Origin of the sequence: Coprococcus sp. AM100_B19A (assembly GCF_027662015.1) — a bacterium.
Classification (GTDB): domain Bacteria; phylum Bacillota; class Clostridia; order Lachnospirales; family Lachnospiraceae; genus Allocoprococcus; species Allocoprococcus comes.
This window is the reverse complement of the sequence record NZ_JAQDKN010000001.1, coordinates 115,344-171,799: the sequence shown is the minus strand read 5'-3', so window position 1 is coordinate 171,799 and position 56,456 is coordinate 115,344. Positions and strand designations below refer to the sequence as shown.

General features: G+C 44.4%; 64 protein-coding genes (2 of these 64 cut by a window edge). 56 read left to right on the top strand and 8 right to left on the bottom strand.

Annotated features, from left to right (window positions below; genetic code table 11):
* The 20 genes from PGQ33_RS00855 to PGQ33_RS00760 form a co-directional block, all read left to right on the top strand.
* A protein-coding gene (locus PGQ33_RS00855; RefSeq protein WP_055260518.1) for an FtsK/SpoIIIE family DNA translocase crosses the window boundary here: on the top strand, positions 1-2,231 show its 3' portion. The gene continues 424 nt to the left of window position 1, outside the view; 2,231 of the gene's 2,655 nt are visible here — the last part of the coding sequence; its start codon lies beyond the left edge, outside the window; the stop codon is at positions 2,229-2,231.
* 32 nt (positions 2,232-2,263) lie between these two features.
* Positions 2,264-3,931, top strand: coding sequence for a formate--tetrahydrofolate ligase (locus tag PGQ33_RS00850; RefSeq protein ID WP_270205070.1), 1,668 nt, complete (start codon positions 2,264-2,266; stop codon positions 3,929-3,931).
* 33 nt (positions 3,932-3,964) lie between these two features.
* Complete coding sequence (locus tag PGQ33_RS00845) at positions 3,965-5,338, top strand: chitobiase/beta-hexosaminidase C-terminal domain-containing protein (RefSeq protein ID WP_270205069.1); 1,374 nt, start codon at positions 3,965-3,967, stop codon at positions 5,336-5,338.
* Positions 5,339-5,631: 293 nt separating this feature from the next.
* Positions 5,632-6,813, top strand: a complete 1,182-nt coding sequence (locus PGQ33_RS00840; RefSeq protein ID WP_195250003.1) for an iron-containing alcohol dehydrogenase — start codon at positions 5,632-5,634, stop codon at positions 6,811-6,813.
* A 294-nt stretch (positions 6,814-7,107) separates the two neighbouring features.
* Entirely contained in the window at positions 7,108-7,995 is an 888-nt protein-coding gene (locus PGQ33_RS00835) for a sulfide/dihydroorotate dehydrogenase-like FAD/NAD-binding protein (RefSeq protein ID WP_055156711.1), read from the top strand.
* Positions 7,995-9,380: an NADPH-dependent glutamate synthase gene (gltA, locus tag PGQ33_RS00830; protein WP_117556726.1), complete on the top strand. Its 1,386-nt coding sequence runs from the start codon at positions 7,995-7,997 to the stop codon at positions 9,378-9,380. The genes PGQ33_RS00835 and gltA overlap by 1 nt, the downstream gene beginning before the upstream one ends.
* 255 nt (positions 9,381-9,635) lie before the next feature.
* Positions 9,636-10,310 (top strand): HAD family hydrolase, encoded by a 675-nt coding sequence (locus PGQ33_RS00825; protein WP_117556730.1) that lies wholly within the window; start codon positions 9,636-9,638, stop codon positions 10,308-10,310.
* Positions 10,311-10,330: 20 nt separating this feature from the next.
* The gene (locus PGQ33_RS00820) at positions 10,331-12,355 is read left to right on the top strand and encodes a HelD family protein (protein ID WP_442872444.1); all 2,025 of its coding nucleotides are present in this window, start codon (positions 10,331-10,333) and stop codon (positions 12,353-12,355) included.
* A gap of 39 nt (positions 12,356-12,394) precedes the next feature.
* Complete coding sequence (rlmH, locus tag PGQ33_RS00815) at positions 12,395-12,874, top strand: 23S rRNA (pseudouridine(1915)-N(3))-methyltransferase RlmH (RefSeq protein WP_022219903.1); 480 nt, start codon at positions 12,395-12,397, stop codon at positions 12,872-12,874.
* A gap of 16 nt (positions 12,875-12,890) precedes the next feature.
* Positions 12,891-13,727, top strand: coding sequence for an MBL fold metallo-hydrolase (locus PGQ33_RS00810; protein ID WP_055157137.1), 837 nt, complete (start codon positions 12,891-12,893; stop codon positions 13,725-13,727).
* Between the two features lie 336 nt (positions 13,728-14,063).
* The gene (locus tag PGQ33_RS00805; RefSeq protein WP_008370804.1) at positions 14,064-14,279 is read left to right on the top strand and encodes a FeoA family protein; all 216 of its coding nucleotides are present in this window, start codon (positions 14,064-14,066) and stop codon (positions 14,277-14,279) included.
* Between the two features lie 189 nt (positions 14,280-14,468).
* Positions 14,469-15,272: a hypothetical protein gene (locus tag PGQ33_RS00800; RefSeq protein WP_270205067.1), complete on the top strand. Its 804-nt coding sequence runs from the start codon at positions 14,469-14,471 to the stop codon at positions 15,270-15,272.
* Between the two features lie 100 nt (positions 15,273-15,372).
* Positions 15,373-15,615 (top strand): sporulation protein YqfC, encoded by a 243-nt coding sequence (yqfC, locus tag PGQ33_RS00795; RefSeq protein ID WP_022219963.1) that lies wholly within the window; start codon positions 15,373-15,375, stop codon positions 15,613-15,615.
* A gap of 15 nt (positions 15,616-15,630) precedes the next feature.
* Positions 15,631-16,881: a sporulation protein YqfD gene (locus tag PGQ33_RS00790; RefSeq protein WP_270205066.1), complete on the top strand. Its 1,251-nt coding sequence runs from the start codon at positions 15,631-15,633 to the stop codon at positions 16,879-16,881.
* A 3-nt stretch (positions 16,882-16,884) separates the two neighbouring features.
* Positions 16,885-17,892: a PhoH family protein gene (locus tag PGQ33_RS00785; protein ID WP_022219964.1), complete on the top strand. Its 1,008-nt coding sequence runs from the start codon at positions 16,885-16,887 to the stop codon at positions 17,890-17,892.
* Positions 17,889-18,383 (top strand): rRNA maturation RNase YbeY, encoded by a 495-nt coding sequence (gene ybeY / locus PGQ33_RS00780; protein ID WP_118219035.1) that lies wholly within the window; start codon positions 17,889-17,891, stop codon positions 18,381-18,383. The genes PGQ33_RS00785 and ybeY overlap by 4 nt, the downstream gene beginning before the upstream one ends.
* A 23-nt stretch (positions 18,384-18,406) precedes the next feature.
* Positions 18,407-20,077 (top strand): putative polysaccharide biosynthesis protein, encoded by a 1,671-nt coding sequence (locus tag PGQ33_RS00775; RefSeq protein WP_270205065.1) that lies wholly within the window; start codon positions 18,407-18,409, stop codon positions 20,075-20,077.
* 95 nt (positions 20,078-20,172) lie between these two features.
* Positions 20,173-20,535, top strand: coding sequence for a hypothetical protein (locus tag PGQ33_RS00770; RefSeq protein WP_055296647.1), 363 nt, complete (start codon positions 20,173-20,175; stop codon positions 20,533-20,535).
* Positions 20,536-20,586: 51 nt separating this feature from the next.
* Positions 20,587-20,808 (top strand): DUF896 domain-containing protein, encoded by a 222-nt coding sequence (locus PGQ33_RS00765; RefSeq protein ID WP_055157151.1) that lies wholly within the window; start codon positions 20,587-20,589, stop codon positions 20,806-20,808.
* Positions 20,786-21,343, top strand: coding sequence for a 5-formyltetrahydrofolate cyclo-ligase (locus tag PGQ33_RS00760; protein WP_270205064.1), 558 nt, complete (start codon positions 20,786-20,788; stop codon positions 21,341-21,343). The genes PGQ33_RS00765 and PGQ33_RS00760 overlap by 23 nt, the downstream gene beginning before the upstream one ends.
* A 127-nt stretch (positions 21,344-21,470) precedes the next feature.
* On the opposite strand, the gene PGQ33_RS00755 is transcribed toward PGQ33_RS00760, so the two are convergent.
* Positions 21,471-21,950, bottom strand: coding sequence for an S-ribosylhomocysteine lyase (locus PGQ33_RS00755; protein WP_118219042.1), 480 nt, complete (start codon positions 21,948-21,950; stop codon positions 21,471-21,473).
* 396 nt (positions 21,951-22,346) lie between these two features.
* Between PGQ33_RS00755 and PGQ33_RS00750 the strand changes: the two genes are divergently transcribed.
* Entirely contained in the window at positions 22,347-22,979 is a 633-nt protein-coding gene (locus PGQ33_RS00750) for a histidine phosphatase family protein (protein WP_055248837.1), read from the top strand.
* 154 nt (positions 22,980-23,133) lie between these two features.
* Here PGQ33_RS00750 and PGQ33_RS00745 read toward each other — a convergent pair whose 3' ends face one another.
* Complete coding sequence (locus PGQ33_RS00745) at positions 23,134-24,135, bottom strand: LacI family DNA-binding transcriptional regulator (RefSeq protein WP_270205063.1); 1,002 nt, start codon at positions 24,133-24,135, stop codon at positions 23,134-23,136.
* A gap of 208 nt (positions 24,136-24,343) precedes the next feature.
* Between PGQ33_RS00745 and PGQ33_RS00740 the strand changes: the two genes are divergently transcribed.
* Entirely contained in the window at positions 24,344-25,627 is a 1,284-nt protein-coding gene (locus PGQ33_RS00740) for a galactokinase (protein WP_270205062.1), read from the top strand.
* A gap of 143 nt (positions 25,628-25,770) precedes the next feature.
* Positions 25,771-27,261, top strand: a complete 1,491-nt coding sequence (gene galT / locus PGQ33_RS00735) for a UDP-glucose--hexose-1-phosphate uridylyltransferase (protein WP_270205061.1) — start codon at positions 25,771-25,773, stop codon at positions 27,259-27,261.
* Between the two features lie 143 nt (positions 27,262-27,404).
* Here the strand turns inward: galT and PGQ33_RS00730 are convergent, their stop codons facing one another.
* Positions 27,405-29,045 (bottom strand): ABC-F family ATP-binding cassette domain-containing protein, encoded by a 1,641-nt coding sequence (locus PGQ33_RS00730; protein ID WP_117558663.1) that lies wholly within the window; start codon positions 29,043-29,045, stop codon positions 27,405-27,407.
* A gap of 177 nt (positions 29,046-29,222) precedes the next feature.
* Here PGQ33_RS00730 and PGQ33_RS00725 point away from each other — a divergent pair, with 177 nt between their 5' ends.
* Together PGQ33_RS00725 and PGQ33_RS00720 are read left to right on the top strand one after the other, a co-directional pair.
* Entirely contained in the window at positions 29,223-30,080 is an 858-nt protein-coding gene (locus tag PGQ33_RS00725; protein ID WP_270205060.1) for a patatin-like phospholipase family protein, read from the top strand.
* Between the two features lie 12 nt (positions 30,081-30,092).
* Positions 30,093-30,497 carry a secondary thiamine-phosphate synthase enzyme YjbQ gene (locus tag PGQ33_RS00720; protein WP_008370619.1) on the top strand — a complete coding sequence of 135 codons (405 nt, stop codon included), beginning with the start codon at positions 30,093-30,095 and terminating at the stop codon, positions 30,495-30,497.
* Position 30,498: 1 nt separating this feature from the next.
* On the opposite strand, the gene PGQ33_RS00715 is transcribed toward PGQ33_RS00720, so the two are convergent.
* From PGQ33_RS00715 to PGQ33_RS00705, 3 genes are all read right to left on the bottom strand, one after another.
* Positions 30,499-31,233, bottom strand: coding sequence for a tRNA pseudouridine synthase A (locus PGQ33_RS00715; RefSeq protein ID WP_270205059.1), 735 nt, complete (start codon positions 31,231-31,233; stop codon positions 30,499-30,501).
* A 63-nt stretch (positions 31,234-31,296) separates the two neighbouring features.
* Positions 31,297-31,599, bottom strand: coding sequence for a hypothetical protein (locus PGQ33_RS00710; protein WP_195368524.1), 303 nt, complete (start codon positions 31,597-31,599; stop codon positions 31,297-31,299).
* 2 nt (positions 31,600-31,601) lie between these two features.
* Positions 31,602-31,736: a hypothetical protein gene (locus PGQ33_RS00705; RefSeq protein ID WP_270205058.1), complete on the bottom strand. Its 135-nt coding sequence runs from the start codon at positions 31,734-31,736 to the stop codon at positions 31,602-31,604.
* Positions 31,737-31,864: 128 nt separating this feature from the next.
* Between PGQ33_RS00705 and PGQ33_RS00700 the strand changes: the two genes are divergently transcribed.
* The gene (locus PGQ33_RS00700) at positions 31,865-32,101 is read left to right on the top strand and encodes a hypothetical protein (protein WP_044998655.1); all 237 of its coding nucleotides are present in this window, start codon (positions 31,865-31,867) and stop codon (positions 32,099-32,101) included.
* 37 nt (positions 32,102-32,138) lie between these two features.
* Entirely contained in the window at positions 32,139-32,270 is a 132-nt protein-coding gene (locus PGQ33_RS00695; protein ID WP_270203524.1) for a hypothetical protein, read from the top strand.
* A gap of 66 nt (positions 32,271-32,336) precedes the next feature.
* Here PGQ33_RS00695 and PGQ33_RS00690 read toward each other — a convergent pair whose 3' ends face one another.
* Complete coding sequence (locus PGQ33_RS00690; RefSeq protein WP_173699872.1) at positions 32,337-32,609, bottom strand: chorion class high-cysteine HCB protein 13; 273 nt, start codon at positions 32,607-32,609, stop codon at positions 32,337-32,339.
* 135 nt (positions 32,610-32,744) lie between these two features.
* Here PGQ33_RS00690 and PGQ33_RS00685 point away from each other — a divergent pair, with 135 nt between their 5' ends.
* The 18 genes from PGQ33_RS00685 to PGQ33_RS00600 all read left to right on the top strand — a co-directional run bounded on the left by PGQ33_RS00685 (position 32,745) and on the right by PGQ33_RS00600 (position 44,864).
* Positions 32,745-33,689 carry a S8 family peptidase gene (locus PGQ33_RS00685; RefSeq protein ID WP_177999310.1) on the top strand — a complete coding sequence of 315 codons (945 nt, stop codon included), beginning with the start codon at positions 32,745-32,747 and terminating at the stop codon, positions 33,687-33,689.
* Complete coding sequence (gene ylxM, locus PGQ33_RS00680; RefSeq protein ID WP_008370603.1) at positions 33,689-34,033, top strand: YlxM family DNA-binding protein; 345 nt, start codon at positions 33,689-33,691, stop codon at positions 34,031-34,033. The genes PGQ33_RS00685 and ylxM overlap by 1 nt, the downstream gene beginning before the upstream one ends.
* Position 34,034: 1 nt before the next feature.
* Entirely contained in the window at positions 34,035-35,399 is a 1,365-nt protein-coding gene (ffh, locus tag PGQ33_RS00675) for a signal recognition particle protein (RefSeq protein WP_008370602.1), read from the top strand.
* Positions 35,400-35,478: 79 nt separating this feature from the next.
* Positions 35,479-35,724 carry a 30S ribosomal protein S16 gene (gene rpsP / locus PGQ33_RS00670; RefSeq protein ID WP_022220623.1) on the top strand — a complete coding sequence of 82 codons (246 nt, stop codon included), beginning with the start codon at positions 35,479-35,481 and terminating at the stop codon, positions 35,722-35,724.
* 23 nt (positions 35,725-35,747) lie between these two features.
* Positions 35,748-35,978, top strand: a complete 231-nt coding sequence (locus tag PGQ33_RS00665; RefSeq protein WP_008370600.1) for a KH domain-containing protein — start codon at positions 35,748-35,750, stop codon at positions 35,976-35,978.
* A gap of 179 nt (positions 35,979-36,157) precedes the next feature.
* Entirely contained in the window at positions 36,158-36,670 is a 513-nt protein-coding gene (gene rimM / locus PGQ33_RS00660; protein ID WP_195254947.1) for a ribosome maturation factor RimM, read from the top strand.
* A gap of 24 nt (positions 36,671-36,694) precedes the next feature.
* The gene (gene trmD, locus PGQ33_RS00655; protein ID WP_055157163.1) at positions 36,695-37,465 is read left to right on the top strand and encodes a tRNA (guanosine(37)-N1)-methyltransferase TrmD; all 771 of its coding nucleotides are present in this window, start codon (positions 36,695-36,697) and stop codon (positions 37,463-37,465) included.
* 98 nt (positions 37,466-37,563) lie between these two features.
* The gene (gene rplS, locus PGQ33_RS00650; protein ID WP_008370594.1) at positions 37,564-37,911 is read left to right on the top strand and encodes a 50S ribosomal protein L19; all 348 of its coding nucleotides are present in this window, start codon (positions 37,564-37,566) and stop codon (positions 37,909-37,911) included.
* Positions 37,912-37,979: 68 nt separating this feature from the next.
* Positions 37,980-38,573, top strand: coding sequence for a signal peptidase I (gene lepB / locus PGQ33_RS00645; protein ID WP_008370592.1), 594 nt, complete (start codon positions 37,980-37,982; stop codon positions 38,571-38,573).
* 14 nt (positions 38,574-38,587) lie between these two features.
* Positions 38,588-39,445, top strand: a complete 858-nt coding sequence (ylqF, locus tag PGQ33_RS00640) for a ribosome biogenesis GTPase YlqF (protein ID WP_270205057.1) — start codon at positions 38,588-38,590, stop codon at positions 39,443-39,445.
* Positions 39,438-40,013 carry a signal peptidase I gene (gene lepB, locus PGQ33_RS00635; RefSeq protein ID WP_008370589.1) on the top strand — a complete coding sequence of 192 codons (576 nt, stop codon included), beginning with the start codon at positions 39,438-39,440 and terminating at the stop codon, positions 40,011-40,013. The genes ylqF and lepB (PGQ33_RS00635) overlap by 8 nt, the downstream gene beginning before the upstream one ends.
* Positions 40,006-40,767, top strand: coding sequence for a ribonuclease HII (locus PGQ33_RS00630; RefSeq protein WP_118199172.1), 762 nt, complete (start codon positions 40,006-40,008; stop codon positions 40,765-40,767). Before lepB (PGQ33_RS00635) ends, PGQ33_RS00630 begins: the two co-directional genes overlap by 8 nt.
* A gap of 41 nt (positions 40,768-40,808) precedes the next feature.
* Positions 40,809-41,186, top strand: coding sequence for a YraN family protein (locus PGQ33_RS00625; RefSeq protein WP_022220621.1), 378 nt, complete (start codon positions 40,809-40,811; stop codon positions 41,184-41,186).
* Between the two features lie 61 nt (positions 41,187-41,247).
* Positions 41,248-42,105 carry a peptidoglycan editing factor PgeF gene (gene pgeF / locus PGQ33_RS00620; protein WP_270205056.1) on the top strand — a complete coding sequence of 286 codons (858 nt, stop codon included), beginning with the start codon at positions 41,248-41,250 and terminating at the stop codon, positions 42,103-42,105.
* Positions 42,106-42,108: 3 nt separating this feature from the next.
* Positions 42,109-43,008, top strand: a complete 900-nt coding sequence (locus tag PGQ33_RS00615) for a mechanosensitive ion channel family protein (RefSeq protein WP_215634461.1) — start codon at positions 42,109-42,111, stop codon at positions 43,006-43,008.
* A 122-nt stretch (positions 43,009-43,130) separates the two neighbouring features.
* Positions 43,131-43,739 (top strand): 16S rRNA (guanine(966)-N(2))-methyltransferase RsmD, encoded by a 609-nt coding sequence (gene rsmD, locus PGQ33_RS00610; RefSeq protein ID WP_270205055.1) that lies wholly within the window; start codon positions 43,131-43,133, stop codon positions 43,737-43,739.
* Positions 43,740-43,743: 4 nt separating this feature from the next.
* The gene (gene coaD, locus PGQ33_RS00605) at positions 43,744-44,223 is read left to right on the top strand and encodes a pantetheine-phosphate adenylyltransferase (RefSeq protein ID WP_008370580.1); all 480 of its coding nucleotides are present in this window, start codon (positions 43,744-43,746) and stop codon (positions 44,221-44,223) included.
* Positions 44,224-44,252: 29 nt separating this feature from the next.
* Positions 44,253-44,864: a hypothetical protein gene (locus PGQ33_RS00600; protein ID WP_008370579.1), complete on the top strand. Its 612-nt coding sequence runs from the start codon at positions 44,253-44,255 to the stop codon at positions 44,862-44,864.
* Between the two features lie 5 nt (positions 44,865-44,869).
* Here the strand turns inward: PGQ33_RS00600 and PGQ33_RS00595 are convergent, their stop codons facing one another.
* Positions 44,870-45,808, bottom strand: a complete 939-nt coding sequence (locus PGQ33_RS00595) for a nucleoside recognition domain-containing protein (protein WP_270205054.1) — start codon at positions 45,806-45,808, stop codon at positions 44,870-44,872.
* A gap of 119 nt (positions 45,809-45,927) precedes the next feature.
* Here PGQ33_RS00595 and PGQ33_RS00590 point away from each other — a divergent pair, with 119 nt between their 5' ends.
* From PGQ33_RS00590 to hisG, 11 genes are all read left to right on the top strand, one after another.
* Positions 45,928-46,746, top strand: a complete 819-nt coding sequence (locus PGQ33_RS00590; RefSeq protein ID WP_270205053.1) for a M23 family metallopeptidase — start codon at positions 45,928-45,930, stop codon at positions 46,744-46,746.
* A gap of 38 nt (positions 46,747-46,784) precedes the next feature.
* Entirely contained in the window at positions 46,785-48,170 is a 1,386-nt protein-coding gene (locus tag PGQ33_RS00585; RefSeq protein ID WP_270205171.1) for an RsmF rRNA methyltransferase first C-terminal domain-containing protein, read from the top strand.
* Complete coding sequence (locus tag PGQ33_RS00580) at positions 48,167-48,871, top strand: pseudouridine synthase (protein ID WP_270205052.1); 705 nt, start codon at positions 48,167-48,169, stop codon at positions 48,869-48,871. Before PGQ33_RS00585 ends, PGQ33_RS00580 begins: the two co-directional genes overlap by 4 nt.
* Positions 48,865-49,533, top strand: coding sequence for an HAD family hydrolase (locus PGQ33_RS00575; RefSeq protein ID WP_055157179.1), 669 nt, complete (start codon positions 48,865-48,867; stop codon positions 49,531-49,533). The genes PGQ33_RS00580 and PGQ33_RS00575 overlap by 7 nt, the downstream gene beginning before the upstream one ends.
* The gene (locus PGQ33_RS00570; RefSeq protein ID WP_270205051.1) at positions 49,533-51,572 is read left to right on the top strand and encodes a YgiQ family radical SAM protein; all 2,040 of its coding nucleotides are present in this window, start codon (positions 49,533-49,535) and stop codon (positions 51,570-51,572) included. The genes PGQ33_RS00575 and PGQ33_RS00570 overlap by 1 nt, the downstream gene beginning before the upstream one ends.
* Positions 51,573-51,596: 24 nt before the next feature.
* Entirely contained in the window at positions 51,597-52,376 is a 780-nt protein-coding gene (locus PGQ33_RS00565; RefSeq protein ID WP_270205050.1) for an SDR family NAD(P)-dependent oxidoreductase, read from the top strand.
* Between the two features lie 12 nt (positions 52,377-52,388).
* Entirely contained in the window at positions 52,389-52,964 is a 576-nt protein-coding gene (locus PGQ33_RS00560; RefSeq protein ID WP_117834734.1) for a hypothetical protein, read from the top strand.
* A 21-nt stretch (positions 52,965-52,985) separates the two neighbouring features.
* Positions 52,986-54,011 (top strand): RluA family pseudouridine synthase, encoded by a 1,026-nt coding sequence (locus PGQ33_RS00555; RefSeq protein WP_270205049.1) that lies wholly within the window; start codon positions 52,986-52,988, stop codon positions 54,009-54,011.
* Positions 53,984-54,523 (top strand): Holliday junction resolvase RecU, encoded by a 540-nt coding sequence (locus tag PGQ33_RS00550; protein WP_270205048.1) that lies wholly within the window; start codon positions 53,984-53,986, stop codon positions 54,521-54,523. The genes PGQ33_RS00555 and PGQ33_RS00550 overlap by 28 nt, the downstream gene beginning before the upstream one ends.
* Positions 54,524-54,671: 148 nt before the next feature.
* The gene (hisZ, locus tag PGQ33_RS00545; protein WP_227120041.1) at positions 54,672-55,910 is read left to right on the top strand and encodes an ATP phosphoribosyltransferase regulatory subunit; all 1,239 of its coding nucleotides are present in this window, start codon (positions 54,672-54,674) and stop codon (positions 55,908-55,910) included.
* A 10-nt stretch (positions 55,911-55,920) separates the two neighbouring features.
* On the top strand, positions 55,921-56,456 hold the 5' portion of the coding sequence (gene hisG / locus PGQ33_RS00540; protein ID WP_270205047.1) for an ATP phosphoribosyltransferase. Its footprint extends 121 nt past the window's final position; only the first 536 of its 657 coding nucleotides appear in the window; the start codon lies at positions 55,921-55,923; the stop codon falls past the right edge of the window.

Genomic DNA, 56,456 nt, shown 5'->3' with positions numbered 1-56,456 from the left:
AAAAAGGCGGATCTGTCGGAAAGGCAATTGCGGTCAGACTGGTGCCGGCAATCGGTAAAGTTGGTACATATGTTGTCGTGATCATTTTAATGGTGATCTGTGTAGTCCTTATCACAGAAAAGTCTATTCTAAAAGGAATGAAGATCGGCGGGGAAAAAGCGTATGACCGTGCCAGAGAGGACATGCAGAAGCGTAAAGAAGAGGCTGAGGAACGCAGGGCAAGACGGGAAGCTATGCGTGTTGATTATCAGGTAAGCGGCGTTTCCTTTAATTCGACAGTTGGAGGAAAAGAGAACGAGGCAGAAAAAGCAGAAGAAAAAGCCGGAAAAGAAGCAAAGGAAAGCACAGAAAAGAAAGCTACCAGACGCAGCCGGAAGGATATGAGCAGCGTGCTTGCCGGTGCAGAAGAAGCGGCTGCAAAGCACATTATGGAACAGACTGGGAAAATTGCACTGGATGATGTAGTGATCAATCGTGCGATGCCCCTTTCCGCTACAGAGCTGATCCCGGATCCGGAACCGGTTCCCCTTGAGCCGGTGAAAGAAAAACTCCCGAAGTTCTTAAAAGGAGCGATGCAGGAAGCAGAAAAAAAGACGGAATCCGGTAAAGATATACAGACAGATGTGGCTGAAGAAAATTTATCAGCGGTGCAGACAGAAGACGGAATAAAAAGACAGGTCTCCGGAAATTCAAAAGTTAAGGCAGATATCCCAAAAGAGGTGGCTGCTGTTGCAGATACGATTGCAAAAAGTGAGAAACCGGTCAGGGAATACCGCTTTCCACCTCTTAGTCTGTTGAAGCATGGAAGTAAAACCTCCGGAGATTCGGATGCGCATCTGCGGGAGACAGCAGCAAAGCTCCAGAAGACACTTCAAACCTTCGGTGTGAATGTTACAATCACTAATATCAGCTGCGGACCTTCTGTTACACGCTATGAGTTACAGCCTGAGATGGGGGTGAAAGTCAGCAAGATCGTAGGACTTGCGGATGACATCAAGCTGAACCTGGCGGCGGCTGATATCCGTATTGAGGCACCGATCCCGGGAAAAGCAGCGGTCGGTATTGAAGTTCCGAATAAGGAAAATACTGCAGTTATGCTGCGTGATCTTCTGGAATCAGATGAATTTAAGAAAAGTAGATCACGGATCGCATTTGCGACAGGTCGTGACATTTCAGGTAAAGTGGTGGTATCAGATATCGCAAAGATGCCGCATCTGCTTGTCGCAGGAGCTACCGGATCCGGTAAATCTGTCTGTATCAATACAATCATTATGAGTATTATCTACAAAGCAAAACCGGAGGATGTGAAGCTGATCATGGTAGATCCAAAGGTGGTGGAATTAAGTGTATATAATGGAATTCCACATCTGATGATCCCGGTTGTAACGGATCCGAAGAAGGCAGCAGGAGCTTTGAACTGGGCGGTTGCAGAAATGAACAGACGTTATCAGCTTTTTGCCGAGTATAATGTCCGTGATCTGAAAGGTTACAATGATAAAGTCGAGAACATTAAAGATATTGATGATCCGAATAAAGCACAGAAACTTCCACAGATTGTAATCATCGTAGACGAACTTGCAGACCTGATGATGGTTGCACCTGGAGAAGTGGAAGAGGCGATCTGCCGTCTGGCACAGCTTGCGCGTGCGGCAGGACTTCATCTGGTTCTTGCAACGCAGAGACCATCGGTTAATGTCATTACCGGTCTGATTAAGGCGAATATGCCATCAAGAATAGCATTTTCTGTATCATCCGGTGTGGATTCCCGTACCATCATTGATATGAATGGCGCGGAGAAGCTGCTGGGAAAAGGCGATATGTTGTTCTATCCGGCTGGCTATCAGAAGCCGGTACGTGTTCAGGGGGCTTTTGTTTCTGATAAAGAAGTCCAGGCAGTGGTTGATTTCCTGAAAGAGAACAGCGGAGGCGCAGCCTACAGTGAAGAAATCCAGAAGCAGGTGAATAGTAATCAGAATGTATCTGCGGGAGGAGCATCTTCCGAGGACGACAAAGATGTCTACTTTGTAGATGCAGGAAAGTTTATTATTGAAAAAGACAAAGCATCGATCGGAATGCTCCAACGGGTGTTTAAGATCGGGTTTAACCGTGCGGCGCGGATTATGGATCAGCTTGCCGAGGCGGGAGTCGTAGGAGAAGAAGAAGGTACCAAACCAAGAAAAGTACTGATGTCTATGGAACAGTTTGAGCAATACATAGAAGAATCAGTTTAAGAAACGCAGAAGAAAAAAGGGAGGATATAATTATGAAAACAGACATTCAGATCGCACAGGAGGCAGAGATGCTCCATATTCGCGAGGTTGCAGCAAAGGTTGGAATTGAAGAGGAAGACCTTGAGTTTTACGGCAAGTATAAGGCAAAATTATCGGATGAACTGATGGAAAGAGTAAAAGACAGACCAGATGGAAAGCTGGTACTTGTTACTGCAATCAATCCGACTCCGGCGGGAGAGGGGAAGACGACGATTACCGTTGGACTTGGAGAGGCAATGGCAAAACTCGGCAAAAAAGCTCTGATCGCTCTGCGCGAGCCATCGCTCGGACCTTGCTTTGGAATTAAAGGCGGTGCTGCCGGTGGCGGTTATGCACAGGTTGTACCGATGGAAGATCTGAATCTTCATTTTACCGGAGATTTTCATGCGATCACATCGGCAAATAACCTGCTTGCAGCTCTTCTTGACAACCATATCCAGCAGGGAAATGCTCTTGGAATCGATCCGAGACAGGTTGTGTGGAAACGGTGTGTAGATATGAATGACCGTGTACTGCGTAATGTAGTAGTTGGGCTTGGAAATAAAATGGACGGAATGGTAAGAGAGGATCATTTTGTGATTACGGTTGCGTCCGAAATTATGGCAATTTTATGTCTGGCAGACGATCTGGAAGATCTGAAAAAACGTCTTGGCAGAATCATTGTTGCCTATACATTTTCCGGAGAACCGGTTACAGCTGACCAGCTTCATGCAACCGGTGCAATGACAGCACTGTTAAAGGATGCGATCAAGCCGAATATTATCCAGACTCTGGAACATACACCGGCGCTGGTACACGGTGGTCCGTTCGCAAATATTGCACATGGCTGCAACAGTGTACGTGCAACCAAGATGGCACTTAAGCTGAGTGATATCACGATCACAGAAGCGGGATTCGGTGCGGATCTGGGTGCAGAGAAGTTTATGGATATCAAGTGCCGTATGGCGGGACTGAGACCGGACGCTGTAGTTCTGGTTGCAACGGTACGTGCATTAAAATACAATGGTGGCGTGCCAAAAGACGAACTGAACGAAGAAAATCTGGATGCTCTTGCAAAAGGAATTGTAAATCTTGAAAAGCATATTGAGAACCTGCAGAAATTCAGCGTTCCGGTTGTGGTTACCTTGAATTCATTTGTCAGTGATACTGAAGCAGAATACGAATTTATCCGTAAGTTCTGCGAAGACAGAGGCTGCGAATTTGCCCTTGCAGAAGTATGGGGCAAAGGCGGAGACGGCGGAAAAGAGCTGGCAGAGAAAGTATTACAGACTCTGGAGACAAAAGAAAGCCATTATCATCCGATTTACAGTGATGAGTTATCAATTGCAGAGAAGATCGAGACAATCTGCAAAGAGATTTACGGAGCAAAGAGTGTTGTATATGAACCTGCTGCAAAGAAACAGCTTGCACGAATTGAATCAATGGGCTTTGGCAAGTTCCCGGTATGTATGGCAAAGAACCAGTATTCTTTGTCCGATGATGCGAAGCTTCTTGGACGTCCGGAGAACTTTGATATCCATATCCGTGAAGTCTATGTAAATGCAGGAGCAGGATTTGTTGTTGCCCTTACCGGAGCAATCATGACCATGCCGGGTCTTCCAAAAGTACCTGCAGCAAATGGAATTGATGTAGAAGACGGTAAAATTACCGGATTGTTCTAAAAGAAGTATGATACCAGAAGGAGACGAAAGACAATGAAATGTATGCACTGTGGAGCAGATTTGCCTGAAGATCAGTTGATCTGTCCTAGCTGCGGCAGGGAAATACAGATCGTGCCTGATTATAACCCACTTGATGATATGCTGACTGCTCAGTTAAAAGGAGGCATTACACAGACAATGTCGCTTCATCTGGGTGAGCAGGAAAAGCAAGATGTCAGCTATTCTGGTGCGGCAAATCCGGTATATGAAAGACGGGAAAGTGTTGGAGGAGAGACCAGGTGTGTGGGAAATTCGGGAAGTGTTGGTCGTCGCCAGCAGGAAACTGTGACCAGGCGTGGAAGAGATGCGGTGGTCAGACGCAGTGATGTCAGACCGGCTACCGGACGTGTGGGTCAAAGAGAAGATGCGCGGGAACAGACGAGAAGAGCGTATGAAGAAGAACGCAGATTGCGGCGTATGCGGGCAGAAAAGAGAAAAGAGCGCGCCAGAAAAAAACGCCGGAAAATGCTGCTTATGCTATTGGCGGGGTGTATTGTTCTGGCAGGACTCATTTTCTTGTTTTATCAAAATTCATATACCGGAAAAGTAAAGAAAGGATACCGGCTTCTGGCAGCTTCCGAATATGAGAACGCACTCACTGTATTTGAAAAAGCAGCTTCTGGAAGTCCGAAGAAAGCAGAAGCTTATACAGGGATTTCAAAGGTTTATATTGCCAAGGATGATCTGGATCAGGCAGAAGAAGTTTTTACAGACGAGATTGCAAAGCAGTCCGGAAATGCAGAAATTTATCGTGCAGCGGTAGAATTTTATATTGATACCAAACAGGAAGAAAAGGTATCACCGCTTCTGAATGCATGTACCAGTGATACGGTTCTTGAAGCACTGAAGGATTATGTGTCAGGTGAACCGGAGTTTAGTCTGGATGAGACAGAGACATATGATGAAGTGCAGGCACTGGAACTGACCGGAAAAGGAAAAGCGATCTACTATACGACAGACGGTTCAGAGCCGACAACTTCAAGTACGAAATATACGGAACCGATCAAGATCGGTGAAGGTGAGACAACGGTGAAAGCAATTTCTGTTAATAAGAAAGGAATTCCAAGCCTGACAGAAAGTAAAACTTATAAAGTTGAGTTCCCGATTGCAGATGCGCCGGCGGTGACTCCATCGACCGGGCAGTATAACCATGTCCAATCAATCAGTGTAGTTGTACCGGATAAGTATACGGCATATTACACGACGGATGGATCAGATCCGGATCCGGAGAATAATTCTGCGACGCAGGAGTATACCGGGCCGATCGTAATGCCGGCGGGAAGTACGATTTTCAGCTTTGTTCTGCAGGATCAAAAAGGCAGATTAAGTGATGTCACAAGAAGAAATTATGAACTGAATATAGAGTAAAACCCGATTTTAAGAAGAGAGTATGCCGAGTCGTCTGCTTGTCAGAGCAGACTGGTAAAGCGTACTCTTTTTCGATTACTTTCATTTGTGGATAACTTGCGTAAATATGTGAAATATATCACAAATCAAATATTTTATGAATAGAGTGGGGGTAATATGGCTTATTAAAAATGTATAATTGTATGGAAACAAATACAATTTATTTGTGATAAAATATTGCAAAAAGGATAGAATTGAGATACAATGTGATTGTCAAAAAGATAACATACTTTAAGGGCGAAGGAGTGTTTGAAATGAGCAGATTTACATTACCAAGAGATATCTACCATGGAAAAGGATGTCTTGAAGAACTGAAGAACCTGAAAGGAAAAAAAGCAATCCTGGTTGTCGGAGGAGGTTCCATGAAGCGTCAGGGATTCCTCGACAGAGCTGAGAACTATCTGAAAGAAGCAGGAATGGAAGTAAAGCTTTTTGAAGGTGTTGAGCCAGATCCATCTGTTGAGACCGTTATGAAAGGTGCAGCAGTTATGCAGGAGTTCCAGCCGGACTGGATCGTAGCTATGGGTGGCGGATCACCGATTGATGCTGCAAAAGCAATGTGGGCATTCTATGAATATCCGGATGTTACATTTGAAGATCTCTGTATTCCGTTCAACTTCCCGGAATTAAGAACAAAAGCAAAATTTGCTGCAATTCCGTCAACATCAGGAACAGCAACAGAAGTAACAGCATTCTCCGTTATTACCAACTATCAGACCGGAGTAAAATACCCACTTGCCGATTTTAATATTACACCGGACGTTGCAATTGTAGATCCGGATCTTGTCATGGGTCTCCCGGTAAAGCAGGTTGCTTACACAGGTATGGATGCACTGACACATGCGATCGAAGCTTATGTATCTACCTTGAACTGTCCATTTACAGATCCGCTTGCACTGCAGGCAATCGAGATGGTTCTGGATTACCTTCCGGCATCTTACAAATGTGATGTGATAGCAAGAGAGCAGATGCATTATGCACAGTGTCTTGCAGGAATGGCATTCTCCAATGCACTTCTTGGAATCGTACATTCTATGGCACATAAGACAGGTGCGGCATTTTCAACCGGACACATTCCGCACGGATGCGCAAATGCAATTTATCTTCCATATGTAATTAAGTATAATGCAAAAGATCCGGTCGCTGCAAAACGTTATGCAGAAATCGCACGCAGAATGGGACTTCCGGGTACATCTGAGAAAGCGCTGATCAACAGCCTGTGTGCAAAGATCGATGCATTTAATGTAGAACTGAATATTCCGAAGACACTGAAAGATTTCGGTATTGACGAAGCAGAATTCAAAGAAAAAATTGCAAAGATTTCAGAACTTGCAGTTGGTGATGCATGTACAGGATCCAACCCACGTCCGATCGATCCGGCAGCTATGGAAAAACTTTTCAACTGTACATATTATGGAACAGAAGTAGATTTTTAAAAAAGAGAATACAGTTCTTACAGAGACAGACGGACTCAATATTGACCGTCTGTCTCATTTTTATATCCGGTCAGCAGGTAAAAATTCGTGTCGGCACAAGATTTTATGTAGTTGAAAATTTTGATAACCGGAAGAATTTTGGCAGATTTATAGAAGAAATATTGGTACTTATAGATAAAAAAGATAGTTATATTTATGACATAAATAATTTTTTAACAAATTAAAAAGAAATACTTGCTATTTACTTTGCAATAATTTATCATAAAGAGAGTAAATATTTTAGGAGGCAATGCAATGTACAAGATAAGAAAAGCTGAAAAACTGGCTGATAAGATTTATCTTATGGATGTAGAAGCACCACGTGTGGCAAAGCACTGTGAGCCAGGACAGTTCGTAATTGTCAAGATGGATGACAAGGGGGAAAGAATTCCGCTGACAATCTGCGATTATGACAGAGAAGAAGGAACAATTACCATCGTATTCCAGACAGTAGGAGCATCTACTGAGAAGATGGCACAATTAAAAGCAGGAGACTCTTTCAGAGATTTCACAGGACCGCTCGGATGCCCATCTGAATTGATTTCAGAGGATATTGAGAGTCTGAAGAATAAAAAGATCTTATTTGTAGCTGGTGGTGTTGGTGCAGCCCCTGTATACCCGCAGGTTAAATGGATGCACGCACATGGGATCGATGTAGATGTTATCGTTGGTTCTAAGACAAAAGATATGCTGATTCTCGAAAAAGAGATGGAAGCAGTTGCAGGAAATTATTACCCATGTACAGATGACGGTACATACGGACATGCAGGTATGGTAACAACAAAGATCGAAGCACTTGTTGCAGAAGGTAACAAGTATGATGTCTGTGTTGCAATCGGTCCGATGATCATGATGAAATTCGTATGTCTGCTCACAAAGAAACTCGAAATCCCGACTATCGTCAGCATGAACCCGATCATGGTAGACGGAACAGGTATGTGTGGCGCATGCCGTCTCCACGTAGGCGATGAAATCAAATTTGCATGTGTAGACGGACCGGAATTTGACGGACATCTCGTTAACTTTGATGAAGCAATGAAGAGACAGCAGATGTATAAGACTCAGGAAGGCAGAGCTATGCTGAAATTACAGGAAGGTGACACACATCACGGTGGATGCGGTCATTGCGGAGGTGACGAATAATGGCAGACGTATTAAAGAAAGTACCTGTAAGAGAACAGGATCCGAAGGTACGTGCAACAAATTTTGAAGAAGTATGTTACGGATATAATCAGGAAGAGGCAATGGAAGAAGCAAGCCGTTGTATCAACTGTAAGAATGCTAAATGTATTCAGGGATGTCCTGTAGGAATCAATATTCCTGCATTCGTTCATGAAGTAAAAGAAGGCAATATCGAAGAAGCATATAAGATTATCGGACAGTCTTCTGCACTTCCTGCTGTTTGTGGACGTGTATGTCCGCAGGAATCACAGTGCGAAGGAAAATGTATCCGTGGTATCAAAGGAGAATCTATTTCTATCGGTAAGCTGGAAAGATTCGTTGCTGATTACGCTCTGGAGCATGACATCAAACCGGTTGGAGCTGACAAGAAGAACGGACACAAAGTTGCCGTTATCGGTTCTGGTCCGGCAGGACTTACCTGTGCAGGCGATCTTGCAAAGCTTGGCTATGATGTAACTGTATTTGAAGCACTTCATGAACTCGGTGGAGTACTTGTATATGGTATTCCGGAATTCCGTCTTCCAAAACAGAAAGTCGTTGCAAAAGAGATCGCAAAAGTAAAAGAGCTTGGTGTTCACTTTGAGACAAACGTTGTAATCGGTAAATCTACTACAATCGATATGCTGATTGAAGACGAAGGATTTGAAGCAGTATTTATCGGATCAGGAGCAGGACTTCCAAAATTCATGGGAATCCCGGGGGAAAATGCCAACGGTGTATTTTCTGCAAATGAATACCTGACAAGAAGTAACCTTATGAAAGCATTTGATGATTCTTATGATACACCGATCGCAGCTGGTAAGAAAGTTGCAGTTGTTGGTGGTGGTAACGTAGCAATGGATGCTGCAAGAACAGCACTTCGTCTTGGAGCAGAAGTTCATATCGTATATCGTCGTAGTGAAGAAGAGCTTCCGGCCCGTGTAGAAGAAGTTCATCATGCAAAAGAAGAAGGTGTACAGTTCGACCTACTGACAAACCCGGTAGAAATCCTCGAAGAAGATGGATGGGTAAAAGGAATCAAATGTGTTCGTATGGAACTTGGTGAACCGGACGCATCAGGAAGAAGACGTCCTGTACCGGTTGAAGGTTCTGAATTCGTGATCGATGTTGATACAGTTATCATGTCACTCGGAACATCACCGAACCCGCTGATTTCTTCTACAACAGAAGGACTGGAAGTTAACAAGTGGAAATGTATCGTTGCAGACGAAGAACACGGAAAGACTTCTAAAGAAGGCGTATACGCAGGTGGAGATGCCGTAACAGGTGCCGCTACAGTAATCCTTGCTATGGGAGCCGGAAAAGCTGGTGCAAGAGGTATCGACGAGTATCTTTCAAATAAATAAGGGTTATGACCGCAGTTTCCTTTGATAGGGACTGCGGTTTTTGTATAGGTTGTGTAGACCACTTTGAAAAAAATAATCGTTCCAATTCAAGTTGTGCAAAGGGGAGAAAACTGGCGGTTATAAAGGGCGGAGAAACGGACGCTGGTTTGTGTATTTTGGCTGATTTTAAAGGAGGTTTGGAGATTAGGGTTTCTGGACAAGAAGAGTTAAAAATGGTACAATAAAAAAAGTATTATTTTGTGAAAGAGGGTTATTATGAAGTATAAATATATCTTATTTGACTTGGATGGGACGATTACGGAATCGGGACCGGGGATCATGAATTCGGTGGAGTATGCGCTGAATAAAATGAACCGGGAGGTTGGTGATCGGGATACTTTAAAGAAATTTATCGGGCCGCCGCTGACGGAATCGATGGAGAAATATTATGGGATGTCTGAGGAAGAGGCACTGCTTGGAGTAAAGTATTACCGGGAATATTATGCGGTGAAAGGCATTTTTGAGAATTCGGTGTATGAAGGGCTTGCGGAGACGCTGGAATCCTTGAAAAATGAAGGATATATACTTGCAGTGGCGACTTCCAAACCGGAAGAGTATGCAAAAAGGATTGCGGACAAATTTGACTTTGCAAAATATTTTGCAGGGATTTACGGGGCTACGATGGATGGCTCTCTGATCCGGAAGGCGGATGTGATCCGGTATGCGTTGGATAACCTGGGCGTGGAAAGGGAGAATTACGATCAGGTCGTTATGGTCGGTGACAGAAATAATGATATCTACGGTGCAAAGGAGAATGGGATCCAGGTGATCGGTGTCCTGTATGGATACGGAGATCTTGCGGAGCTTCAAAGTGCCGGTGCAGATTACATTGCAAAGATGCCGGAAGAGATTGCACAAATCATCGGAAGATGTAATCATGAGAGGGTTTGAATATGAGTAATAACGACGCAATGAACAGTGAGATTCGGTTTCTGGAAGAGGTTGAAGAGAAACTGAAGACACGCATTACCGAGATCAACGCATTGTTTCTTGAAGGAGAAAAACAGATTGAGAGCATGCATGATTATTATTGGGAAAACTATACGGAGATGGATGAGTATGGTTATGAAAATTATGATAATCAGCAGGCACTTCTCGGAGAAGTTAATGCGAACAATGAACGTCTGATGAAAAAACAGCGCCTTAAGAAAATGATCGACTCCCCATATTTCGGAAGAGTGGATTTTCTCTTTGAGGGGGAAGAAGAAAGCGAAAGTTTTTACATCGGAATCGGCAATTTTGCGCCTAAGGCAGGAATGACGCCACTGATCTACGACTGGAGGGCGCCAGTGAGCGGTCTTTTTTATGATTATGACAGAGGACAGGCTTCTTATGAAGCACCGGGAGGAACCATTGAAGGGGAGATTACTTCCAAATGGCAGTATAAGATCAAGAAAGGGAAGATGGTTTATGCATTTGAAAGTGACACCAAGATTGATGATGAGATCCTGAAACAGGAGCTTGGAAGTAACGGGGATGTACAACTGAAGAATATTGTCCGTACTATCCAGAAAGAACAGAATGAGATCATTCGGAATGTAAAGGACAAAGTTCTGGTTATTCAGGGAGCCGCAGGAAGTGGGAAAACCTCCGTTGCACTGCACCGGATTGCATATCTTTTGTATCACGACAGGAAAAATTTAAAAGCATCGGATATCCTGATCCTTTCACCGAACGGCGTATTTGCGGATTATATTTCCCACATTCTGCCAGAGCTTGGAGAAGAAAATATTCAGGAAATGAGTTTTGATCTGTTTGCGTACAGAGAATTGAAAGGAATCGTATCGGACTGTGAGGACCGTTATGATTATCTGGAGAAGCTGATCCATTTTCCGGAGATGGGAATCCGGGAGAGCTATCTGAAGAAGCAGTCTGCCGGATTTGTCGGAGAGATGGAAGGCTTTCTGGCAGTTCTGGAAGATCAGCTGATGGATTTTAAGCCGGTTAAGATCCGTACTCTGGAAAAAACCGAAGAGGAGCTGATCCATCTGTTCTATTTCAAATTTCAGGATATTCCGATCCTTGCAAGAATGGATGCGGTGATGGAATATCTGGTGGATGAATACGAGACATTGTATAACCGGAATCTTCCGGAAGATGAGGTAGAAGAGATCCGGGAGAAATTCAACCGGATGTATGTCACCCGTGATATTTACAAAATATATAACTGGTTTTTGGAGGACAGTGGGTATGAGACACTGGCAAAAATTCCGTATGAGAACAGAAAACTCCAGTATGAAGACGTATTTCCGGTACTTTATCTCAAATACCGGATGCTTGGAGGAACCAGACATAAGCATATCAAGCATCTGGTGATCGACGAGATGCAGGATTATTCATATTTGCAGTACGTGGTACTGTCCCAGCTGTTTTCCTGCCGGATGACGATCCTTGGCGACCGGGCGCAGACACTGGACAGTCAGATGCAGGATGTACTGACATTCCTGCCGAAGATTTTCGGACGTACGATCCGCAAGATCATCATGAATAAAAGTTACCGGAATACTATTGAAATCGCAGAGTATGCAGCGAAATTTACCGGGGAAAAGGATCTGGAATATCTGGAGCGTCATGGCAAACCAGTGACCGAAAAGACATTTGATTCGGATGAGGAACTGTTAAATGAACTTATCCGGGAGGCAGATGCCGGAATGGATAAATATGAGACCGCCGCAGTTCTGACGGAGACGATGGACGAGGCGTATACAATGACCAGGATGCTTTCAAACCGTGGACTTCCGGTAAACTGTATTGACCGGGACAGCAGTACCTTTGAAAAAGGCGTGACAGTAACGACTTTCTATATGGCAAAGGGACTGGAATTTGATCAGGTATTCGGCGTGTTCCCGAAGAAAGAAAATCCGATGACCGGGCAGGCAAAATACATCTGTGCAACAAGAGCACTGCATGAGCTTTATATGTATGAAAGGGCATAACTGTACAGACTGATACAGCGAAAGAGAGGAAGGAACAGGATGAAGATAACCGTACTGACGGTTGGAAAAATAAAAGAAAAGTATCTGCGGGATGCGATCGCGGAATATACGAAGAGACTGAGCCGCTACTGCAAGCTGGAGATCATTGAGGTGGCGGATGAAAAGACACCGGACAATGCCAGCGAAAATGCAGAGGAAATGATCCGGCAAAAAGAGGCCGAACGTCTTTTGAAATATATCCGTGAGGATGCATATCTTATTACACTGGAGATAGGCGGAAAGCAGCTGACCTCCGAAGAATTTTCAGAGAAAATTGAAAAACTTGGCATTCAGGGAACCAGTCACATTATTTTTGTGATTGGCGGATCCATAGGGATCGGGAAGGCAGTTCTGGAAAAATCGGATTATGCACTTAGTTTTTCAAAAATGACATTTCCGCACCAGCTGATGCGTGTAATCCTGCTAGAGCAAATTTACCGTGGATACCGGATCATGTCGGGAGAACCCTATCACAAATAGAAAAGAGGTTATTCATATGAAGATGGTAGTATTAGTAGAAAACAGTTCCAGATGCAGACTTTGTGCAGAACATGGGCTGTCGGTTTATATCGAATATGAGGGGAAGACGTACCTTCTGGATACTGGCGCAACAGCGCTCTTTGCAGAAAATGCAAAGGAGCTGGGGATTGATCTTTCGAAAGTAGATACGGCGTTTTTATCCCATGCACATTATGACCACAGTGGCGGTTTCGAGGAGTTTTTTAAGGAGAATGACAAAGCAGCGGTCTATATGCAGGAGACGTCTGCTGAGAACTGTTTTTACCGGACAGAAGGAAAAGATAAATATATTGGAATTCCGCAGCATCTTCTGGAAAATTATAAAGAGCGGTTCCGTCCGTTAAATGCAGTCTGTGAAGTTGAAAAAGGCGTCTGGGTCGTACCGCATTTTACCGGTGGTCTGGATGAGATGGGACGCAGGGCGCACATGTACCGGAAAATCGGTGAAGAGTTTATTGCAGATGATTTTGCACATGAGCAGAGTGTGGTTTTTGAGACGGGAAAAGGACTGGTGATATTTAATAGCTGTTCCCATGGGGGAATTGTCAATATTGTGCGAGAAGTGCAGATGGCACTCGGCGGGCAAAAGGTCTATGCGGTTGTCGGTGGATTTCATATGATGAAGCTTTCGGGCATGGATACACTTGCCATACCAGAGGAAGAGGTTGTGGAAACTGCGCAGGAATTGAAAGGGCTTGGTGTAGAGGAAATCTATACTGGTCACTGTACCGGAAATATTGCATTCAGGATTCTGAAAAAAGAACTTGGCGAAATGGTACATGCACTTGGAACAGGGGAAACGGTGGTATTTTAAATGAAGGAAGCCCCAGGATTTATCACGGGTAATGAGTTGATAGATCCTGGGGCTTTTATCTTGTTACATTGCTTCTTTTATGAGTATGACTTCAGGTTCGGTCATTGCATAAGCATCCAGAACTTCATCCAGCTCGTCTGCCTTGATCAGATTTTCTTCCAGAACCAGCTTATAGTGAGGGTGATAAAACAGAAGTTGAATTCTGAAAATAATTGTTAAATATGGCTATTGAATGGAATTGTGTATATAATAACTAAAAAACATTGTCGTTGACTAACCAATATGAAAGCGAGTATACTGTAGTAAAGTCAAAGGAGAAAAAAAGAAGGTGTAAAAATGCAGGCATTATCAACAGCTGTTCCGGGAAAATGGTACACGATCAAATGGATGTTCGGAGTACCGGAGGTGCTGGAAAAATTAAAGGAATTCAAAATCAAAGAGGGCAGCGAAATCCATGTGATCCAGAATGATGCCAGTGGTATGATGATTATAGCATCTGACCAGAAGCGGTTCGCTATCAGCCAGGATGCCGCCGCGAGAATTCAAGTATAACAAAGAAATGAAAAATCGATCTTACAATCACAGGAAAAGTAGGATCGATTTTTTTGTATGTCCGGATCATGGAGGAGCCAGTCTGTTCGATTTTATAAAGTTTTCACAGAATAATGGATTGTTTTCAGCTGCGATTGAAGATATAATACTTTTATGTAACAAAATAGAAGCGCGAAAGAGGGAAAACAAATGTTAGAAATTATTTGTCTTATATGGCTTTGGCGTGTGAATGGAAAGCACGCGATAAAAAGAGGACGGAATCCAAAAAAATATCGTGCATTGACACTGGGATTGTGGTTTGGCCTTGAATTTACCGGTACTTTTGTCGGAGCCTGGCTGATGCAGCTTTTGAATGCAGGTGATAATGCATTTTACGGGGCATATGTTTTTGGAATTATCGGAGCTGCAATTGGCGGTTTCACTTCTTACTGGGTTGCAAAAAAAGCACCGATGGGAAATTACAGATCAGAAGACCAGCCAAATGGATGGAATAATCAGTCAGGTGGATGGAATCAGAGCCAGAACGGTTGGGATAATCAGCCAAATGGGTGGAATCAGAGCCAGAACAGCTGGGATAATCAGCAAAATGGATGGAACCAGAATCAGAACGGCTGGAATAATCAGCAAAATGGATGGAACCAGAATCAGAACGATTGGGATAATCAACAGAATGTCTGGGGACAGCCACAGCAGGAACCGGATTGCCTTTTTACTCCGGCAACGATCCGTATTATCGAAGAAGAGGGCGGTTATACCGGCGGGCAGGATGCATTTTTCTTAAATGGCAGACCCATCTGTTCTCTGCGGCCGGGCAGTGAATATACCTTTACAACTTACGCAAAGAAGAATGTACTTACGATTGGAAGACCGACACCGGAATCGTCAGATGAGACAACGGTATTAAAGTTTATTGCCGGAGAAAAAGGTCGGATCGAAATTCATGCATGTGCGGGAAGATTGCTCCCGGGAAAATTCAGCAATTATACAGCATAGGAATATTATGTGGTTCTGAAGCATACACTGTCAACAAAACGGTATATGCGGCAATATGAGACAGAGATCCGAACAAGAAGACGGGACACGAAGGTATCGCATGGCAGATGCAGCAAATTTGCCGAAGGATGTGGTGCTGGGTGTCCCGATTCTGACTCTTACAGGGCATTATGAAGTGAATATAGAGAATTACCGTGGAATTCTGGAATATACCGAACAGCTGATCCGTATAAATGTACGTAGCGGGCAGATTCGCATCACAGGGAAATCACTTGAGATCAACTACTATACAACAACCGATATGAAGATTACCGGAAAGGTAGAGAAAATTGAGTATTCTTAGGAAGGGATGACGAAGATGCTGCGATATATTCTGAATAATCTTGCCGGATACCTGCGCATCAGAGTCGAAGGATATTCACCGGAACGCTTTTTAAATCTTTGCTGTTATCATGGGATTTTTCTCTGGAATCTGAGACCGGCAAAAGGGGCATATGAGATGAATATCCGCGTCCGGGATTTCCGCAGACTGCGACCAATGGTCAGGAAGAGCGGGGCAAAGATACGGATCACCCAGAAAAGAGGAGTCCCGTTTTTTATACATAAATACCGTGGACGGAAGCTTTTTTTTACAGGATCGGTCATCGCAATCTGTCTGATCTTTCTGCTTTCTTCTTTTATATGGAGGATTCAGATTGATGGAAACCTTGCAAGGACAGATGAGGTTTTGCTTTCTTTTCTGACAGAAAAGGGAATTGCCTGTGGAATGGCAAAAAAGAATGTAGACTGTGACCGGATTGAAAAAGATATTCGTATGGAATACGACGATATTATCTGGGTTTCAGCCTATATTCATGGGAGTTGTCTGAAGATTAAAGTCAGGGAGAATCCTGACCGGAAGGAGCTGCAGACAGAAGCTGAGGCGGAAGCGCCGATGGATATTGTGGCAGAAGCGGACGGGATCATTCAGAAGATCATTACACGAAAAGGGAATCCGCTTGTCCGGGAAGGCAGTGAGGTAAAAAAAGGAGAGATCCTTGTGAGTGGAAGTGTGGAGGTAAAGAATGATTCAGATGAGGTGACAGGATACCAGTACCGGGTATCGGATGCAGACATAATAGCACAGACAACGGTTGCGTATACAGATATTCTTGACAGGCTGCATCCGGTATGGAAAGATACCGGCAAGAAAAGTTGGAGGTTCTGGATAGAAACACCGGGAAGGCTGTATCTTTTTGGCAGGCGGGAACTACCTTACCCGGAATATAATGCGCTGACCTGCAGATATATCCTGTATCTGGAGAGACATTTTCCATTTCCGGTCTCGGTAAGAGTTGAACGGAGCAAAGAGAGCAGAAAAGAGGAGATTTCTTATACAGACAGGGAAGCAAGAGAAATTCTGTCCTATAATTTTGAGAAGTTTTGCGCCCGATTAGAGAAAAAAGGGGTTCAAATTTCAGAGAATGATGTTAAAATATACAGGGAGACGAACCGGTATTCGGCAAAGGGGAAACTGGTTTTATCCGGACCGTTCGGAATTGTACAAAAAGGAACGGTACATGAACTGCCGAAGGCAGATGCAGAAAATATACAGCAGGAAGGAAACTGATTTATGGGAATTCTTGAGACCATGATAGACATACCGGCTGAACATGAAAAAAATGTGTTTGGCCAGTTCGATATATTTGCAAAAAAAATTGAGAGAGCTTTACATGTTACGCTGATCGCGCGAAATGGAAAGGTGAAAGTCCTTGGAGAAGAAAAGAATGTAGAGAGGGCGCAGCAGGTATTGTCGCAGCTTACCGAGCTTTCCAGGCGCGGGAACACGATTCAGGAGCAGAATGTAGACTATGCCCTGTCCCTTACGATGGAAGACAGCGCGGAAGATATTCTGACAATTGATAAAGACCTGATCTGTCATACACTTCAGGGAAAGCCAATCAAACCAAAGACGCTCGGACAGAAGAAATATGTGGATGCGATCCGGGAAAAGATGATCACCTTTGGCCTTGGTCCTGCCGGAACCGGTAAAACTTATCTGGCGATGGCAATGGCAATCACGGCGTTCAAACGCAATGAAGTGGGGCGTATCATTCTGACACGTCCGGCAATTGAAGCAGGAGAAAAGCTTGGCTTTTTGCCGGGAGATCTGCAGAGCAAGATCGATCCATATTTAAGACCACTTTATGATGCGCTCTATCAGATCATGGGAGCAGAAAGCTTTATCAAGAATTCAGAAAAAGGGCTGATCGAGGTTGCGCCTCTTGCCTATATGCGAGGCAGAACCCTTGACAACGCTTTTATTATTCTGGATGAGGCACAGAATACCACACCGGCGCAGATGAAGATGTTCCTGACACGTATTGGTTTTGGATCCAAAGTCGTGATCACCGGAGACTCTACACAGAAAGACCTTCCGGCAGGACAGACATCCGGACTTGATGTGGCAGTGAGTGTAGTCAAGAATCTGGAAGATATTTCGATTTGCCGTCTGACCAGCCGGGATGTTGTCAGACATCCGCTGGTACAGCGAATTGTTAAAGCGTACGAGGAGTACGAGCAAAAGCAGGAACAGAAAAAATCCCACACTAGAGACAGAAAGAAACGAGGAACAAGATGAGACTATTTTTAGAGGATGAGGGAGCATTGAATTTAAAGCTGCCTTATGAAGAACTGGCGACAAAAGTTGCAGATGCAGTCCTGGATTATGAGAAGTGTCCGTACGAGGCGCAGGTAGAACTTCTTCTTACGATGAATGAGGAGATCCGACAGATGAACCTAGAATTTCGCGGAATCGACCGTGCAACCGATGTCCTGTCATTTCCGATGACGGAATTCCCGTCACCGGCTGATTATGCATATCTGGATACAGATGACAGTTCATTTGATCCGGAGACCGGAGAACTGATGCTCGGCAATATTGTGATTTCCAAAGAGCGCGCAAAGGAACAGGCAGAAGAATATGGCCATTCGGTAGAACGTGAATTTGCTTTCCTTATTGCGCATAGTATGTTGCACTTGTTAGGTTATGACCATATGGAAGATGAAGAACGGCTCGTGATGGAAAAGAAACAGCGGGAAGTTCTGGAGATGCTGGGAATTACAAGATAGATAAAAGTATGAGGTTTTAACGTATGGGTAAAAGGAAAAAATCAAAGGGCGGCAGTTTTCTGATGCAGGGAAGTATCCTTGCGGCAGCCGGTATTATCACAAAGATCATCGGGGCAGTATACCGGATCCCGATGCTCAATATTATGGGACTTAAAGGACAGGGCTATTATGATATGGCATTTCAGGTGTATTCTATTGCTCTGATCATTTCGTCTTACAGTCTGCCGGTTGCGGTATCAAAGCTGGTGTCTCTCAAAATGGCGGCAGGAGAGCGGAAAAATGCATTCAGGGTATTGAAGGCATCACTGATCATAGCTACGCTATCTGGTGTCACGATCATGGTGATCGTATTTTTTGGAGCAGAGGCGATCGCAGAATATCTGATGGGAGCCAAAATGAGCTGCTATTCTTTGAAGGTGCTTGCTCCCGGACTCCTGATTTGTGCGATTATGGCAGTTTTTCGTGGCTATTTCCAGGGGATGGGAACGATGATCCCGACTGCAATTTCGCAGATCATTGAACAGCTTCTCAATGCGATTGTCAGTGTTGTAGGTGCAGCCGTTCTTCTGGAAAATGGAAAACAGATGGCTAAGGTGCAGGGAAATAACCTTTTAGGACCAGCCTATTCCGCAGCAGGAGGGACACTTGGTACAGTAGCCGGTGCGCTGCTCGGTCTGCTGTTCTTACTGTTCTGCTATGTGGCATTCCGCAAGCCGATGATGCGGCAGATGAAACGGGACACCTCGAAAGAACTGGATGATTACCGTGCGATTTTCAAACTCCTGATTCTGACGATCGCACCGATCATTTTAAGTACAACAATTTATAACAGTGCAAATGTTATTGACAGTGCAATGTTCAATAAGATCATGGGTGCACAGGGAACTAGTGAGGCGGTCTGTGCAGAGCTTCTTGGTAAATTAGGACAGTATTATACCCTGTTTAACGTACCGCTTGCCGTTGCGAGTGCATTGGGATCATCTGTGATCCCGGGGCTTGTAAGCGCGGCAGAGAATCATGACAGAAGACTGTTACATAACCGGATTTATACAGTTATCCGTTACACGATGCTGATTGCGATTCCAAGCGCATTTGGATTCTTTGCACTTGGTCAGCCTATCATGGATTTCCTGTGGCCGAATGTAGATAATGTAACACAGGGAATTATGCTGAAGATCGGAGCGATTTCTCTGGTATTTTATTCACTTTCAACCGTTACGAATACAGTGCTTCAGGGTCTGGACCGTATGATGGAACCGGTAAAAAATGCAATGGTATCCCTGATACTACATATTGTATCTCTGTTTATTATGCTTGTTATGTTCAAATGGGGCATTTATGCACTGATTGGAAGTAAGATTGTGTTCTCTTTATGCATGTGTATCATGAATGCACATGATATCCGTGAAGCATGTGGATATCTTCAGGAGAGCCGTAAGACTTTTGTCATTCCGTCTATCGCCGGAGCTGTTATGGCAATTTTGGCATGGGCAGTGCATTTCGTACTTGACACCTTCATCGGAGGAAGAATCGCAACCCTGATCGCCCTCATCGTGGCAGTAGCGGTATACGCAGTCGTTCTCCTTAAAATGGGTGGCATGTCCGAAAAAGAACTCCTCGGTCTCCCAAAAGGTCACCAAATTGTAATAGTCTGCAAAAAATGCCATTTATTAAAAGAACGCAGATATTACTAAGCTGTAGATGATTTGATATCACAACCTAAAAATTCCCCCATAATGAATAAAATCCTCCAAGCAGACCAATACTTGTAGAAAAAGGAGTGTTCCTTATGGAAACAAGATATCATATTGGTCTTTTAACGGGGACTCTTCTGATTCTTGCGATCTTATCTTATGCATATTATGCAGATTATAATTACAGGAAAGAAATTGCAAGGACAGAACAGACGGAGCAGCAGGAAACAGAACAGACAGTCAGCACTCAAGGTGGCGCACACAAAGAAGGGGTGTATTATCTGAAAAACCGCAACGGATATGTGATTGTTTATCTGGACGACCAGACAAGTATTTATGAATATACGAATATCCGTGTCGAAGAGCTTCCGGAAGAACTGCAGAATGAGATCCGGGAGGGAAAGCGGTTAGAGGGAAAAGACAAGCTTTATGGGTTCCTGGAAAATTATTCCAGCTGATTAAAAAGATAACATTATTATATAGAAAAACAAAGAAGGGACAAAAGAAAAATGGAGACAGCAAAAATTGAACGCATTAATGAATTATATAGAAAATCAAAAGCAGAAGGACTGACAGAGGAAGAGAAAAAAGAACAGCAGATTCTCAGACGGGAATATGTAGATGCATTCAAAAGAAATCTTCGCGGACAGCTTAATAACATTTCAATCAAGGAGAAGGATGGATCCATTACAAATCTGGGTGAGAAATATGGACAGAAAAAAGGAAATTAGGGCAAAATTTCTGAAAATGAGACAGGCACTTCCAAAAGAAGAGGTTCGGGAGAAGAGCCTGCGGATCATGAGACGCATTGAAGAGACAGAGACATTTAAAAATGCAGACAACCTTCTTGCGTATATTGATTTTCGTGGAGAGGTGGCAACCGGAACACTGATCGAGAAGGCATGGGAGCTTGGAAAAAAGGTCTATGTGCCACGGGTAGCGGGAAAAGAGATGGAGTTTTATCGGATACATTCTTTTGAGGATCTGGAAAAGGGGGCTTATGGCATCCTGGAGCCGAAAAAAGAATGCCCTGTTTATGAAGCCGGAGAAGGGCAGACTACACTGGCAATCCTGCCGGGAAGTGTTTTTGATGAAAAAAAGAACCGTGTCGGTTATGGCGGTGGATTTTATGATCGTTATTTTGAAAAACGGAAAGATATCTGCCGGATCGCAGCTGCTTATGAAATGCAGATCGTAGAAGAAATTGAGACCGAAGAATTTGATCTTCCGGCAGATTATGTTACAACGGAAGAGAGGTTCTGGTAGAAATTCCGGAAGTGTATCATAGAGAGTTTTGATTGAAAACAGGAATGGGAGCAAACATACAGGAACATTTGAAGAAAATCAATGGATAGTATGTTTGACTCCCATTTTCAGGTTCATATAGTAAGGCTTATTCAGGATAAACCAGCTGTTTTTCTGTAATATTTTCCAGAACCTCAGTCAGATATCTTTTTGCCATATAATTTGCCATCGGAAGGTTCATGTCCAGATAGTTTCCGCAGTCTTTTGCAGCAGCTCCCGGTACGTCCCCATTGAAGTCTGTGATAAAAGCAAACATTTCTTTCATCAGTGGAACGATATCTTTTGATTCATAATCACCTACAAGAAGAAGGTAGAAGCCGGTACGGCATCCCATCGGTCCAAAGTAAAGCGTTTTTGATGCGTAGTCCCTGTGGTTACGAAGGAAGGTTGCACCAAGATGTTCGATGGTGTGAACCTCTGCAGTATTCATAACCGGTTCTTCATTCGGATTGGTCATGCGGATATCAAAGGTTGTAATGACCTGTTCGCCGGCACAATCCTTACGTGAGACGTAAAGCCCAGGAACAAGCTTCAAATGGTCTATTGTGAAACTGGTAATTTTCTCCATAATCAAGTATCTCCTTTTTTGTACTACGTTTATTATAAGATACCAGGGTAAAAAGGTCAGAAAGCCGATGCAAGCTTGCTTGCAAGAGGTTTTTTGACATCTTGACCCGCCAAAAACATGAGTAAGTAGCCATTTTTCAAAGAAAAATGAGCGGATTACGAATGTTTTTGACGATTGCGAGAGTGCAAAGCACGTAGCAATCTGGTATCAAAGGGGTCAAAATACCTTTTGACCCCAACATCATTATAACTGTCATAAAGTTTAATAACAAGCCTTTTGGTGGAAGAAAGGTGAAAAATGTGCTATAATCGTTACTGTTAACTCCCGTGCCAATCGCTATGCTGACTGGCACGGAGGATGCGTGTGTTTTTAATGATAGCAGGAGGAAGCTAAGAGATGAAAATATATATGATCCGTCATGGAGAGACGGACTGGAATAAAAAAAGAAAATTACAGGGACAGGTGGATATTCCGCTGAATGAATTTGGAAAACTACTTGCAAAAGAGACGGCTCCGGCACTCGCAGATGTTCCATTTGCGGTCTGTTACACAAGCCCGCTGAAAAGGGCGGCAGAGACGGCACGGCTCGTCCTGGGGGACAGGGAGGTTCCGATTGTCCCGGATAAGCGGATCCAGGAGATGAGCTTTGGAGAATTTGAGGGACTTTGCTGCAGAGAAGAGGGATGGAATATTCCGGATCCGGGATTTCGCAACTTTTTTAATGCACCGGAAGTGTATCAGCCGCCAAAAGGAGGGGAATCCTTTGAAGAAGTGCGGGCACGTCTGAATAATTTTCTGGAAGAACTTTATCAGAAAGAAGAGCTTCAGGATAAAAATGTACTTTTATCCACACATGGTGCAGCACTTTGCGGGATTCTGAGCCTGATGAAAGGTCTGCCGATTTCCGGGTACTGGCAGCAGGGGGTACATAAGAACTGTGCGGTATCAATTGCGGAAGTAAAAGATGGAAAAATAGAAATTTTACAGGAAAATGTGACTTATTATCAAGAGTCAGTGCAGGACTGGTAGAAAGTTATTTGATGTCCTAAAGGCTTTCTGATGAATTGTTTAATAAAAAAACTCCCATCCGGAGAAATGTGAGCTAATTATAACTCATTTCTTCTCCGGATGGGAGCTTTTTGATGTTAGATAAAATTCATTGGTATATTCACACAGATATGAGCTATTTTTCAATCGCTTTACACGAATTCCGGACAACCAGCTTACACGGCAGTTTGATCTTAAGTGCAGGTCCCGGATGCTCCCTCAGGAGATGCTGCAGAATAGAAGCTCCGTACATTCCCATATGATAAGCTGGCGCACTGACCGTTGTCAGCGGTGGAGCAGAAAACTGTGCCATATTGATATCATCAAAGCCTACGATGGAAATATCCTCCGGAACACGGATCCCGTGTTCGGTAAAGGCTTTGATCGCACCAAAAGCGATCGGATCACTTGCTGCAAAGATCGCCGTCGGCAGCTTGCCGCCGTTAATCAGATTGCATGCCATCTCATAACCGGAAGAAATCCGGAAGACACCCTCCTGGATATAAGGCTCATAAATCAGATCGTGTGCATCACAGTAATCAATAAAGACTTTTTTCCGGTAATCCGGATAGAGATGATTTTCGCCGATATATTCTTTTCCGGTAAAAAAACCGATCTCCCGATGCCCGATCCCGGTCAGATAATCCAGAGCCTCTGTAACTGCTTCACCGAAATCCGGAATAATTGTGGAAATCCGGTCATCGTTTACCGGCATATCCAGGAACAGGATGCACGAATTCATCTCATACAGATAAGAAATTTCCTCCTGACTGAATTTGCCGATACAGATCAGACAGTCTACATCCTTCAGAACGTCCATGTAATTGATGTCGCTTTTGTAGGTACGTACGATCTGGATATTGTGTGAGAGGCAGTAATCTTCAATTCCCTGACGGATCAGAAGATAATAATTATCCTCCAGTTCCTGCTGGGAAGAGAACCACTGAATGATCCCAAGGGTAAAAAGTGATTTGACAGAAGAACGTCCGCGCTTTACATAATGCAGCTCTCTTGCAGTATCCAGTACTTTCTGTCGGGTTTCCGGTGAGACATTGAGCGTCTCATCATTATTCAGTATACGTGAAACTGCTGCGGCAGAAACACCGGCAGCAGAAGCAATATCTTTGATTGTTGCCATAAGCGGCCCCCTTGTTAAAAAATTTCTGATTCTTCTATTATAACAGAGGAGTAAAAAAATGGAAAGTGAAAGAATTATGTAGAACTGTACAAAAATTCACTAGTAAATTTATTGAAATATTTAGTAAATATATATTGCAAATTTACTAAATATATTTTATAATACAATTATCAAAGCAGAATCGAAAATGTATTTGGAGGAAATGAAGATGAAACAGCTTACAAAACTTATGGAAGAAATGAAACAGGGCGTGTACCGTGATACATTAAAAGATATTTATATTGATGAAAGTGTGATTGCACATCAGGAAGAACGCTATGTAAAAGCGATGGCAGAGTATCAGAAATTGTATGGGAACAGAGAAGTAGAAGTATACAGCGCACCGGGACGAAGTGAAGTTGGTGGAAATCATACAGATCATCAGCACGGAATGGTGCTTGCAACCTCTATTAATCTGGATGCGATCGCAATTGTAAATAAAAATGAAGATATGACCGTCCGTGTGGTATCGGAAGGATATGATATGATCATTATCGATGCGAATGATGTAGAAAAGGTTGACAAAGAAGAAGGGACATCTATCGGACTGATCCGTGGCGTACTTGCAGGACTGAAAGAACGCGGATACAAGATTGGTGGATTCAATGCTTATGTGACAAGTGATGTGCTGATCGGAGCAGGACTTTCTTCGTCTGCTGCATTTGAAACAATCATTGGAACCATTGTTTCCGGACTTTACAACGATATGCAGATCAGCATGGTAGAGATTGCACAGATTGGTCAGTATTCTGAAAATGTTTACTTTGGAAAGCCAAGTGGTCTGATGGACCAGACAGCCTGCGCGGTTGGTGGACTGATCCACATTGATTTCAAAGATCCAAAGGCTCCGGTTGTAGAAAAAGTAGATGTAGATTTTGAAAATCATGCATGCAGTCTGTGCATCGTAGATACCAAAGGTTCTCATCAGGATCTGACACCGGATTATGCACAGATTCCGGCGGATATGAAAGCTATTGCAACATATTTTGGAAAAGAAGTTCTCCGTGACGTAGATGAAAAAGAATTTTTTGCAGCGATCCCGGCACTCCGCGAGAAGCTTGGAGACCGTCCGGTGCTTCGGGCTATGCATTTCTTCGGTGATAATGCGAGAGTTGCAGCACAGGTTGCATCCCTTCGCGAAGGAAGATTTGAAGATTTCCTTAATATGATCAAAGCATCCGGAGATTCCTCTTTCAAATATCTTCAGAATGTATATACTAACCGTGACGTGCAGAACCAGGCAGTATCCATTGCCCTTGCAGTCAGCGAAAATGTACTCGGAAACCATGGAGTATGCCGTGTGCATGGAGGCGGATTTGCCGGAACCATTCAGGCATTTGTGAAGAATGATTTTGTAGAAGAGTACAGAAAAGCATTGGATGCAGTATTTGGAGAAGGATCCTGCCACGTATTAAAGGTTCGTAAATATGGCGGAATGAAAGTAATCGCGTAAACGAAAATATGCTAGCTGTCAAGGTTAGACATAAATACAGATTTTAGTTTGCTATCTGAATAAATAAAGGATTCGGTGTAAAAAATGTGCCGCATTGAAAATGGATGGATAAAGGACGAGCAAAAAGATTTGGAGGAAGAAAAATGATCGATCAGGCAATTACAGAACTGGTACAGTATGGATTAGATACGGGGCTTGTAGCACCGGAAGATAAAATATTTGTTACCAATCAGATTTTAGAGGCACTTGGTCTGGAGTCTTACGAGGAGACACCAGGAAGTAGGGGTGCAGAGGAGCTGGAACAGATTCTGAAGGAGATTACAGATTATGCAGTGGAAAAAGAACTGATTGCAGATTCAATCGTGTACCGGGATCTGTTTGATACAAAAATCATGGGAAAACTGGTCCCGTTACCGAGCATGGTAAGCCATAAATTCTATGAACTGTATCAGGAAGGACCGAAAAAGGCGACCGATTATTTTTACAAGCTTAGTCAGGACAGCGATTATATCCGAAGATACCGGATTAAAAAGGATCAGAAATGGATCACAGAGACACCATATGGGGAGATGGAGATCACCATCAATCTGTCCAAACCGGAAAAAGATCCGAAAGCGATCGCGGCAGCAAAAAATGCTACACAGAGTGGTTATCCGAAATGCCAGCTGTGTAAGGAAAATGAAGGCTACGCCGGTCGCGTCAATCATCCGGCAAGACAGAATCACCGGATCATTCCGATCAGGATCGATGGAAAAGACTGGGGATTCCAGTATTCACCGTATGTGTATTACAATGAACACTGCATCGTTTTCAACGGAGAGCATGTGCCGATGAAAATTGAGCGTGCAACCTTTGCAAAGCTGTTGGATTTTGTCAGCCAGTTTCCACATTATTTTGTTGGTTCCAATGCAGATCTTCCAATCGTAGGAGGATCGATCCTAAGCCATGATCATTTCCAGGGTGGAAATCATGAATTTGCAATGGCAAAAGCTCCGGTTATTAAAGAATATGTGATTCCGGGGTATGAAGATGTGCGCGCTGGAATGGTAAAATGGCCAATGTCTGTTATCCGTCTGCAGTGCAAAGACAAAGAACGTCTGATCAGCGCAGCTGACCATATTTTAATGTGTTGGAGATCTTATACAGACGAAGCCGCATTTATCTTTGCCGAGACGAACGGAGAACCGCACAACACGATCACTCCGATCGCCAGAATCAGGGATGGGTATTTTGAGCTGGATCTTGTTCTCAGAAATAATATTACGACAGAAGAACATCCGCTTGGCGTTTACCATCCGCATGCAAAATTACATCACATCAAGAAAGAGAATATTGGTCTGATCGAGGTGATGGGACTTGCAGTGCTGCCGTCAAGACTGAAAAGTGAGATGGAACAGCTTGCAGATGCAATCCTTGAAGGAAAGGACATCCGCAGCAATGAAGTGCTTGAAAAGCATGCAGACTGGGTAGAAGAATTCCTTCCAAAATATACAGACATTACGAAAGAAAATATCATGGACATTCTCCATGAGGAAATCGGACAGGTGTTTAACCAGGTGCTGGAAGATGCCGGCGTTTATAAGCAGACAGAAGAAGGCAGGTCAGCATTTGAGCGGTTTGTTGGAAGCCTGTAATATAGAGCAAAAAAAGAATATAAAAAGATAAAAAAGGACTAAAACTCGGGTGTCGGACCGAACTTCAATTGTTCGGGGGAACTACCTGAGTTTTAGTCCTGATTTATTATACATCAGCACAAATGTACCGACAAGATAAATTCTTAGTCATCCTGTTCTTCTGTATTCAGATCCAGGATTGCCTGTCTCTTAGAAGCCCCAATATTATTTTTCAAATATTCATCGTAAGTTGTCATCTTATCGATCATTGAACCATCCGGAAGGATTTCCATAATACGGTTTGCTGTCGTTTCAACGATCTGGTGGTCTCTTGAAGAGAACAGAAGTACGCCAGGGAACTTCTTCATTCCATTGTTGAGCGCAGTGATGGATTCCATATCCAGGTGGTCAGTAGGCTCGTCGAGGATCAGTACGTTGGCACCGGAGATCATCATCTTGGATAACAGACAGCGTACCTTTTCCCCGCCGGAAAGAACTTTAACCTTCTTTACACCGTCGTCGCCGGCGAAAAGCATTCTTCCAAGGAAACCTCGTACATAGGTAACATCCTTTTCTTCCGAATACTGAGTCAGCCATTCTACGATGGTATCGTCATTGTCAAATTCTTTTCCGCTGTCTTTCGGGAAATATGCCTGTGTAGTGGTGATTCCCCATTTATAAGTACCTTCATCCGGCTCCATTTCTCCGATCAGGATCTGGAAGAGAACAGTTTTGGCAAATTCATTTCCACCGACAAATGCAACTTTGTCGTCCCGGTTCAGTGTGAAGGAAAGATTGTCCAGGATTTTTTCCCCGTTGATGGTTTTGGATAAGCCTTCGACCATCAGAACTTCATTACCGATCTCGCGGTTTGGTTTGAAATCGATGTAAGGGTATTTACGGCTGGATGGGCGAATCTCATCAAGCTGGATCTTTTCCAGGGCGCGCTTACGGGAAGTTGCCTGACGGGACTTGGACGCATTGGCGCTGAACCGGGAAATAAAGTCCTGTAACTCCTTGATCTTTTCTTCTTTTTTCTTGTTGGCTTCTTTCATCTGACGTATCAGCAGCTGACTGGATTCGTACCAGAAGTCGTAATTACCGGCGTAGAGCTGGATCTTACCGTAATCGATATCGGCAATCTGTGTGCAGACCTTATTCAGGAAATAACGGTCATGGGAAACAACAATCACGGTATTGTCAAAGTTGATCAGGAATTCTTCCAGCCATGCGATCGCATCCAGATCCAGGTGGTTGGTAGGCTCATCCAGAAGAAGAATATCCGGATTACCAAAAAGTGCCTGTGCAAGAAGGACTTTGACCTTCTGTGCACCGGTCAGCTCGCTCATCATATTGTAGTGAAGCTCTGTCTCAATTCCAAGTCCGTTCAGAAGAGATGCGGCATCAGATTCTGCTTCCCATCCGTTCAGGGTTGCAAATTCTGCTTCCAGTTCACTTGCCTTGATCCCGTCCTCGTCTGTGAAATCTTCTTTGGCATAGATCACTTCTTTTTCCTTCATGATCTCGTAAAGACGGGCATTTCCCATGATTACAGTATCAAGAACCGGATACTGGTCGTATTTGAAGTGGTCCTGCTGCAAGAAAGAAAGACGCTCACCTGGTGTGAGGATGACTTCTCCGCTGGTCGGCTCAAGCTGCCCGGAAAGGATCTTAAGAAATGTAGATTTTCCGGCCCCGTTCGCTCCGATCAGACCGTAGCAGTTGCCTTCTGTAAATTTGATATTTACATCTTCAAACAAGGCTTTCTTCCCTACGCGGAGGGTGATATTACTTGTACTAATCATAAAAATTCTCCTTATTCAAATAGAATTATCGTTTCAATTTTTGCATTACGTTCATTATGGTAACATGACTGCACAATTTTCGCAAGAGAATAAGCATTAACATAAGGAAGAATTTGTGGTATACTTATAAATCATACACGAAATATACAGCATGGTAGGACGAAAGGAGCGAGTGTTTTGACAGAAGCAGGACTGGTGTTGGAAGGCGGTGCAACAAGAGGTGTATTTACTTCCGGCGCATTGGATTATTTGATGGAAAAAGATCTGTATTTTTCATACGTGGTCGGTGTATCGGCAGGTTCCTGTAACGCAGTCGATTATGTCTCAAAGCAGATCGGCAGGACAAGGGACTGTATGATCCACAGAGGAAAGGAATACAGCTATTATTACGGACTTAAAGATTTCGTAAAAGAAAGAAGTCTTCTGGATATGGATATGATATTCAATAAATATCCGAATGAACTCTTTCCGTTTGATTTTGATACTTATTTTTCAAATGGAATGACCTGTGAGATCGTGACAACCAATTGTCTTACGGGAAATGCCGAATATATGACCGAAGAGAACGCCAGTGACCGGCTGATGAAGATCTGCCGCGCTAGCAGCAGTATGCCACTTGTATGTCCGATCGTAAATATAGACGGGATTCCGTATCTGGATGGTGGACTTGCCGATTCCATTCCGGTAAAGCATGTGCAGGAAAAGGGACTGAAAAAAATAGTTCTCATTTTGACGAGACCGGAAGGCTACCGCAAAAAACCAACTTCCAAAGCGGTCGGTAAGTTATACCGGAAGATGTACAGCAAATATCCGGCACTTGTCCGCACCTGTATCCGAAGACCGGTGATGTATAACCGGACAGAAGAATACATAGAAAAGCTGGAAAAAGAAGGAAATATCTTCGTCCTTCGCCCGGAAATGAAGCCGGTATCCAGACTGGAAAAAGATTATGATAAGCTGATGGCTTTCTACGATCATGGCTATGAAATGATGAAAAGAGAGCTTCCGAGACTTAAAGCTTATCTGGAAAAATAAGGAGGTGTGCATATGCATCTGTACGAACATCAGATTGCGACAAACGCATCGCAGCAAATGACAAAGGTAACAGAAATGGTAAGGGAAGACATCGAAAGAAGCGGTGTAAGAGAAGGGATTGCTGTGATCTTCTCACCACATACGACAGCCGGATTTACGATCAATGAGAATGCAGATCCGGATGTGGTGCATGATATGTTGTGTGGCTTTGAAAAAGTATTTCCGGCAGAACAGTTCTTCTACCAGCATGCAGAAGGAAATTCGCATGCACATATGAAGACGACGGTGGTCGGACCGTCACAGACGCTGATCATCCATGATGGAGAGATCGTCTTTGGCATCTGGCAAGATCTGTATTTCTGCGAGTTTGACGGACCAAGAAACCGTACCTTTTATGTGAAGATCATCGAAGGATAGATTAACGGAGTTGTACATCCGTCAGGGTGAATGCATGCGAAGGACAGACAGGAGCTGCTGATTCTACACCAGCGAGAGTCAGCGTAGTTCCGTCTGTCTTTTTTTCTTTTCCAGCTGTGAGAATGGTACCGGCAAGAAGCTGCGGCATATGCCGGAGAAAACTATTTGCAGTCAGCTGAATCTGTATCAGTTGGTCTTCGCGGTTAATTTTGATCGTTTCTACAGTGCGCACTGTACTTTTTCTGGTACGTCCGTTTGAAAATGCGGCAAAGTCATGCGTACCGGTAAGAAGCTGCGCTGCCTGCTGCATGGATTCCAGGTCAAGAGACTCGTTTACAACACAGGTGTAAGGACGGGAAAATAATGCTGCGGCAGGATCTGTGGCGATCCTGCAGGTATAGGTACAGCTTTTTACCGCGAGAGAAGCCACAAAACGTTCATCTGCGATTTCCAGCGAGGTGACTGCAATATCCGCCGGAAGAGCTGCGTTTAATTTCATTTTTAACAGTTCTGTATTGCCTGAAAAAGATTCTTTTTCTAATTGAAAACTTACAATCTGGTGTGTTGCGTGAACACCCGGTTCTGTCTTTACGGCAGCAAAAAGCTGTGTGGACTGTCCGGTTACATCCCTGATCGCCAGTGTAAGCTTTGATTCGATACTGGTGCTTTTTTTCTTTGTGGAAAAGCCCGGATAGCGGCTTCCGTCGTATTCTATGGTAAGTTTGATCGTTGTCATAAGCTCCTCCTGAAGTGCATTTCTGCCGTTCATTATAGCATTGATTGTCGGGCAAGGCAATTTTTATTGCCTTCCGGACCTTGGTGGCTGTTTTCCTGCCTGTATTGTCCGGATCATCTGCACCATCTGGTCGATCTGTGCCTGCTCCTGTTTGCTTTTCCCTTCTTTGATCGCTGAAAGAATCAGCGAAATCTCATCAGGGGTAAACCGGATTCCCCGTTTATTCGCACCGGTGATCAGTGACATCATCACCGGGACCAGTGCTTTCCCGTTTTTGCCGCCGGCTTTCAACGCTGCTGTCCGGATCAGCTCCTGTTTCAGCGGATCCAGATTCGCAAGATCCGGATGCTCCATCCATTCGTTCATTTTCATCCATCCTTTCTGTCTGAAATCCACTCATCATATCCGTCATATCCTGTGCTGCCTGAAATCCATTCATCATATCTGTCATATTTGCAGGATCTCCAAAGTCCATCTCTTTCATCATTTCCATCATTTGCCATATTCCGGAAAAGGAATCGAACATTTCTCTTTTTTCAGGAGAAAGATAGGGTACAACTGCTTCAAACATGCTGCCCGGATCTTTCTCCTGCTTTCGTAGCCGCCCTCTGCGATTATGATAATAAGGAGGTTGGAAACAGTAAAAGGCATTCATAAGTTCCGTAAGTTTCACATAAATGCCAGCTATACGCTGAACGTGATCGGGCAGATAGGGAAGAATGATTTTGACAAGTTGCAGAAAATCATTCGTGAGAGACTCGTCAAATGGCGTCATGACAAGGGGCGGTTTCTTTTCCATATGTCCTCCACGGTTCAGCGTTATAAATATATATGTAAAGAAGACGGAAAATATGAGATCCACATATAATAAAGCAAAGGAAGAACTAATGGAAGGATTTTGTTAAATGAGCAGCCGGATTATTATTGATGGGAATGCGATCTATGAAGTGGATGAAGAATGTTTGCGAAAGAAAAAGGAAAAGGAGCAGGAAGAGGAACACGAAAAGCAACGGGAGAAGCGCAAAAACAAAACATAAAAAAGGCGGGGATATAATTTGCCCCGCCTCTGGTCTGTCTGAACGAATAAGATCTGAGTTTCGTAACTAGCAGCCGCATCCACCGTTGCCACAGCCGTTTCCACATCCGCATCCATTACCGCATCCGTTACCGAATCCGTTGCCGAATCCACCACAGCAGCAGAGAAGAAGGATGATCCACAGGCAGCTGTCATTTCCACATCCACATCCGTCGCCATTGCGTCCCCATCCGCCACAGCAGCAGAGGAGAAGAATGATCCATACGCAGGAAGACATTCCGCATCCACAGTTATCCATAGAATTTCCACATCCGCAGTTTGTTGCACTTAATTCACTCATATTTGATAGCCTCCAGTAAGGTTTCTTTACACTTCATCATATGTAAGGAGGCATGTCAGTGTTTCAAAAAAGTTTCGAAGAAATTGGCATCTGATTTCAGAAAGAATATTCTAATAGAAAAAGGATATTTTAAATATGAAAGATTTGAAACGGAAAATCCACTACTGGTGTTCGGATACAATGCAAAACAAAATCACTGGAAAGGGCGTCGTTTGTGCCGTTCTGGATACAGGGATCACACAGCACCCGGATCTTGTCGGCCGCATCGTGGGATGGAAGGACTGTGTACAGGGGAAGAAAACCATATATGATGACAACGGACACGGAACCCATGTGGCAGGAATTCTTGCCGGAAATGGAAAAAGCGGAAGAGGACTGTACAGCGGAATGGCACCGGAGGCGCAGATCTTTGCTGTCAAGGTGCTGAATCAGAGAGGTGGTGGAAAAATCCGGGATGTGATAAACGGGATCCGGTACGTGTTGTTAAAACAAAAGGAAATGAAGATCCGGATTGTCAATATTTCGATTGGAACTCTTCCTCATAAGAAGGATCCGGAAGATGAATTGTTCCTGTTCTGGGTAGAACGGCTCTGGGATGCCGGTCTGGTAGTCGTAACGGCGGCAGGAAACAAAGGACCAAAGGAAGGGAGCGTCACGATACCGGGAAACAGCCGGAAGGTGATCACAGTTGGGGCGGATGAAGAACTGGGAAAGAAGTATTCCGGCTGTGGGCCGACCGGAGATTGTATTAAAAAACCGGATCTTGCCGTGCCGGGGAATCGGATCTATTCCTGCAATTACCTGTATCCGGTGCGGAGCCCTTATGCCTATATTCCGAAAACCGGGACTTCTATGGCAACTCCGGTAGTGTCCGGGGCAGCGGCTCTGGTTTTGCAGAAATACCCGGATATGTGTAATCTGGAACTTAAATACAGACTGTGGAATTCCTGTGAAAAGGGCAGGTATTATGACCAGAGACAGGGACATGGGAACCTGCATGTAGAAAAATTTCTTGAATGTCAAGAAAAAATACTTGACACCAATGAAAATCTGTTATATGATAGCACAGGTGATAAGTGATGGACGAGATTTTAAAGCAGACATTATTATATGATTTTTATGGTGAGCTTTTGACAAAACATCAGAAAGAGATTTATGAACAGGCAGTTCTTGAAGATTATTCGCTCAGCGAGATCGCAAGAGATGCGGGGATCAGCAGACAGGGTGTTCATGATATGATCCGGCGCTGTAACAAGAGTCTGGAGGATTATGAAGCAAAGCTGCATTTGGTGGAGAAGTTCATGTCTGTGAAAAAAAAAGTCCATGAGATCGATCTGCTTCTTGAGAATTATGAAGAGCAGGACGAAAAAGAACTGATAAAGAAAGTGAAAAAGCTTTCAGGAGAGATCATAGAGGAGTTATAACATGGCATTTGACAGTTTGACAGAAAAACTTCAGAACGTATTCAAGAATTTAAGAAGCAAGGGACGCCTTACAGAAGATGATGTAAAAGCGGCTCTACGTGAAGTTAAGATGGCTCTTCTGGAGGCAGATGTTAACTTCAAAGTTGTCAAAAATTTTGTGAAAAGTGTGCAGGAGCGTGCAGTCGGACAGGATGTGATGAGCGGACTGAATCCGGGACAGATGGTGATCAAGATCGTGAATGACGAGCTGGTGAATCTGATGGGCTCTGAGACAACGGAGATTAAATTCCAGCCGGGAAGCCAGAAGACGGTCATTATGATGATGGGTCTTCAGGGAGCAGGTAAAACAACGACCACAGCAAAGCTTGCAGGAAAGTTCAAGCTGAAAGGTAAGAAGCCTCTTCTGGTAGCATGTGATGTCTACAGACCTGCAGCTATTAAACAGTTGCAGATCAACGGAGAGAAGCAGGGTGTGGAAGTGTTCTCCATGGGAGATAACCAGAAACCGGCGAATATCGCTAAAGCAGCACTGGAGCATGCTGAAAAGAATGGCAACAATGTGATTATTCTGGATACTGCAGGACGTCTTCATATTGATGAAGAGATGATGGAAGAACTGCAGGAGATTAAGAACACGGTCGAGGTTCATCAGAGTATTCTCGTTGTCGATGCAATGACTGGTCAGGACGCCGTGAATGTTGCAGAGAACTTTAATGAGAAAATTGGTATAGATGGAGTAATCGTCACAAAGCTTGACGGCGATACCAGAGGTGGTGCGGCACTTTCAATCAAGGCAGTCACCGGATGCCCGATCCTTTATGTGGGTATGGGTGAGAAATTATCAGATCTGGAGCAGTTTTATCCGGATCGTATGGCTTCCAGAATCCTTGGTATGGGGGATGTACTCAGCCTGATCGAGAAAGCCGGCGAAGAGATCGACGAAGAACAGGCACGTAAGATGACAGAAAAACTCAAAAAGTCGCAGTTTGATTTTGAGGACTATCTGGAAAGTATGAAACAGATGCGCAAGATGGGCGGTCTTGGAAGTATCATGAATATGCTTCCCGGACTTGGCGGCATGGGTGGTCTTGGTAAAGGCAAGATGCCCGATATTGATGCGGATGATGCGGAACAGAAGATGGCAAGAGTCGAAGCAATCATTTATTCCATGACGATCAAGGAACGTCAGAATCCGGACATCATCACTCCGCAGAGAAAGCGAAGAATCGCAGCAGGAGCCGGAGTTGACATTTCGGAAGTCAACAAGATGATGAAGCAGTTCGAGCAGATGCGCAAGATGATGAAGTCTTTCCCGGGAATGATGGGCGGGAAAGGTAAAAAAGGCAAGTTCAAGATGCCTTTCTAAAGGAGATATATTCCGCAGACCATGCGTGATATATAGATAAACTATTATAAATACAAATTGTTTTATGGAGGAAAGTAAAATGGCAGTAAAAATCAGATTAAGAAGAATGGGACAGAAGAAAGCTCCTTTCTATAGAATCGTTGTTTCTGATTCTAGATCACCAAGAGACGGAAAATTCATCGAAGAGATCGGAACATACGATCCAACTCAGGATCCTAGCGTATTCAAAGTAGATGAAGAAGCAGCTAAGAAATGGTTAAACAACGGTGCTCAGCCTACAGAAGTAGTTGGAAAAATCTTTAAGGCAGCAGGTATTGAAAAATAGGTTGCTTCGCGGAGGTGCGAGTGATGAAAAATTTAGTAGAAGTAATTACGAAAGCACTTGTGGACAATCCTGAAGGCGTCGTGGTTACGGAAAAACAGGAAGGCAAGACTACCGTGATCGAAGTACATGTCGCAGATAATGATATGGGAAAGGTGATCGGTAAGCAAGGCCGAATTGCGAAAGCAATCCGTTCCGTTGTAAAGGCAGCCGCGGCCAAAGAAGACAAAAAAGTCGTGGTTGAAATTATGCAATAGCATAAAAATAAAACGCAGGTAAATTTATTTTTATCTGCGTTTTTTATCATACCTTAGTATGCAAGTGAAGCTGCCAATGACAGATTCACTGTATCTGGGGATGGAGAAAAAGTCGCTTCAAAAGACTAAAACAGACTTTTTCGGTGTAAAGTTTATCTTATGCTAAGAAAGGACAAAGTATGCAACAAAATGATTACCTGCAAGTTGGCGTGATCACATCTACCCACGGAATCAAAGGTGAAGTTAAAGTATTTCCGACAACGGATGATCCAAATCGCTTCCGTGCTCTGAAAGATGTGGTTCTTGATACAGGAAAAGAACAGATTCCCCTTGAAATTGAAGGTGTAAAATTTTTTAAACAGTATGTGATTCTGAAGTTCAAAGGGATCGATAACATAAATGATATTGAAAAATACAGAAAGATGCCGCTTCTTGTATCTCGTGAGAATGCCGTGGAACTGGAAGAGGATGAGTATTACATGGCAGATATCATCGGCATGGATGTCTACACTGAGGACGGTGAAAAATTCGGTGTCCTGGCAGATATTATGGAAACCGGTGCGAATGATGTCTATGTGGTATCGACAGAGGCGCACACAGAGGTGCTTCTTCCGGCAATCCATGACTGTATTCTGGATGTAGATACTGAGAATAGGAAAATGACTGTTCATCTGATGGACGGACTGATTTAAGCGACAGAATAGTAGGAGAACAATATGAGATTTGATATCATGACGCTTTTTCCGGAGATGGTGATGAACGGTCTGGAAACCAGTATTATCGGAAGAGCTGTGAAGAATAAAATTCTTGAGATTGAAGCCTGGAATATCCGGGACTACGCATTTAACAAGCACAGCAGTGTGGATGATTATCCGTATGGCGGCGGCGCAGGAATGCTGATGCAGGCAGAGCCGGTTTACCAGACCTATCTTGCCATTCAGGAAAAAGCAGCCCTCCCGGAAGGAAAGAGACCACGTGTGATTTATCTTTCCCCGCAGGGGAAGCCGTTTAACCAGAAGATGGCAGAAGATTTTGCGAAAGAAGACGAACTGGTGCTTTTGTGCGGACATTACGAAGGAATCGATGAACGTGTGCTGGAGGAGATCGTAACGGATTATGTGTCAGCCGGCGATTATGTACTGACAGGCGGTGAACTTCCGGCAATGATGATCGTGGATGCGGTATCCCGCCTGATCCCGGGTGTTCTGCATAATGATGTATCTGCCGAATTTGAGAGTTTTCAGGACAATCTCCTGGAATATCCGCAGTATTCCAGACCGGAGATCTGGCACGACAGGCAGGTTCCACCAATCCTTTTATCCGGTCATCATGCCAATGTCGAGAAATGGCGCAGAGAGCAGTCAGTGATCCGTACTGCAAAATGGCGTCCGGACCTTCTGGAAGACGCAGAGCTTACCATGAAAGAAAGAGAACTTGCAGAAGAGATTATAGAAAATCGAGAAAAAGACTTGAAAAATGAAGAATAATGTGTTAATATATAGCACGTTGTGATGAAAACAGAGATGGTCCTCTGATACGATAGAAAAGCGTATTAAGAACGTCAAAATATGAAGGAGGTTCACACATGAACGAAATTATTAAGAACATTGAAGCAGCTCAGTTAAAAGAAAATGCTCCGGAATTCCACGTAGGAGATACTGTAAAAGTTTATGGTAAGATCAAAGAAGGAAACCGTGAGAGAATTCAGGTATTCGAAGGTACTGTATTAAAGAGACAGGGCGGCGGAGCAAGAGAAACATTTACAGTAAGAAAGAGCTCTAACGGAATCGGCGTTGAGAAGACATGGCCGCTTCACTCACCAAACGTTGAAAAAGTAGAAGTTGTTCGTAAAGGTAAAGTAAGACGTGCAAAACTGAACTACTTAAGAGATCGTGTAGGTAAGAGAGCAAAAGTTAAAGAATTAGTAAAATAGTAAATGCTTAAAGAGGGACAAATACGACAGGTACTTGTCCCTTTTGCTAATATAGGATATGATAACAGATGAGACATAGAAAAAGAAAAGAACTCAGATTTGACAGAAAGCATAGAAAACATATCAATTTGAAATGGATTCCCGAAGTATTTGGATGGGTATTCCAAATTGTGCTCGTCTGCCTGTGCGCATTTGTGTTTGTGTGGTATTTCGGGCATCAGATCAGTAATATCGGAGAGTCCATGAACCCGGTGATTCGGAATGGGGATGTGGTTTTGGTAAACCGGATCGTATATGATGCCAGTACACCGAAGCGCGGAGACATTATCGTGTTCAAACCAAAGGGGAATGAGAATCTTCATTCCTATATTAAAAGGATTATCGGACTTCCGGGCGAAAGTGTTGAGATCAGGGATGGAGAGATTTATATCAACAACAGAAAGCTGAATGAAAAGTATGAGACTACTGCAATTGCAGATACAGGTATTGCCAGTGAGAAGATTGTTCTCGGTGGAGATGAGTATTTTGTCCTTGGCGACAACCGGGAGAGCAGTGAAGACAGCCGGATGGCTGATATTGGAAATGTAAAGCGTTCCGAGATTGAAGGGAAAGTATGGTTTATCCTTTCCCCGAAAGACCGTTTCGGACTGCTTGGTAAATAGAAGGAGGAAACTGGATGAATTTTCAATGGTATCCGGGGCATATGACAAAGGCCAAAAGGATGATGCAGGAGAATATCAAACTGATCGATCTTGTGATCGAACTGGTTGATGCAAGAGTTCCGATGAGCAGCCGGAATCCGGACATCGATGAACTTGGAAAGAATAAAGCAAGACTGATCCTGCTCAATAAGGCAGATCTTGCAGATGAGAAGCAGACAGAAGAGTGGATCGGCTATTTCTGTGGAAAAGGATATTCGGCAGTTAAGGTTAATTCCCGTAAAGGCGGTGGGATTAAGTCTATTCAGGGAGTAATCCAGGAAGCATGTAAAGAAAAGACAGAGCGTGACCGTAAGAGAGGGATTCTGAACCGTCCGGTCCGTGCGATGGTAGTCGGAATCCCGAATGTCGGAAAGTCTACTTTTATCAATGCACTTGCCGGAAAAGCCTGTGCAAAGACCGGTAACAAACCGGGTGTGACCAAAGGAAAGCAATGGATCCGTCTAAACAAGAACGTAGAGCTTCTCGATACACCGGGAATTCTCTGGCCGAAGTTTGAGGACCAGCAGGTGGGACTGCGCCTTGCATTTATCGGGTCGATCAAGGATGAGATCATGAATCTGGAAGAGCTTGCGGCGGAGCTGATCAGCTTTATGCAGGATGCTTATCCGGGTGTTCTTGCTGAGAAATATACGATCAACGAAAAGCAGAACAGCTACAGCGTATTGGAAGCAATTGCTGAGAGCCGCCATTGTCTGGTACGTGGAAATGAATTAGATACCGCAAAAGCAGCTGGTATGCTGCTGGATGATTTCCGAAATGGAAGACTTGGAAGGATCACACTTGAATTTGTAAAGGAGTATACAAATGAGTAAGGAAGACAACAAGGAAGAAGCTCCGGAGCAGGAGCAGAGTATATGGAGATCACTGGGAGGAACTCTTCTGTATCTTCTGGTCATTGTTCTGCTGACATGGGTGATCGTCACCTTTGTCGGACAGCGCACAAAAGTAGACGGTCATTCAATGGAGCCGACACTTTCAGACGGAGATAACCTGATCGTGGATAAGCTCAGCTACCGCTTCCGCGATCCGGAAAGATATGATATTATTGTATTCCCTTACCAGCATGCAGAGAATACCTATTATATCAAACGTATCATTGGACTGCCCGGTGAGACTGTGCAGGTGATCGATGGATATATGTATATTAATGGCAAAAAGCTGGATGAACATTATGGTGCAGAGGTGATGGAAGATCCGGGAATTGCAGCAGAGCCGATTAAACTGGGAGATGATGAATATTTTGTCCTGGGAGATAACCGGAATCACAGCTCGGACAGTCGTGTGGCAAGTGTGGGTGTACTTACCCGTGATATGCTGATCGGGCGTGCCTGGGTAAGAATTTATCCGTTCAACAAAATCGGAGTGATAAAGCATGAGTAAAGAAAGTATCAAAGAGATCGACAGCCGTTTAAAAATGGCAGAGGATGCCGAAAGGGAGCAGCTGATGAAGGTCTATGCACCGGATGACAGAGCCGGTGTGCAAAAACTTCTGGAAAAGTACAGAAAGCAGAAGGAAAAGCTGCTTGCCGAAAAAGAGCGCCTTGCGAAAATGCGTCAGTACGAAGAAAAATATGCTGACCATGCGTTTATCTGTGGAATTGACGAGGTGGGAAGGGGACCACTTGCGGGTCCGGTGGTTGCAGGAGCCGTGATCCTGCCCAAAGAGTGCGAGATCCTTTATATAAATGATTCCAAGAAGCTTTCCGCAGCAAAAAGAGATGAGCTTTATGATGAAATCATGGACAAAGCAGTTGCGGTAGGTCTCGGGATGGCTTCCCCTGTAAGGATTGACGAGATCAATATTCTGCAGGCAACTTACGAAGCCATGCGTCAGGCGATTGGCAATTTGAAAGTCAAGCCGGATCTGCTTTTAAATGATGCAGTTACCATTCCGGAGGTTGTGATTCCACAGGTTCCAATCATCAAGGGAGATGCGAAAAGCGTATCCATCGCTGCAGCAAGTATTGTGGCAAAGGTAACAAGAGATCGTCTGATGGAAGAGTATGATAAGGTACTTCCGGGATATGGATTCGCGTCCAACAAAGGTTATGGATCAGCAGAACATATCAAAGCGCTTCAGACACTTGGACCGACACCGATCCACAGAAGAAGTTTTATCGGACACTTCGTATAAAAATCCGTCAGAACAGGTAGAAGATCAGATCCAAAAGGCGATTGGAGAATGAAAAAAACCGGCGAAGGACCGGTACAAAATATGAAAAAATAGCAGGTGAATTTCTGGAAAAGCAAGGATATCGGATACTGGAGTATAATTTCCGCTGCCGTTATGCGGAGATTGACATTGTTGCAAAAGACGGAGAATATCTGGTCTTTTGTGAGGTGAAATTTCGCAAAACAGGAGGGCTTTCGGCTGCTCTGGAGGCGGTATCTGTGCCCAAACAGATGCGCCTGTCCGGAGCGGCCGTTTATTATCTGATGAAGAACGGCTGCACAGAGATACCATGCCGCTTCGATGTAATAGGAATCGCGGGGAATAAGATTTCTTTGCGGAAAAATGCATTTGAGTACTGCGGAGATTTTGGAATTGTATGAGTTATGATACCGGGGAAAGGCAAATGGCTGCCTGCAGATATCACAATACGGGAGAGTACAGATGAAAATAGGATTAAAATATAAAAACGAGGAACATATCTTTGACGAATGCATAAGTGCTGGTGTACCATTTCTCAAATATCCGATCCTTGAAAAGGAAGGGCTTGTAGAACATGGAATTTCGACCAGACTTGGAGGAGTGAGTGAAGGTTTCCTGGGAAGCATGAACCTGAGCTATACCAGAGGGGATGATCCCGCGCATGTGGACGAGAATTACAGAAGAATAGCAGCTGCAATCGGCGTGAAGCCGGAGCATATGGTCTGCACGCATCAGACCCATACGACGAACGTACGGATCGTGACAAGAGAAGATGCCGGCAAAGGTGTTACAAGAGAAAAAGATTACACAGATGTAGATGGACTGATCACAAATGTACCGGGGATCTGTCTGGTGACATTTTACGCGGACTGTGTACCGCTTCTGTTTCTGGATCCGGTGAAAAAGGTGGTAGCATCCAGCCATTCCGGCTGGAGAGGCACTGTGAACCGGATGGGACAGGTGACGGTTGAAAAGATGCAGAAAGAATTCGGTTGTGATCCAAAGAATATCCTTGCCTGTGTGGGACCGTCCATCTGTCAGGAATGCTATGAAGTCAGTGAAGATGTGATCGATATGTTCCGCGCAAATTTCAGAGAGTCTGAATATGACCGTCTGTTCTATGCCAAGGAGAATGGAAAGTTCCAGCTGGATCTCTGGAAGGCAAATGAACTGGTTCTCACAGATGCAGGGATCAGACCGGAACATCTGGCGGTTACTAATGTGTGTACCTGTTGCAATCCGGAGCTTTTATTTTCCCATCGCGCATCCAAAGGAAAGAGGGGGAATCTTGCAGCATTTATTGCACTGAAGGAGGAATAAAACATGCTTTTGACACAGACAGCCGCAGGAAGTGAGGTAGAGGAGACCGTGCAGGATACGGTGGATACAATCACCGGATTTAACAAATTCATTCAGGAGAAAGGTCCGGACCTGATTGCGTTTGGAATCCGGATTCTGATGGCGCTGCTCATATTCATCATCTGCCATAAGGTGATCAACTGGATCCGCAAGATTACGCGGGCATCCATGGAACGCGCCAATTCGGATACCGGTGCAAGACAGTTTGTGGATTCTCTGTTGAAATACGGACTTCATATTCTGCTGTTTCTGGCAATTATCAATTCGCTCGGTGTAGAATCTGCATCGATTGCAGCAACGGTTGCATCGGCAGGCGTGGCAGTTGGTCTTGCCCTGCAGGGAAGCCTTTCCAACCTTGCCGGTGGGATGCTGATTTTATTTTTGAAGCCTTTTGTTGTCGGGGATTATATTATAGAAGACAGCCATGGCAATGAAGGAACGGTCAAAGAGATCCAGATCTTCTACACTAAGCTTGCCACCATTGACAACAAGACGATCATTGTGCCGAATGGAACACTTGCCAACACAAGCCTTACCAATGTGACGGACAAAGATTACCGTCAGCTGGATCTGAAGGTGGATATTGCATATGAAGCAGATCTGCGCCTTGCCAAGAAACTGCTGCAGGGACTTGTAAAAAATGATCCGTCCGTCATCCAGAGTATGGAACATAATGTCTTTGTAAATGAGCTTGGGAGCAGTTCGGTGGTGCTTGGTGTCCGTGCCTGGGTAAAAAGTGAAGAGTATTGGTCGACAAGATGGCGGATGCTGGAAAATATCAAGTTGACACTGGATGAAAATCATATTGATATTCCATATCAGCAGATCACTGTCCATCAGGCACATATGGAGTCGGAAAAGTAGAGCTTTGTATCTGAAAAAAGACAAATATAAAAAATGTATCTGGTAAAATACAAGCGGAGAAATTGACAAAATAATCACAAAAAAGTATAATATGTTGTCAGGGTTAAAAGACAAAACACCCTATGTTTTGGAATGATGGAGTAGTTTCTGACATCATAAATCAGGAGAACGATAAGATGAGAGTCATAGCAGGGAAAGCCAGAAGAATACCACTTGTGACGGTAAAAGGAATGGAGACACGTCCGACAACCGACAGAACCAAAGAAACCTTATTCAATATGATCGCACACGGACTCTGCGACTGTATATTTCTGGATCTTTTTTCTGGAAGCGGGGCAATCGGGATTGAGGCGATCAGCCGAGGTGTAAAAAAGGCGGTTTTTGTGGAAAACAATCCGAATGCAATCCAGTGCATTATGGAGAATCTGAAAAAGACACAGCTTGCAGACCAGGCGGAAGTAATCCGGGAGGATGTATTTTCGGCACTTCGCAGGCTGGATGGAAGAGAAAAATTCGATTATGTGTTTATGGATCCACCGTACAACCATATGCTGGAAAAAGAGGTGCTTACTTATCTTGCAAAATCAGACTTGCTGGAAAAGGATGCACTGATCATCGTGGAAGCATCTTTGGCGACTGATTTTTCTTATTTGGAGGAACTTGGTTTTTTAATGATCAAACAAAAGAAATACAAGACCAATATGCATGTATTTATATCTGTGGAGGAGTAGACTCATGATAAGAGCAATTTATCCGGGAAGCTTTGACCCGGTAACTTTCGGACATCTGGATATTATTACCCGGAGCAGTAAAATTGTAGACGAACTTATAATCGGAGTATTGATGAATAAAGCAAAAACCCCGTTGTTTTCTGTAGAAGAACGTGTTAAAATGTTAAAGGAAGTGACAAAAGATCTCGGCAACGTGAAAGTAGTGCCTTTCGACGGGCTGCTTGTAGAATTTGCAAGACAGCAAAAGGCACGTCTTGTGATTCGCGGATTGCGTGCGATCACAGATTTTGAATATGAGATCCAGATGTCACAGACGAATCATAAGCTTGAGCCGGAAGTAGAAACCATGTTCCTTACAACCAATCTCAAGTATTCTTACCTTAGCTCTACAATCGTAAGAGAAGTCGCAGCTTTCGGAGGGGATATTTCCCAGTTTGTGCCGGAGACTGTCGCCAAAAGTATAAAAGAAAAGATGTCACAGTAGGTCTGTGACAAGAAGGAGAGTGCAAAATTATGAGCAGCCGTATTGAGCAGATTATTGAAGAAATTGAAGAGTACATTGACAGCTGTAAGTTTCAGCCATTATCAACTACAAAGATTATCGTGAATAAAGACCAGATCGATGAACTTCTCCGTGAACTTCGTATGAAGACACCTGATGAGATCAAGCGTTATCAGAAGATCATTGCGAACAAGGATGCGATCCTTGCGGATGCACAACAGAAAGCAGAAAGCATGATTGAAGAAGCACATGCACAGACAAGTGAACTGGTAAGCGAGCATGAGATCATGCAGCAGGCATACGCACAGGCAAACGAGATTGTTATGGCAGCAACAGACCAGGCACAGCAGATTCTGGATAATGCGACTAATGATGCCAACGATATCCGTATCGGGGCAGTGCAGTATACAGATGATCTTCTTGCCAATGCTGAAAGCATCATCGGTCATACACTGAACAGTTACACAAGCAAGTATGACAGTCTGGTAACATCCCTTCAGGAATGTTATGATGTTGTCCGTAACAACCGTGCAGAACTGGAAGTTCCGGATAAGTCCTCACGCGGACTGGAAGCAGAATTCGGCGGAGAAGCCGGACAGACGGACCAGGGACAGAGAGAATAAGTTCTTTATCCGAACAATTTCATATAGCAAAAAGCGAACAGGCTGGTTACCATTGCGGTAATCAGCTTTTCTGCTATATAGCGAGGAAAAGACCAGTTCTGGGATCGGATCATGCATTTTGTCTGGAAAAGCGCGCAGACTCCTCCAAAAGAACAGTGCGCCATAACGAGAAGAAACCGCAGTTCAGAAGTAAGGTCCAGCTGACAGAGCATGCGGATTCCCCCGGTCAGTTCCACTCCGGGAAGAAGCAACAATTTCCAGAAGAAATTCTGAAAGGAAAGTTTTGCCATAAAAGAAATGAGCACTGAGAAAACGATCATATATCCGCCGATTTTCGTGATGGAATCACATGCTGACAGAATACTTTTGTCAAGAGCCTCGGAAAAAGGAAGAAATTGTCTGGAATCAGCCTGTTCTCCTACGACCGAAAAAGGATTTCGCGGCAGATACCATCTGCGGAACAAAAAGGAGCAGCACAGTGCGGCAAGGATAGGAAAAAGCAGACAAATCTGCGCCATTTCAGGCTGCTTGAGGCTCTGTACTGCCACATACCCGGTCAGAAACGCAGGACTGACATTGTTACAGAAGGAAAGCAGGTATTCTCCTTCGGCAGAAGAAATTTTCCCTTTATCAGTCAGGTCAGAGCAGGATTTTGCCCCTACTGGAAAGCCACAGAGAAATCCACAGACCACCGAAAAAGAAGCATTTTCAGAAATGCCAAGAAAAGGCTTCAGAATTGGAGAAAGGGTATGGTTGATCAGGGAAATGCTCTCTGTGCGGATCATAAGACCGGTTATAAGAAGAAAAGGAAAGAGCACCGGAAGCACCTGCCTATACCAGAGCAGCAGTCCGTTTGCGGCACCTGTGGCAACGGTTTCCGGGGAAAAAAGCATCAGAAGGAAAAGTCCGATCAGAAAAAACACAGACAGTTTTTTTGTTTTCATCGTGCATACCTGCCGTATTCTTTTGCAATAGTTTATGAAAAAACGCAGACAGATATACCGGGGCACATGTGCATAGAAGAGATTCAGTGTGAATAGAATAAAAGAAAAATGGAGAAATCTTGAAAAAAAGACTGGAACGCAGATCGCTTCTGCTCCTTTTTTTATTGCTGATTTTTTGCGTGGCAGCAAGCATACAGATCAACGAGAAAGCTAAAAAAAACCGATTGAACCTAAAAACAGGAAGCACAGAAGAATTCAGAAAGCTTGGGATGGAGGAGGCGTTTTTCCAGGTTCTTGCGAAGACAGATCATGAAAAAAGAGGAAGACTTTATGCCATTTATTTTCTGGAAAACAGCCTGTTTCCACAGGATAACGAAAAAGAGCTATTTGAAAAATGGTCGGAAAAAGAAGAGTGGAAATCTTTTGAAAAGATCTGTACAGCTCTTTGGAATGATATCCGCTATTTTCCTGTTCCGGAATCACCGAAACATCCACAGTATCAGGTATCTTTTGTGGACAGTTGGATGGGAGAGCGCACCTACGGAGGAAAAAGGGGACATGAAGGCTGTGATCTGATGGCATCGAAAGATATCCCCGGTCTCTATCCGGTTGTGAGTATGACAGATGGGGTAGTATCGGCAAGAGGCTGGCTGGAAAAGGGAGGATACAGGATCGGGATTACCGCACCGTCCGGTGCATATTTCTATTATGCACATCTGGATTCTTATGGAAGTTATCAGGAGGGGGACGAGGTGAAGGCAGGGGATATCATTGGATTTATGGGAAATACCGGATATGGTCCGAAGGGGACGAAAGGGATGTTTGCCACGCATCTGCATCTGGGGATTTATCTGTATCCGGACGGCAAAGAAACCAGTTACAATCCCTATTGGATTTTAAGACTTGCCAGGGAGAAAAAACTTTCCTGTTCTTTCTAACTATGCTATACTTAAATGATATGGAGGACGAAAGAATGATAAATTTACCAAATGAATTTGAAGAGAAGATGAAGGCACTCCTCGGAGATGAATTTGAGGATTATATAAAATGTTATGACGAGCCGAGATATTACGGACTTCGTGTGAATACGGAGAAGATTTCTGTGGAGGATTTTGTGAAGATCTGTCCGTTTGAGATCATACCGATCCCGTGGATCGACAACGGTTTTTATTATGACGGAGAGAAGATATCTCCTGCGAAGCATCCGTATTATTTTGCAGGACTTTATTACCTGCAGGAGCCGAGTGCAATGACACCGGCGAACCGTCTTCCGGTAGAACTGGGGGACCGGGTACTGGATGTCTGTGCCGCACCTGGTGGAAAGGCAACCGAGCTTGGGGCGAAGCTTCAGAACGAAGGTGTTCTGGTCGCAAATGATATCAGCAGCTCCAGAGCAAGAGGACTCTTAAAGAATCTGGAAGTTTTCGGGATCGGCAATATGCTGGTCATGAGTGAAGAACCTGGGCGACTGGAACGCTATTTCAGCGGTTATTTTGACAAGATCCTGATCGATGCGCCGTGTTCGGGGGAAGGGATGTTCCGTAAGGATAAGAAGATGGTACGCGCCTGGGAAGAACATGGACCGGAATTTTTCTCGAAGCTGCAGAGAAGCATTATCACCCAGGCGGCAAGAATGTTAAAGCCGGGTGGCATGATGCTGTATTCAACCTGTACGTTTGATCCACTGGAGAATGAGGGGACGATCGAATATCTGCTCGGTGAATATCCGGAATTCGAGATTCAGGAAATCGCAGGATATGAAGGATTTGCACCGGGCAGACCGGAAGTAACCAAGTCAAAGGATCCGGACTTTGCTAAGACTGTCCGTATTTTTCCACATCATATGAAAGGGGAGGGACATTACCTCGCACTGCTGAAAAAGAGTGAGGATGCAATCTGCCCGTCTTCCCCGGTCGCAGAACAGAAAGCGAAGAAAATTCCGGCAGAGCTGGAGGAATTCTTCCGTGATGTAAAGTGGGATCTGAAGCCGTGGAGACTGGATATCCATGGAGAGCGCGTGTACTATATGCCGGAGAATCTTCCGGAACTGAAAGGCGCAAGATTTTTAAGAAGCGGACTTCTCCTTGGTGAACTGAAGAAAAAGCGTTTTGAACCGAGCCAGGCACTGGCGATGAACCTGAAAATGGAAGAGTACGCGCATACTTTGAACCTGTCTTCTGATGATGACCGACTGATGCGTTATCTGAAAGGTGAGACAATCGATGTGGAGGATCTGATTCCGGCTAAGGCAAAAGGCTGGCATCTGATCTGTACAGACGGTTTCCCGCTTGGATGGGGAAAAGTCACGAACGGAACTTTGAAGAACAAATATCTGCCTGGATGGAGGAATCAGTCTGCATGATGCGCATAGACAAATATCTTGCCGAGATGGGGCAGGGAACCAGAAGTGAAATCAAAAAACTGATCCGTAGCGGACGTGTTATGGTTGATGGGGAGACGGTGAAAAAACCGGAACTTAAAATCGATGAGAACACACAGAGAGTAAGTCTTGAAGGAAAACAGATTGGATACGCTAAAAAAGAGTATTATATGCTCTATAAACCGGCAGGTGTTATTTCCGCAACAAAAGATGACCGGGACAAGACAGTTCTGGATCTGATCACAGATAAAAAAAGAAATGATCTGTTCCCGGTAGGACGTCTGGATAAGGACACGGAAGGACTTCTTCTGATCACCAATGACGGAGAACTGGCACACCGCCTGCTTTCCCCAAAAAAGCATGTGGATAAGGTGTATTATGCGAAAGTACAGGGAAAGGTAGATGAATCTGATGTGAAAGCATTTGCAGATGGAGTGGATATTGGAGACGATACGCCGGCTAAAAGCGCAGATCTTCGAATCCTGAAAAGTGGGGAGGAGTCGGAAATCGAGCTTACGATCACTGAAGGACGTTTCCATCAGGTGAAGCGGATGTTTCATGCAGTCGGCAAAGAGGTAATCTATCTGAAGCGGCTTTCTATGGGAAGCCTTGTTCTGGATAAGACACTTACAAAGGGAGAATACCGGTCACTGACCGAAGAGGAGATAAAAAAAATATGTTAGAGCATACTAAAGCTGTCATTTTTGATCTGGATGGGACTCTGGTAGATTCCATGTGGGTGTGGACAGCGATAGATGAAGATTATATCAGAAAATATCATCTGAATCCGCCGGAAGATTTTCATGAGGCAATGGAAGGGATGAGCTATACCGAGACAGCGCAGTACTTTTTGAAGATTTTTCCGGAGCTTCCGCATACTGTGGAGGAGATCAAAAAAGAATGGTATGATATGTCTGTGGATAAATATACAAAAGAGGTCACACTAAAGCCAGGGGTAAAGGAATTTCTGGAGATGCTGAAAGAGAAAGGGATCCGGACAGGAATCGCAACCAGCAATGACCGGAAACTGGTGGAAGAATTTTTAAAGGCAAGGCAGATCACCCATCTTTTCGATACGATCTGTACAAGCTGCGAAGTGAATAAAGGGAAACCGGCACCGGATGTTTATCTGAAGGCGGCTGGGCAGCTGGGTGCAGAGCCTTCTGCCTGCCTGGTATTTGAAGATGTTCCGATGGGAATCCTCGCCGGGAAAAATGCAGGAATGCGTGTGTGCGCGGTGGACGACTGGTTTTCACGCCCACAGGATGCGAAAAAGCGGGAACTTGCCGACTATTTTATTCACAGCTATGAAGACATTACCAATCAGACATACGAGGTATTATAATGAATCATGGATTTTTACCGATCAGCAGGAAAGAGATGGAAGAACGGAGGTGGAATCAGGTAGACTTTGTCTATGTAAGCGGAGATGCCTATGTAGACCACCCGTCTTTTGGACATGCGATCATCACCCGCCTTTTAGAGGCACATGGCTTCCGCGTGGGGATCATTGCACAGCCTGACTGGAAGGATAAAGAAAGTATTACAGAATTTGGAGAGCCGCGGCTTGGATTTATGGTGTCAGCGGGAAATATGGATTCCATGGTCAACCATTATTCTGTATCAAAGAAAAGACGGCAGCAGGATTCTTATACACCGGGCGGAGTGATGGGAAAGAGACCGGATTATGCAGCGGTTGTGTACGGCAATCTGATCCGTCAGACATATAAGAAGACACCAATCATTCTGGGTGGTATTGAGGCGAGTCTTAGAAGACTTGCACATTATGATTACTGGTCCAACCAGCTTAAGCGTTCCATTCTTCTGGATTCGGGTGCAGACCTGGTTTCCTATGGAATGGGCGAACGCTCGATCATCGAGATTGCAGAGGCACTGGATGCCGGACTGGATATCAAGGACATTACTTATATCGATGGAACGGTCTGCAAGGTCAAGAATCTGGACAGTGTGTATGATGCAGAGATTCTGGAACCGTATGAAGAGATGAAAAAAGATAAGCTTCTGTACGCCAAAAGCTTTTACAGACAGTACTGCAACACAGATCCATTTTCCGGAAAGCGGCTGGTTGAGCCCTATTCGGATCATCTGTATGTGGTACAGAACCCTCCGGCAAAACCGCTGACCCAGCAGGAGATGGATGATGTCTACGCACTTCCTTACATGCGGACCTACCATCCATCTTATGAGACGGCAGGTGGGGTTCCGGCAATCCGGGAGATCAAATTCAGTCTGATCAGCAACAGGGGATGTTTTGGAGGCTGCAGTTTTTGTGCACTGACATTCCATCAGGGAAGGATCATTCAGACACGAAGTAAGGAATCACTGATCGCTGAAGCAAAGACATTTCCGGAGGATCCGGAATTCAAAGGATATATTCATGATGTAGGCGGACCGACCGCGAACTTCCGTGCGCCGGCATGTAAGAAACAGTTAAAATACGGGGCATGTACGAACAAACAGTGTCTTTTTCCAAAGCCGTGTAAAAATCTGATCGCAGATCATAAAGAATACTTAAGCATTCTCAGGGATCTCAGAAAGATACCTGGAGTCAAAAAAGTATTTATCCGTTCCGGTATCCGGTTTGACTATCTGCTGGCGGATCCGGATGACACGTTTTTCAAAGAACTGTGTCAGTATCATGTCAGCGGTCAGCTGAAAGTTGCACCGGAGCATGTAGCAGACCCGGTTCTTCAGATGATGGGCAAGCCGGAAAATGCGGTTTATGAACGTTTTACACACAAATACGAAGAGATCAATAAAAGGCTTGGACTTAAACAGTATCTGGTTCCGTATCTGATGTCGTCCCATCCGGGTTCTACTATGAAAGAAGCGGTAAAGCTTGCCGAATACCTGCGGGATCTCGGTTATATGCCGGAGCAGGTACAGGATTTCTACCCGACACCGTCTACGATTTCCACTTGTATGTATTATACCGGTGTAGATCCGCGGACGATGAAGCCGGTGTATGTGCCGAAGAATCCGCATGAAAAAGCGATGCAGAGAGCACTGATCCAGTACCGGAATCCGAAGAATTATGATCTGGTTATGGAGGCACTGCGAATTGCGGACCGTATGGATCTGGTAGGATTCGATGAAAAATGTCTGATCCGTCCGAGAAAGCTTCATTCGGAAAAAATGCAGGAGAAGAATGGATACTGCGGAAGAAACCATGGCGGCACGGACCGAAAGAGCAAAAACCCGAATGGAAATAACAAAAATCCAGGAAAGACAAACGGAAATTATAAAAATTCAAATGCAGGGCATAAGAATACAAAGCCTGCATTTACAGGAAACGACAGAGGTGAGTCCTCGTCAAGACCGCAAAAAAAGAAATCCATCCGTAATGTACACAAACGGAAGTAGTCACAGGAGAAAGGAGAACCGCTTATGAAGATTGCGATTGTTACCGGGGCATCCTCCGGCATGGGAAAAGAATTTGTCAGACAGATTGAACGTTTTTACAGGGAACTGGACGAAATCTGGGTGATTGCCCGCAGTGAAAAGAAGCTGGAAGAGATCAAGAAAAGCCACAAGACCTATATCCGGATCTTTGCAGGGGACATGGAAGAGGGTCTGGTATACAAGCAGGTGAAAAACCGGCTGGAGAATCAGAATCCTGATATCCGTATGCTGGTCAATGCAGCCGGATTCGGAAAGACCGGGACAGTAGAGGAGATTGCAAAGGAAGACAAGAAACTTCAGCTCCGCATGATCGACCTGAACTGCCGGGGACTGACCGAGATGACCTGTACCTGTCTGCCCTGGATGCATAAAGGAACCAGGATCATCAACCTGGCAAGCGCAGCAGCTTTTTGTCCGCAGGCAAAATTCGCAGTTTATGCAGCGACAAAGTCGTATGTACTGAGCTTTTCAAGGAGCTTTGCAGCTGAACTTAAGGAAAAAGGAATCTTCGTCACAGCGGTCTGCCCGGGACCTGTGGACACCCCGTTTTTTGAAGTGTCAGGGAAGTTGCCCGGTGGCATGAAAGAGGCTGTGATGGCAGATCCGGTACAGGTTGTAAAGCAGGCGCTCATTGATGCCAAATACAAAAAAGAGGTTTCTGTATATGGCACGGCAATGAAAGGGGCAGAAGCTGCAACCAAAGTACTTCCGCATGGAATGATCTTAAAAGCCATGTCAATGATGGAGAAAATAACGAAGGAGTAAGCGAAAGACAAGATGAAGATACAAAAAGGAGATGCAGGTTATCTGCGCAGAAGAAAACGATTATTGATACTGGAAGCTGTTGTCTCTTTTGGACTGGTTGCCGCACTGATAATCGCCGGTTATGTAACAACAAAGACAAAGCTCAATCTGCTCACTGTAGTAGCGGTACTCGGATGTCTTCCGGCAAGCCGGATCCTGGTCAATCTGATCATGGTCATGCCGCATGATTCCATCGATGAGGCAACTGAGCTTGAAATCTCGGCTGTCACCGAAGAACTTACCGTTGCATACGATCTTGTGATCACCAGTGAGAAAAAGGCAATGCCGGTAGCAGCTGTTGCAATTTACAACAATACGATCTGTGGCTATGTGCCGGTGAAAAAAGTGGATGTGGACTATGCCGCAAAGCATATCAAATCCATTATGAAGCAGAACCAGTTCGACAAGGTGGTGGTCAAGCTTTTCCATGATTACAAAGCATTTCTGACCCGCGCCGAGGGAATGAACAACATTGCTTCTGTAGAACAGCAGGATACAAGAAAACACGAAGAGATGATCAAAGGACTCCTTCTGGACATTTCACTGTAAAAGGCAGGAGGAATTAAAAGCATGCAGAAAATAACCGTTTCGTCAAATGAAGCAGGACAGCGTCTGGACAAGCTTCTTGGAAAATATTTAAGTAATGCGCCGATGAGCTTTGTTTACAAGATGCTGCGGAAAAAGAACATCAAGTTAAACGGGAAAAAAGCGCAGGGAAATGAAAAACTGACAAAAGGAGACCAGGTTGAAGTATTTCTCTCAGATGATACCTGGCAGAAATTCGCAGGGGCACCGGGAGCAGAAAAGCAGCTTCCGGCAGATCTTGCACGGGCAATGAAAAGCAGCATCCGGCTGTCGGTAATCTATGAGGATCCGGACATTCTGATCCTGAACAAACCATCAGGCATGCTTTCCCAGAAAGCAGCACCGTCTGACCTTTCCCTGAATGAATATATGATCGCGTATCTGCTGAAAAAAGGCGATCTGAAACCAGCTGAGCTTGCTACTTTCCGCCCATCTGTCTGTAACCGCCTGGACCGGAATACCAGTGGTCTTGTAACCGCAGGGAAAAGCCTTGCGGGATTGCAGCAGCTTAGCGAGATTTTAAGAGACAGGACCGTGAAAAAATATTATCTCACGATCGTGGATGGGGTGATAAAAGACCGTCAGAAGATCGAAGGATATCTTCTGAAAAATGAGATGACCAATCAGGTGAAAATTCTGAAAGAAGCAAAAGGCGAGGCAAAGCCGATAGCCACAGAGTATATTCCGCTTGCGGATAATGGTCAGCAGACGATTCTGAAGGTGCATCTGATCACGGGACGGACCCATCAGATCCGTGCACATCTGTCTTCGACCGGTCATCCGATCATCGGGGATAGCAAGTATGGTAATCCAAAGGTCAATTCTATTTTCAGGAAAAAATATGCGTTAAAATATCAACTTTTACATGCATGGAAAATGCAGTTCCCGAAAAGAGAGGATGCGCTTGCGAAGGTATCGGAAAAGGAGCTTACCGCGCCTCTTCCGGAAGGATTTACAACCATCATAAAAGGAGAAGGATTAGAATGGGAACCTGGAATTCAAGAGGGCTAAGAGGTTCAACCCTGGAGGATTTTATTAACCGGACGAATGAACGCTATCAGCAGCAGGGACTGGCGCTCATTCAGAAAATCCCGACACCGGTCACTCCGGTACGAATGGACAAAGATCACCGCCAGATCACGCTGGCCTATTTTGACCAGCGCAGTACGGTCGATTATATTGGAGCAGTACAGGGAATTCCCGTATGTTTTGACGCAAAAGAGTGCAGTATGGATACCTTTCCACTACACAATATCCATGAACACCAGATGAACTTTATGCGGGATTTTGAAAAACAGGATGGAATTTCCTTTTTTCTTATCTATTACAGTACAAAAAACCTGCTTTATTACATGCGTTTTGAAGAAATAGAAGTGTTTTGGGAGCGGATGAAGCAGGGCGGACGGAAAAGCGTACGCTTTGAAGAACTGGATGAGGAATATTTTATGCAGCTAAGGCAGGGCGTATTCGTTCCGTATCTGGAGATGCTCCAGAAGGATCTGGATCACCGGGAAGAAAGATAAGAAGCATGGAAAAGAGATTAGCAGGATAGAACTTCTGAGTATGCAGGCTTGACAAGCCGCGTCAAAGTTCGTATAATACAACAAGGTCACGTTTTAATATGGTAACATACTAAAGTGACAAATAAACAAAAAAGAGGAGTTACAATCTATGGAGCAGTTATTACATACACCCGAAGGGGTCCGAGACATTTATCACGAAGAATGCGCCAAAAAGCTGGCACTTCAGAACCGACTTCATAAGACTCTGCATTTGTACGGATATCATGATATCCAGACTCCTATGTATGAATATTTTGATGTATTCAGAAAAGAGATCGGAACCATTCCTTCAAGGGAATTATATAAATTTTTTGACAGAGACGGCAACACACTGGTGTTAAGACCGGATATCACTCCGCAGATCGCACGTGCGACGGCAACTTTATTTAAGGATGATGAGCTCCCGGCAAGGCTTTGCTATGTGGGGAATACATTTATCAATCATTCCAGTTATCAGGGACGATTAAAGGAAAGTACCCAGATGGGCGCGGAGATGATCGGACTGGATGCGGCGGATGCTGATGCGGAGATGCTGGCACTTGTCATTGACTGTCTGAAGAATGCCGGACTGGAAGAATTTCAGATCAGTATAGGAAATGTAGACTTTTTCCAGAGTTTGATCGAGGAATCCGAGATTGATGATGAGACAGAAGAACGTCTGCGTGAGCTGATTAACAACCGGAACTTTTTCGGTGTAGACGAACTTTTAGAAGAGGCTGATGCAAAACCGGTGTCAAGAAAAGCATTTTCTGCACTTTCAGAGATGGTCGGTGGTGTGGAGATCCTGGAGGAGGCGAAAAAGGTAGCGCCAAGCAAAAAAGCGATGAAAGCAATCCGGCGTCTCGAAAAAATCTACGCGATCTTATCTGTCTACAAAATGGAACAGTACATTACGTTTGATCTGAGCATGAGCGGAATTTATGGATATTATACCGGTATTATCTTCCGGGGATACACTTTTGGGACCGGGGATGCCATTGTAAAAGGCGGACGTTATGACCACCTGGTTGAAAAGTTTGGAAAAGAAGAGCCGGCGATCGGTTTTGCGATCGTAGTAGATGAACTGATGAGCGCACTTTCCCGCCAGAAGATCCAGATCTCAAGTGGCGAGAAGAGTTCCCTGATCTTATATGATAAAGAACGGTTGAAGGATGCAATCCAGCTTGCCATGGAATTCAGAGGGAAGGACAAGAATACCCAGATCCTTCAGAAAGCATCGGATAAGTCGCTGGAATTCTATGTGGATTATGGAAAACGCAGTCTTGCAGGAAGCATGCTGTATCTTCGCAGCAAAGGAGATGTGCAGATGGTGAACCTGATGACCGGCGAAGAGAAAATTGTAGGGTAGGGGTGAGACGATGAAAGACACAAGATATTTGACATTTGCGCTCTGTAAGGGGCGGCTCGCAAAACAGACACTGGAGCTTCTGGAAGAACTGGGGATCACCTGTGAGGAAATGAAAGATAAAAATTCCAGAAAGCTGATTTTTGTGAATGAAGAATTAAAACTCAAATTTTTCTTATCGAAGGGACCGGATGTACCGACCTATGTAGAATATGGTGCGGCGGACATCGGCGTGGTCGGAAAAGACACGATTCTGGAAGCGGGAAAGAAGGTACATGAGGTACTGGATCTTGGTTTTGGTAAATGCAGGATGTGCGTATGCGGACCGGCAGATGCGAAAAAATATCTGGAAAATCACGAACTGATCCGTGTGGCAACAAAATATCCGAATATTGCAAAGTATTATTTTTATAATACCAGACACCAGACGGTAGAGATTATCAAATTGAACGGTTCGATTGAACTTGCACCGATCGTTGGCCTTTCAGAGGTGATCGTGGATATCGTGGAAACCGGATCCACCCTGAAGGAGAACGGACTTGTAGTTCT

Excerpts from the sequence above, each read along its gene's own strand:
- rlmH (WP_022219903.1), top strand. The coding sequence starts at position 12,395 with ATGAAGATAACCGTACTGACGGTTGGAAAAATAAAAGAAAAGTATCTG.
- PGQ33_RS00785 (WP_022219964.1), top strand. The coding sequence starts at position 16,885 with ATGGGAATTCTTGAGACCATGATAGACATACCGGCTGAACATGAAAAA.
- PGQ33_RS00685 (WP_177999310.1), top strand. The coding sequence starts at position 32,745 with ATGAAAGATTTGAAACGGAAAATCCACTACTGGTGTTCGGATACAATG.
- PGQ33_RS00850 (WP_270205070.1), top strand. The coding sequence starts at position 2,264 with ATGAAAACAGACATTCAGATCGCACAGGAGGCAGAGATGCTCCATATT.
- PGQ33_RS00615 (WP_215634461.1), top strand. The coding sequence starts at position 42,109 with ATGCTTTTGACACAGACAGCCGCAGGAAGTGAGGTAGAGGAGACCGTG.
- PGQ33_RS00665 (WP_008370600.1), top strand. The coding sequence starts at position 35,748 with ATGAAAAATTTAGTAGAAGTAATTACGAAAGCACTTGTGGACAATCCT.
- PGQ33_RS00690 (WP_173699872.1), bottom strand. The coding sequence starts at position 32,609 with ATGAGTGAATTAAGTGCAACAAACTGCGGATGTGGAAATTCTATGGAT.
- PGQ33_RS00800 (WP_270205067.1), top strand. The coding sequence starts at position 14,469 with ATGTTAGAAATTATTTGTCTTATATGGCTTTGGCGTGTGAATGGAAAG.
- rpsP (WP_022220623.1), top strand. The coding sequence starts at position 35,479 with ATGGCAGTAAAAATCAGATTAAGAAGAATGGGACAGAAGAAAGCTCCT.
- PGQ33_RS00750 (WP_055248837.1), top strand. The coding sequence starts at position 22,347 with ATGAAAATATATATGATCCGTCATGGAGAGACGGACTGGAATAAAAAA.
- ffh (WP_008370602.1), top strand. The coding sequence starts at position 34,035 with ATGGCATTTGACAGTTTGACAGAAAAACTTCAGAACGTATTCAAGAAT.
- PGQ33_RS00825 (WP_117556730.1), top strand. The coding sequence starts at position 9,636 with ATGAAGTATAAATATATCTTATTTGACTTGGATGGGACGATTACGGAA.
- PGQ33_RS00560 (WP_117834734.1), top strand. The coding sequence starts at position 52,389 with ATGAAGATACAAAAAGGAGATGCAGGTTATCTGCGCAGAAGAAAACGA.
- yqfC (WP_022219963.1), top strand. The coding sequence starts at position 15,373 with ATGGCAGATGCAGCAAATTTGCCGAAGGATGTGGTGCTGGGTGTCCCG.
- PGQ33_RS00745 (WP_270205063.1), bottom strand. The coding sequence starts at position 24,135 with ATGGCAACAATCAAAGATATTGCTTCTGCTGCCGGTGTTTCTGCCGCA.
- galT (WP_270205061.1), top strand. The coding sequence starts at position 25,771 with ATGATCGATCAGGCAATTACAGAACTGGTACAGTATGGATTAGATACG.
- PGQ33_RS00630 (WP_118199172.1), top strand. The coding sequence starts at position 40,006 with ATGAGTAAAGAAAGTATCAAAGAGATCGACAGCCGTTTAAAAATGGCA.
- lepB (WP_008370592.1), top strand. The coding sequence starts at position 37,980 with ATGAGACATAGAAAAAGAAAAGAACTCAGATTTGACAGAAAGCATAGA.
- PGQ33_RS00755 (WP_118219042.1), bottom strand. The coding sequence starts at position 21,950 with ATGGAGAAAATTACCAGTTTCACAATAGACCATTTGAAGCTTGTTCCT.
- lepB (WP_008370589.1), top strand. The coding sequence starts at position 39,438 with ATGAGTAAGGAAGACAACAAGGAAGAAGCTCCGGAGCAGGAGCAGAGT.
- PGQ33_RS00555 (WP_270205049.1), top strand. The coding sequence starts at position 52,986 with ATGCAGAAAATAACCGTTTCGTCAAATGAAGCAGGACAGCGTCTGGAC.
- ylxM (WP_008370603.1), top strand. The coding sequence starts at position 33,689 with ATGGACGAGATTTTAAAGCAGACATTATTATATGATTTTTATGGTGAG.
- PGQ33_RS00845 (WP_270205069.1), top strand. The coding sequence starts at position 3,965 with ATGAAATGTATGCACTGTGGAGCAGATTTGCCTGAAGATCAGTTGATC.
- PGQ33_RS00765 (WP_055157151.1), top strand. The coding sequence starts at position 20,587 with ATGGAGACAGCAAAAATTGAACGCATTAATGAATTATATAGAAAATCA.
- PGQ33_RS00705 (WP_270205058.1), bottom strand. The coding sequence starts at position 31,736 with ATGGCAAATGATGGAAATGATGAAAGAGATGGACTTTGGAGATCCTGC.
- rplS (WP_008370594.1), top strand. The coding sequence starts at position 37,564 with ATGAACGAAATTATTAAGAACATTGAAGCAGCTCAGTTAAAAGAAAAT.
- PGQ33_RS00760 (WP_270205064.1), top strand. The coding sequence starts at position 20,786 with ATGGACAGAAAAAAGGAAATTAGGGCAAAATTTCTGAAAATGAGACAG.
- PGQ33_RS00570 (WP_270205051.1), top strand. The coding sequence starts at position 49,533 with ATGAATCATGGATTTTTACCGATCAGCAGGAAAGAGATGGAAGAACGG.
- PGQ33_RS00715 (WP_270205059.1), bottom strand. The coding sequence starts at position 31,233 with ATGACAACGATCAAACTTACCATAGAATACGACGGAAGCCGCTATCCG.
- PGQ33_RS00580 (WP_270205052.1), top strand. The coding sequence starts at position 48,167 with ATGATGCGCATAGACAAATATCTTGCCGAGATGGGGCAGGGAACCAGA.
- PGQ33_RS00790 (WP_270205066.1), top strand. The coding sequence starts at position 15,631 with ATGCTGCGATATATTCTGAATAATCTTGCCGGATACCTGCGCATCAGA.
- trmD (WP_055157163.1), top strand. The coding sequence starts at position 36,695 with ATGAGATTTGATATCATGACGCTTTTTCCGGAGATGGTGATGAACGGT.
- PGQ33_RS00770 (WP_055296647.1), top strand. The coding sequence starts at position 20,173 with ATGGAAACAAGATATCATATTGGTCTTTTAACGGGGACTCTTCTGATT.
- PGQ33_RS00805 (WP_008370804.1), top strand. The coding sequence starts at position 14,064 with ATGCAGGCATTATCAACAGCTGTTCCGGGAAAATGGTACACGATCAAA.
- coaD (WP_008370580.1), top strand. The coding sequence starts at position 43,744 with ATGATAAGAGCAATTTATCCGGGAAGCTTTGACCCGGTAACTTTCGGA.
- gltA (WP_117556726.1), top strand. The coding sequence starts at position 7,995 with ATGGCAGACGTATTAAAGAAAGTACCTGTAAGAGAACAGGATCCGAAG.
- PGQ33_RS00595 (WP_270205054.1), bottom strand. The coding sequence starts at position 45,808 with ATGAAAACAAAAAAACTGTCTGTGTTTTTTCTGATCGGACTTTTCCTT.
- PGQ33_RS00820 (WP_442872444.1), top strand. The coding sequence starts at position 10,331 with ATGAACAGTGAGATTCGGTTTCTGGAAGAGGTTGAAGAGAAACTGAAG.
- PGQ33_RS00695 (WP_270203524.1), top strand. The coding sequence starts at position 32,139 with ATGAGCAGCCGGATTATTATTGATGGGAATGCGATCTATGAAGTGGAT.
- ylqF (WP_270205057.1), top strand. The coding sequence starts at position 38,588 with ATGAATTTTCAATGGTATCCGGGGCATATGACAAAGGCCAAAAGGATG.
- PGQ33_RS00775 (WP_270205065.1), top strand. The coding sequence starts at position 18,407 with ATGGGTAAAAGGAAAAAATCAAAGGGCGGCAGTTTTCTGATGCAGGGA.
- PGQ33_RS00810 (WP_055157137.1), top strand. The coding sequence starts at position 12,891 with ATGAAGATGGTAGTATTAGTAGAAAACAGTTCCAGATGCAGACTTTGT.
- PGQ33_RS00740 (WP_270205062.1), top strand. The coding sequence starts at position 24,344 with ATGAAACAGCTTACAAAACTTATGGAAGAAATGAAACAGGGCGTGTAC.
- PGQ33_RS00550 (WP_270205048.1), top strand. The coding sequence starts at position 53,984 with ATGGGAACCTGGAATTCAAGAGGGCTAAGAGGTTCAACCCTGGAGGAT.
- PGQ33_RS00600 (WP_008370579.1), top strand. The coding sequence starts at position 44,253 with ATGAGCAGCCGTATTGAGCAGATTATTGAAGAAATTGAAGAGTACATT.
- hisZ (WP_227120041.1), top strand. The coding sequence starts at position 54,672 with ATGGAGCAGTTATTACATACACCCGAAGGGGTCCGAGACATTTATCAC.
- PGQ33_RS00840 (WP_195250003.1), top strand. The coding sequence starts at position 5,632 with ATGAGCAGATTTACATTACCAAGAGATATCTACCATGGAAAAGGATGT.
- PGQ33_RS00575 (WP_055157179.1), top strand. The coding sequence starts at position 48,865 with ATGTTAGAGCATACTAAAGCTGTCATTTTTGATCTGGATGGGACTCTG.
- PGQ33_RS00730 (WP_117558663.1), bottom strand. The coding sequence starts at position 29,045 with ATGATTAGTACAAGTAATATCACCCTCCGCGTAGGGAAGAAAGCCTTG.
- PGQ33_RS00720 (WP_008370619.1), top strand. The coding sequence starts at position 30,093 with ATGCATCTGTACGAACATCAGATTGCGACAAACGCATCGCAGCAAATG.
- PGQ33_RS00835 (WP_055156711.1), top strand. The coding sequence starts at position 7,108 with ATGTACAAGATAAGAAAAGCTGAAAAACTGGCTGATAAGATTTATCTT.
- rsmD (WP_270205055.1), top strand. The coding sequence starts at position 43,131 with ATGTTTTGGAATGATGGAGTAGTTTCTGACATCATAAATCAGGAGAAC.
- PGQ33_RS00565 (WP_270205050.1), top strand. The coding sequence starts at position 51,597 with ATGAAGATTGCGATTGTTACCGGGGCATCCTCCGGCATGGGAAAAGAA.
- PGQ33_RS00710 (WP_195368524.1), bottom strand. The coding sequence starts at position 31,599 with ATGAACGAATGGATGGAGCATCCGGATCTTGCGAATCTGGATCCGCTG.
- ybeY (WP_118219035.1), top strand. The coding sequence starts at position 17,889 with ATGAGACTATTTTTAGAGGATGAGGGAGCATTGAATTTAAAGCTGCCT.
- rimM (WP_195254947.1), top strand. The coding sequence starts at position 36,158 with ATGCAACAAAATGATTACCTGCAAGTTGGCGTGATCACATCTACCCAC.
- pgeF (WP_270205056.1), top strand. The coding sequence starts at position 41,248 with ATGAAAATAGGATTAAAATATAAAAACGAGGAACATATCTTTGACGAA.